At 67.5% G+C, this 41,204-nt stretch carries 38 protein-coding genes; 23 read left to right on the top strand and 15 right to left on the bottom strand.

What is annotated here, in order from left to right; all coding sequences use genetic code 11:
- Positions 1-97 precede the first annotated feature (97 nt).
- The gene (locus DDE13_RS13130) at positions 98-1,732 is read left to right on the top strand and encodes a glycerophosphodiester phosphodiesterase (RefSeq protein WP_162630994.1); all 1,635 of its coding nucleotides are present in this window, start codon (positions 98-100) and stop codon (positions 1,730-1,732) included.
- Positions 1,729-2,301 carry a hypothetical protein gene (locus tag DDE13_RS13125; protein WP_235868692.1) on the top strand — a complete coding sequence of 191 codons (573 nt, stop codon included), beginning with the start codon at positions 1,729-1,731 and terminating at the stop codon, positions 2,299-2,301. Before DDE13_RS13130 ends, DDE13_RS13125 begins: the two co-directional genes overlap by 4 nt.
- A 133-nt stretch (positions 2,302-2,434) precedes the next feature.
- Here DDE13_RS13125 and DDE13_RS13120 read toward each other — a convergent pair whose 3' ends face one another.
- Positions 2,435-3,496 (bottom strand): ABC transporter ATP-binding protein, encoded by a 1,062-nt coding sequence (locus DDE13_RS13120; protein ID WP_111404743.1) that lies wholly within the window; start codon positions 3,494-3,496, stop codon positions 2,435-2,437.
- Positions 3,497-3,515: 19 nt separating this feature from the next.
- Positions 3,516-4,307, bottom strand: coding sequence for an IclR family transcriptional regulator (locus DDE13_RS13115; RefSeq protein WP_111404742.1), 792 nt, complete (start codon positions 4,305-4,307; stop codon positions 3,516-3,518).
- A gap of 136 nt (positions 4,308-4,443) precedes the next feature.
- Here DDE13_RS13115 and DDE13_RS13110 point away from each other — a divergent pair, with 136 nt between their 5' ends.
- From DDE13_RS13110 to DDE13_RS13065, 10 genes are all read left to right on the top strand, one after another.
- The gene (locus DDE13_RS13110; RefSeq protein ID WP_111404749.1) at positions 4,444-5,700 is read left to right on the top strand and encodes an ABC transporter substrate-binding protein; all 1,257 of its coding nucleotides are present in this window, start codon (positions 4,444-4,446) and stop codon (positions 5,698-5,700) included.
- Positions 5,701-5,764: 64 nt separating this feature from the next.
- Positions 5,765-6,673, top strand: coding sequence for a carbohydrate ABC transporter permease (locus tag DDE13_RS13105; protein ID WP_111404741.1), 909 nt, complete (start codon positions 5,765-5,767; stop codon positions 6,671-6,673).
- A 44-nt stretch (positions 6,674-6,717) separates the two neighbouring features.
- Complete coding sequence (locus DDE13_RS13100) at positions 6,718-7,566, top strand: carbohydrate ABC transporter permease (RefSeq protein WP_111404740.1); 849 nt, start codon at positions 6,718-6,720, stop codon at positions 7,564-7,566.
- Positions 7,563-8,909: an alpha-glucosidase/alpha-galactosidase gene (gene melA, locus DDE13_RS13095; protein ID WP_111404739.1), complete on the top strand. Its 1,347-nt coding sequence runs from the start codon at positions 7,563-7,565 to the stop codon at positions 8,907-8,909. The genes DDE13_RS13100 and melA overlap by 4 nt, the downstream gene beginning before the upstream one ends.
- A gap of 20 nt (positions 8,910-8,929) precedes the next feature.
- Positions 8,930-10,636, top strand: a complete 1,707-nt coding sequence (locus tag DDE13_RS13090) for an IlvD/Edd family dehydratase (protein WP_111404738.1) — start codon at positions 8,930-8,932, stop codon at positions 10,634-10,636.
- Positions 10,636-11,400, top strand: a complete 765-nt coding sequence (locus DDE13_RS13085) for an SDR family NAD(P)-dependent oxidoreductase (RefSeq protein ID WP_111404737.1) — start codon at positions 10,636-10,638, stop codon at positions 11,398-11,400. Before DDE13_RS13090 ends, DDE13_RS13085 begins: the two co-directional genes overlap by 1 nt.
- Entirely contained in the window at positions 11,397-12,335 is a 939-nt protein-coding gene (locus DDE13_RS13080; RefSeq protein ID WP_111404736.1) for a 2-dehydro-3-deoxygalactonokinase, read from the top strand. The genes DDE13_RS13085 and DDE13_RS13080 overlap by 4 nt, the downstream gene beginning before the upstream one ends.
- Positions 12,336-12,450: 115 nt before the next feature.
- Positions 12,451-13,056 carry a 2-dehydro-3-deoxy-6-phosphogalactonate aldolase gene (locus DDE13_RS13075; protein WP_111404735.1) on the top strand — a complete coding sequence of 202 codons (606 nt, stop codon included), beginning with the start codon at positions 12,451-12,453 and terminating at the stop codon, positions 13,054-13,056.
- Positions 13,053-13,916: an SMP-30/gluconolactonase/LRE family protein gene (locus DDE13_RS13070; protein ID WP_111404734.1), complete on the top strand. Its 864-nt coding sequence runs from the start codon at positions 13,053-13,055 to the stop codon at positions 13,914-13,916. The genes DDE13_RS13075 and DDE13_RS13070 overlap by 4 nt, the downstream gene beginning before the upstream one ends.
- A gap of 5 nt (positions 13,917-13,921) precedes the next feature.
- A complete protein-coding gene (locus DDE13_RS13065) occupies positions 13,922-15,856 on the top strand; it encodes a beta-galactosidase (RefSeq protein WP_111404748.1) in 1,935 nt (644 codons plus the stop codon).
- Between the two features lie 186 nt (positions 15,857-16,042).
- Here DDE13_RS13065 and DDE13_RS13060 read toward each other — a convergent pair whose 3' ends face one another.
- The 3 genes from DDE13_RS13060 to uvrB form a co-directional block, all read right to left on the bottom strand.
- Positions 16,043-16,444 (bottom strand): aegerolysin family protein, encoded by a 402-nt coding sequence (locus DDE13_RS13060; protein ID WP_111404733.1) that lies wholly within the window; start codon positions 16,442-16,444, stop codon positions 16,043-16,045.
- A 63-nt stretch (positions 16,445-16,507) separates the two neighbouring features.
- Entirely contained in the window at positions 16,508-17,653 is a 1,146-nt protein-coding gene (locus DDE13_RS13055) for a hypothetical protein (protein ID WP_111404732.1), read from the bottom strand.
- Between the two features lie 192 nt (positions 17,654-17,845).
- Positions 17,846-20,023 (bottom strand): excinuclease ABC subunit UvrB, encoded by a 2,178-nt coding sequence (uvrB, locus tag DDE13_RS13050; protein WP_111404731.1) that lies wholly within the window; start codon positions 20,021-20,023, stop codon positions 17,846-17,848.
- A 131-nt stretch (positions 20,024-20,154) separates the two neighbouring features.
- On the opposite strand from uvrB, the gene DDE13_RS13045 reads away from it, so the two are divergent.
- From DDE13_RS13045 to pgi, 4 genes are all read left to right on the top strand, one after another.
- The gene (locus DDE13_RS13045) at positions 20,155-20,466 is read left to right on the top strand and encodes an ETC complex I subunit (protein ID WP_111404730.1); all 312 of its coding nucleotides are present in this window, start codon (positions 20,155-20,157) and stop codon (positions 20,464-20,466) included.
- 373 nt (positions 20,467-20,839) lie between these two features.
- Entirely contained in the window at positions 20,840-22,294 is a 1,455-nt protein-coding gene (zwf, locus tag DDE13_RS13040; RefSeq protein WP_111404729.1) for a glucose-6-phosphate dehydrogenase, read from the top strand.
- Positions 22,291-22,965, top strand: coding sequence for a 6-phosphogluconolactonase (pgl, locus tag DDE13_RS13035; RefSeq protein WP_111404728.1), 675 nt, complete (start codon positions 22,291-22,293; stop codon positions 22,963-22,965). Before zwf ends, pgl begins: the two co-directional genes overlap by 4 nt.
- A 20-nt stretch (positions 22,966-22,985) precedes the next feature.
- On the top strand, positions 22,986-24,587 hold the full coding sequence (gene pgi, locus DDE13_RS13030) for a glucose-6-phosphate isomerase (protein WP_111404727.1): 1,602 nt from the start codon (positions 22,986-22,988) through the stop codon (positions 24,585-24,587).
- A gap of 62 nt (positions 24,588-24,649) precedes the next feature.
- Here pgi and DDE13_RS13025 read toward each other — a convergent pair whose 3' ends face one another.
- Positions 24,650-25,075, bottom strand: a complete 426-nt coding sequence (locus DDE13_RS13025; protein WP_111404726.1) for a cupin domain-containing protein — start codon at positions 25,073-25,075, stop codon at positions 24,650-24,652.
- A gap of 120 nt (positions 25,076-25,195) precedes the next feature.
- Between DDE13_RS13025 and DDE13_RS13020 the strand changes: the two genes are divergently transcribed.
- The gene (locus tag DDE13_RS13020; RefSeq protein WP_111404725.1) at positions 25,196-26,161 is read left to right on the top strand and encodes an SGNH/GDSL hydrolase family protein; all 966 of its coding nucleotides are present in this window, start codon (positions 25,196-25,198) and stop codon (positions 26,159-26,161) included.
- Positions 26,162-26,302: 141 nt separating this feature from the next.
- Here DDE13_RS13020 and DDE13_RS23225 read toward each other — a convergent pair whose 3' ends face one another.
- Positions 26,303-26,443 carry a hypothetical protein gene (locus tag DDE13_RS23225; RefSeq protein ID WP_222626095.1) on the bottom strand — a complete coding sequence of 47 codons (141 nt, stop codon included), beginning with the start codon at positions 26,441-26,443 and terminating at the stop codon, positions 26,303-26,305.
- 279 nt (positions 26,444-26,722) lie between these two features.
- On the opposite strand from DDE13_RS23225, the gene ahr reads away from it, so the two are divergent.
- Positions 26,723-27,730, top strand: coding sequence for an NADPH-dependent aldehyde reductase Ahr (gene ahr / locus DDE13_RS13015; protein ID WP_111404724.1), 1,008 nt, complete (start codon positions 26,723-26,725; stop codon positions 27,728-27,730).
- 135 nt (positions 27,731-27,865) lie between these two features.
- Here ahr and eno read toward each other — a convergent pair whose 3' ends face one another.
- Both eno and DDE13_RS13005 read right to left on the bottom strand, forming a co-directional pair.
- Entirely contained in the window at positions 27,866-29,143 is a 1,278-nt protein-coding gene (gene eno, locus DDE13_RS13010; protein WP_111404723.1) for a phosphopyruvate hydratase, read from the bottom strand.
- A 69-nt stretch (positions 29,144-29,212) separates the two neighbouring features.
- A complete protein-coding gene (locus tag DDE13_RS13005; protein WP_111404722.1) occupies positions 29,213-30,091 on the bottom strand; it encodes a DMT family transporter in 879 nt (292 codons plus the stop codon).
- A 257-nt stretch (positions 30,092-30,348) separates the two neighbouring features.
- Here DDE13_RS13005 and DDE13_RS13000 point away from each other — a divergent pair, with 257 nt between their 5' ends.
- Positions 30,349-30,606, top strand: a complete 258-nt coding sequence (locus DDE13_RS13000; protein WP_111404747.1) for a YjhX family toxin — start codon at positions 30,349-30,351, stop codon at positions 30,604-30,606.
- Between the two features lie 61 nt (positions 30,607-30,667).
- Here DDE13_RS13000 and DDE13_RS12995 read toward each other — a convergent pair whose 3' ends face one another.
- The 3 genes from DDE13_RS12995 to DDE13_RS12985 all read right to left on the bottom strand — a co-directional run bounded on the left by DDE13_RS12995 (position 30,668) and on the right by DDE13_RS12985 (position 33,666).
- Positions 30,668-31,078 carry a Fur family transcriptional regulator gene (locus tag DDE13_RS12995; RefSeq protein WP_111404721.1) on the bottom strand — a complete coding sequence of 137 codons (411 nt, stop codon included), beginning with the start codon at positions 31,076-31,078 and terminating at the stop codon, positions 30,668-30,670.
- 101 nt (positions 31,079-31,179) lie between these two features.
- Complete coding sequence (locus DDE13_RS12990) at positions 31,180-32,616, bottom strand: protein adenylyltransferase SelO (RefSeq protein ID WP_111404720.1); 1,437 nt, start codon at positions 32,614-32,616, stop codon at positions 31,180-31,182.
- Between the two features lie 105 nt (positions 32,617-32,721).
- Positions 32,722-33,666, bottom strand: coding sequence for a nucleoside hydrolase (locus DDE13_RS12985; RefSeq protein ID WP_111404719.1), 945 nt, complete (start codon positions 33,664-33,666; stop codon positions 32,722-32,724).
- Between the two features lie 137 nt (positions 33,667-33,803).
- Between DDE13_RS12985 and DDE13_RS12980 the strand changes: the two genes are divergently transcribed.
- Positions 33,804-35,480, top strand: a complete 1,677-nt coding sequence (locus tag DDE13_RS12980; protein ID WP_111404718.1) for an ABC transporter permease — start codon at positions 33,804-33,806, stop codon at positions 35,478-35,480.
- Between the two features lie 126 nt (positions 35,481-35,606).
- Here DDE13_RS12980 and DDE13_RS12975 read toward each other — a convergent pair whose 3' ends face one another.
- Positions 35,607-36,206 carry a LysE family translocator gene (locus DDE13_RS12975; RefSeq protein ID WP_111404717.1) on the bottom strand — a complete coding sequence of 200 codons (600 nt, stop codon included), beginning with the start codon at positions 36,204-36,206 and terminating at the stop codon, positions 35,607-35,609.
- 384 nt (positions 36,207-36,590) lie between these two features.
- Here DDE13_RS12975 and DDE13_RS23425 point away from each other — a divergent pair, with 384 nt between their 5' ends.
- Entirely contained in the window at positions 36,591-37,169 is a 579-nt protein-coding gene (locus tag DDE13_RS23425; protein ID WP_235868691.1) for a VPLPA-CTERM sorting domain-containing protein, read from the top strand.
- A 227-nt stretch (positions 37,170-37,396) separates the two neighbouring features.
- On the opposite strand, the gene DDE13_RS12965 is transcribed toward DDE13_RS23425, so the two are convergent.
- Both DDE13_RS12965 and mazG read right to left on the bottom strand, forming a co-directional pair.
- Positions 37,397-38,413: a Fe(3+) ABC transporter substrate-binding protein gene (locus DDE13_RS12965; RefSeq protein WP_111404716.1), complete on the bottom strand. Its 1,017-nt coding sequence runs from the start codon at positions 38,411-38,413 to the stop codon at positions 37,397-37,399.
- Between the two features lie 126 nt (positions 38,414-38,539).
- A complete protein-coding gene (mazG, locus tag DDE13_RS12960) occupies positions 38,540-39,385 on the bottom strand; it encodes a nucleoside triphosphate pyrophosphohydrolase (protein ID WP_111404715.1) in 846 nt (281 codons plus the stop codon).
- A 120-nt stretch (positions 39,386-39,505) separates the two neighbouring features.
- Here mazG and DDE13_RS12955 point away from each other — a divergent pair, with 120 nt between their 5' ends.
- Entirely contained in the window at positions 39,506-39,997 is a 492-nt protein-coding gene (locus tag DDE13_RS12955; protein WP_235868690.1) for a DUF1499 domain-containing protein, read from the top strand.
- A 55-nt stretch (positions 39,998-40,052) separates the two neighbouring features.
- Entirely contained in the window at positions 40,053-41,102 is a 1,050-nt protein-coding gene (gene prfA / locus DDE13_RS12950) for a peptide chain release factor 1 (RefSeq protein WP_111404714.1), read from the top strand.
- The last annotated feature ends 102 nt before the right edge of the window (positions 41,103-41,204 follow it).

Here is a 41,204-nt window from a genome sequence, read left to right as displayed (position 1 = left end):
CGGGCAATCCCCGGCATAACACGACGGAGACGGGCCACCCCGAAACGAACATTGGGTCCTTCTGACGCCTGCCGGGGTGCTTGGCGGGCTGACGATCGTGTCTTTCGGCATCGTCGCGATGGTGCTCGACGTGACGGTGATGACGGCATTCCTGCATCAGGACCGGCACCGCGTGCTGTCGTCGCTGCGATCTGCCGCGGACTTCACGTTGGGCGCCCTGCCGCGGCTGCTGCATTTCGCCGTTACCTTGCTGGTGCGCGTGCTGATTCTGGTGGCGCCGTTCGTCGCCGTGGCGGCGCTGATCGCGTGGGGTCTGCTGCGCGATTTCGACATCAACTATTACCTTGCCGCGCGTCCGCCTGCCTTCGTGGCCGGGGCGGTCCTGATCGGGTGCGTCGCGCTAGTCATGGGCGCACGGCTTGTCGCGCGATTGAGCGGCTGGGCGCTCGCACTGCATTACACGGTTCTCGACGGGCTCCCGGTCCGCATGGCGTTCGACCGGAGCGACGCGGCGATGAAGGGCCACCGACGCGGGCTCGTCGGCGCGCTTGCGTGGTGGTTCCTGCTGCGGATGGCACTTGCGGCGGTCGTCGGGTCGGTCGCGGGGATGATCGCGGCGGAAATGCCGGGGCTGTTCGGCGAACGGTTGCATCCGCTGGCCGTCGGCGTCGTCCTGCTGGGCGGTGCGTGGGCGCTGGCGAACGCCGTCGTGAACGCCTTGGCCAATGGCACGCTGGCCGATCTGCTAAACCGCCAGTTCGACCGCGCGCTTGCGGGCCGACGCCCTGCGGCGCTGCCGCAGGGCGCTGCGCGTGGTGCGGGAAGGTATCGGATTGCCCCGGCGCATGTGGCGATCGCCATCGTGGCACTTCTGTCGGTCGCTTCCGTGGCATCGGGGGGTGTCCTGCTTCAGGCCATCGATGCCGAGACGGATGTCGCGGTGATCGCCCATCGCGGCGCCGCGGGCACACGGCCGGAAAACACCATGGCCGCGGTCGTCAAGGCAATCGATGACGGTGCCGACTGGATCGAGATCGACGTTCAGGAAACGGCGGACGGTGCCGTGATCGTGGCCCATGACAGCGATTTCATGAAATCTGCGGGTGTGCCCACCAAGGTCTGGGATGCCACGCTGGCCGATCTTGCCGGTATCGACATCGGAAGCTGGTTCGACCCTGCATATGCCGCGGAACGCACGCCCCTGTTGCGCGACGTGCTGGCGGCTGCCGACGGCCAGGCGAAGGTGCTGATCGAATTGAAGTACTACGGCCACGACGATGATCTCGAGAACCGTGTGATCGCGCTTGTGGAAGAGGCGGGCATGGTCGACCGGATCGCCACCATGTCGCTGAAATACCCCGCCGTGCAGAAGATGCGGACGCTGCGCCCGGACTGGCGGACCGGCGTGCTGGCTGCGACCGCGGTAGGGGATCTTGCGGGGCTGGAGGGCGATTTCCTGGCCGTGAGCACGCACCAGGTGTCCACGCGACTTGTGGCGCGGGCCGACGCCGCGGGCAAGGACGTGTACGTCTGGACGGTGAACGATCCGGCCATGATGTCGCGGATGATCGCGCTCGGGGTGGACGGGCTCATCACGGACCATCCTGCACGCGCCCGCGCCGTCATCGGCGAATACCGATCGCTGCCCACGGCGAGCCGCCTTCTGCTGGCACTCGGCAACCGGATCGGCACCACCTTCGATCTTGGGCCACAGCCGGAGCAACGCCCGTGAGGGCAGGCGCGTGGGCGGTTCTGGCGGTGCTGCACGCTGCGGGTGCCTCCGCCGCGGACACAGGGGACGGCGCGCTGACCGCGCTGCGCCGCACGCTGGAGATGCCGTTTCACGAAGCCCTTTTGGCGGTCATCGTCGACCCGGACACCACGCTTGCGCCCTTCACCACGGACGGGTGCAGCGGCGGGCTTTCGGCGGCATGGGACGTGGCCGCGAACCTGTTTCCCGAGTTCGCCGCGGCCCATGACGGCCGCCCCCCGTGGGAGGATTGCTGCATCGACCATGACCGGCGTTATCACGATGCCGGGGGCGCGACCGAAGCCGCCCAAAGTCACGATGCCCGCCTTGCGGCGGACGAGGACTTGCGCCGATGCGTCGTTGCCGCGGGCAACATGCGCGCCGGGGCGCTTGCCGATTACTACGGCGTCACCGAAGCGCAGGTGCGACTGGCCTATGGGGCGGTCAGCGACGCGATGTTCAACGCGGTCCGTTTCGGCGGTGCGCCCTGTTCCGGACTGCCCTGGCGCTGGGGCTATGGCTATCCGGGTTGCTTCGTCTTGTCGGAGTGACGGTCAGCGACCGCGCCCGATGCGGCGGCGCGCTGCCACGCGCCATCCGTCCGCTGTGGCGCCGTGTCATGGCGGTGCCAGAGGGGCGACGGCCAGCCATGTGACCCGGCACGAGCGGGATTCGGCGCCGGGTTCAGCGCAGCCGGCGTTCGGTCTGCCCGTCGAAGAACAGCGCGTCGCCGGGGTCGAAATCGACCACGACCGCCGAGTCTTCGGGCAAGTCCGTGTCCCCCCGTGTTTCGACGATCATCTTGCCGCCGTCGGGCAACACGAGATGGACATACGACACCCCGCCGAGCCGCTCGCGCAGGTCGAGCCGGATCGGCGACGACCCAGCCGACAGGCGCAGCACCTGCGGGCGCAGTCCCACCAGCACGTGCGCGCCATCTGCGGGCAGTGCCACCGGGGTCGGCACGACGCGGTCGCCCAGCATCGGCAGGCGAACGCCGCCGCCGGCCACGACACCCTGCACGAAATTCATCGACGGCGACCCGATGAACCCGGCGACGAAGCGGTTGTCCGGGTCGTTGTAAAGATCCATCGGCGCGCCGACCTGTTCGACCCGACCCGCGCGCAGCACGACGATCTTGTCGGCCAGCGTCATCGCCTCCACCTGGTCGTGGGTGACATAGATCATCGTCGCGCCGATTTCCTTGTGCAGGCGCGCGATCTCCACCCGCATGTCCACGCGCAGTTCCGCATCGAGATTCGATAGCGGTTCGTCGAACAGGAACACGTCCGGCCCGCGCACGATGGCGCGCCCGATGGCAACGCGCTGGCGCTGCCCGCCCGAAAGCGCCTTGGGCTTGCGCGTGAGGAGCGGTTCCAGCTTCAGGATGCGCGCGGCCTCCGCCACCTTGGCGGTGATTTCGGATTTCGGGTGGCCGGTCATCTTCAAGCCGAAGCCCATGTTCTCGGCCACGGTCATGTGCGGATAAAGCGCGTAGGTCTGGAACACCATCGCCACGCCGCGCGCGGCGGCCTCGATCCGGGTGACATCGCGACCGCCGATATGGATGCTGCCGGTCGTTGTCTCCTCCAGCCCGGCGATCATCCGCAACAGCGTGGACTTGCCGCAGCCGGACGGACCCACGAAAACGCAGAATTCCCCGTCTTCGACGGTCAGGTCGATGTCGTGCAGCACCTGCGCGTCGCCGTATTTCTTCACAGCCTTCGAAAGCGTCACGCCTGTCATTGGCCCGGTCCTTCCTGGTTCACTCGGGGAATTGCCATGTCTCGGCCGCCTCGGCGATGCGGTTGGCCGTGTCCTGCAGGGCGGGCCGCAGGGCGGCAAGATCGCCAAGACTGTTGCGCCGGGTGGTGGTCGTGATCGACAGCGCGCCCAGCACACGCCCCTGCGCGCCCAGGATCGGGGCCGCGATGCAGATGATGCCGGGTTCATGTTCCTCCCGGTCAAAGGCGATGCCGTCGGCGCGGATCGCATCCAGTTCCGCACGCAGCGCGGCAGCGTCCGTCAGGGTCGCGGGGGTGTGCCGGTAGAAGGATTGCATGGCGATGCATTCCGCACGCTCTGCATCGGGCAGGAAGGCCAGCATCGCCTTGCCGACGCCCGTGCAATAACCCGGACCGACCTTGCCCGCCTCGGAGAACATGGCGACGGGGTGGCGCGCGTTACGCTTGTCAACGTAAAGGACCTGTCCCTCGTCGAGTTGCGCGAGATGGACGGTTTCGCCCACCTCTGCCGACAGCCGGTCAAGAAACATGCGAGCGACCGGCGCGAGCGAGCTTTGCCGCCACGCCGCGTGCGCGAGACGCACCAGCCGCAGTCCCGGCGCATAGGTCTGCGCGCCCGCGTCATAGGCCAGCATGCGCTGGTTCACGAGCGTCTGGAGAAGCCGATAGAGCGTCGCCTTGGGCTGGTCCGACCGTGCCAGAAGTTCGGCAAACCGCACGGGTCGGTTGAAGCCCGCGACCATGTCCATCACGGCAAGCGCCTTGCCCACCGTGCCATCCGCCCTTCGATCCGGCCTGTCCTGTGCCGTCATGCGCCCATCCTCCCGCGCCGGTCATTACCTGCGCGCCCCTGTTGACAGGCATACGGGGAATCGCCCATAGTTTCAATAGTTGGAAACAGGTTTCATTATGTGGAACATGGAATCCACGATCAGGGAGGAGACCACGATGAAGACCTTCACCTCGGCGCTGGCCGTGGCGGTCGGCCTTGCCGCGCCCGCAGTTGCCCCCGCAGTTGCCCAAGACCTGTCGGGCACGCTGACCATTTTTTCGGACATGTCCAATCCGGCGCCGCGCGCCGTCATGGAAAAGCTGGCGTCGGATTTCGACGCCCTGCATCCCGATCTCGATGTCGAACTCACGGTCATCGACCGCGAGGCCTACAAGACGCAGATCCGCAATTTCCTGACCGCGAACCCGCCGGACGTGGCGAACTGGTACGCGGCAAACCGGATGCGCCCCTATGTCGATGCAGGGTTGTTCGAGGACGTGTCGGACCTGTGGGCGGAACCGGAGATCGCCGAGAATCTCGCCTCCACCAAGGGCGCCCTGACGCTCGACGGCAAGCAGTGGGGTGTTCCCTACACCTACTACCAGTGGGGCGTGTATTACCGCGAGGATGTCTACAACGAACTGGGCCTCTCGGAGCCGCAGGACTGGGAGGCGTTCAAGTCCAACTGCCAGGCGATCCTCGACTCGGGCCGAAAGTGCTTCACGATCGGCACCAAGTTCCTGTGGACCGCGGGCGGCTGGTTCGACTACCTGAACATGCGCACCCATGGTTACGACTTCCACATGGCCCTGACCAACGGTGAGGTTCCATGGACGGATGACCGCGTGCGCGCGACCTTCGCCAACTGGCGCGAACTGATCGACATGGGCGCGTTCATCGACAACCACCAGTCGTATTCGTGGCAGGAGGCGCTGCCCTTCATGATCAACGGCGACGCCGCGGCCTATCTGATGGGCAACTTCGCCGTGGCCCCGATGCGCGAGGCCGGGCTGGGCGACGACCAACTGGATTTCTACCAGTTCCCGGTGATCGACCCGGACGTCGAATTGGCCGAAGATGCGCCGACGGACACGTTTCACATTCCCAGCGGGGCGGACAACAAGGAAGCGGCGCGTGCCTTCCTGCGCTACGTCGTGTCCGCGGATGTTCAGACCGCCATCAATGCCGGTGATGCGCTGGGGCAGTTGCCGGTGAACGCGTCCTCGTCCGTCGATGACGACGAGATGCTGGAGCAGGGTTTCGCGATGCTGTCGTCGAACAGCCCCGGCGGGGTCGCGCAGTTCTTCGACCGGGACGCACCCGCCGAGATGGCGGCGATGGCGATGGAAGGGTTCCAGGAATTCATGGTGTTCCCCGACAATCTCGACGACATCCTCGCCCGCCTCGAACAGGCCCGCCAGCGCATCTACTGACCGCGCGGCGGGCGGGGGGCACCCCCCCGCCCGTCACGGCCAGCCGCACCATGGGAGCATCGCCATGACCGACACGGCCCCGCCATCCATCGCCGCGCGTCGCCTGAACGGGCAGGCGCTGGCGCCTTGGCTGTTCCTCGCCCCCGGTGTGCTGTTCTTCCTGTTCTACGTCGTCTTCCCGATCTTCCAGAGCTTCAACCTGTCGTTCTATCGCTGGGACGGGCTCGGCGCGGCGGAGTTCGTGGGCTTCGGGAACTACCGCGAACTGATGACCGACCGTGCATTCGAGGTGTCGATGTGGAACAACCTCAAATGGCTGGTCCTGTATCTGCTGGCGATCCCGGCGGGGCTGTTCATCGCCCTGTTCCTGAACCAGACCGTGGCTGGCATCCGCATCTACAAGTCTCTGTTCTTCTTTCCCTTCGTCATCAGCCAGGTGGTCGTGGGGCTGGTGTTCACGTGGTTCTACGATCCGACCTTCGGGCTGTTGAACACCATGCTGGGCTGGGTCGGCGCCGGGCCGATTAACGTGCTGGGCGACCCGACGCTTGCGACCTATGGGATCATCGCCGCGGGGCTGTGGCCGCAGATCGCCTATTGCATGATCCTGTACCTGACCGGGCTGAACGCCGTGGACCCCGAACAGGTGGAGGCGGCGCGGCTGGACGGCGCCAAGGGCTGGCGCATGCTGTGGTACGTGATCGTGCCGCAATTGCGCCCGGCGACCTTCATCGCCTTCGTGGTGACGATTATCGGCGCGCTGCGCAGCTTCGACCTGATCTCGATCATGACCAATGGCGGGCCGTTCGGATCGACCCGGGTGCTGAGCTTCTACATGTTCGAAAAGGCGCTGTCGGAATACGGGTTCCGTATGGGATACGGGGCCGCCATCGCGGTGGTGCTCTTCCTCATCATGCTGGTGTTCATCGGCTATTTCCTCTGGACCATGTGGCGGCAGGAGCGGGGACGGTGAGCGCCATGTTCCGCGACCTGCATCCGGCGCGAGAGGGCTGAGCGATGTTTCCCAGACCGATCCAGAGCCAGTCCGCCGCCGCCCAGGCCACCTATTGCGCGATGCTGCCGCTGGCGCTGATCCTGTGGCTGGCCCCCCTGATCGCGGTCGCGGTGTTTTCCATCAAGCCCGACGTGGATTTCTCTTCGGGCAACTACTGGGGAATGCCTTCGACCTTCGCGGGGGCCGAGAATTACGGCAAGGTCTTTTTCGAGTCGGACATGCCGCGTTACCTCATGAATTCGGTCCTGATCACGGTGCCCACGGTGATCGGCGCGGTGGCGCTGTCGTGCATGACGGGCTTCGCGCTGGGGGTCTACAAGTTCCGCGGCAACCTGTGGATCTTCTTCATGTTCGTGGCGGGCAATTTCGTGCCCTTCCAGATCCTCATGGTGCCGGTGCGTGACCTGACGCTGAACATGGGGCTTTACAACACCAAGCTGGGGCTGGTGCTGTTCCACGTCGCGTTCCAGACCGGATTCTGCACGCTCTTCATGCGCAACTTCATCCGCGCGCTCCCGTTCGAGCTGATCGAGGCCGCGCGCGTCGAAGGCGTGGCCGAGTGGCGGATTTTCTGGTTCGTCGTGCTGCCGCTGATGAAGCCCGCCATCGCAGCGCTGTCGGTGCTGATCTTCACCTTCATCTGGAACGACTATTTCTGGGCCGTCGTGCTGACGCAGGGCGCCGAAAGCCAGCCCGTGACGGCGGGCATCACCAGCTTCAATGCGCAGTATCGCGCGGCCTATCACCTGATGAGCGCGGGCAGCATCGTCGCCGCCCTGCCGCCGGTGGCGATGTTCTTCCTGATGCAGCGCCACTTCATCGCCGGATTGACACTGGGAGCCGTGAAATGACCCCACCCCGGATCGCCTTTATCGGTGCGGGCAGCACCATCTTCATGAAGAACATCGTGGGCGACTGCCTGCACGTGGACGCGCTGCGCGGGGCCACATTCGCGCTGATGGACATCGACACGGCGCGGCTGGAGCAGTCGGCCATGGTCGCGCGCAAGCTGATCGACAGCATGGGCGCCCCCGCGACCGTGGAGGCGACGCAGGACCGGCGCGCGGCGCTCGACGGGGCGGATTTCGTCGTGACCGCGTTTCAGGTCGGCGGCTACCGGCCGTCCACCGTGATCGACTTTGATGTGCCGAAAGCGCACGGCTTGCGCCAGACCATCGGCGACACGCTGGGCGTGGGCGGCATCATGCGCGGCCTGCGCACCGTGCCGCATCTGTGGGCCGTGGCGGCGGACATGGCGGAGCTGTGCCCCGACGCGCTGATGCTGCAATACGTCAACCCGATGGCGATCAACACATGGGCGCTGGCCGAACGCTTCCCGCGCCTGCGGCATGTGGGGCTGTGCCATTCGGTGCAGAACACCGTCGCGGAACTGGCCCATGACCTCGATCTGCCCACGGACGAGATCCGCTACCGCGTTGCGGGCGTGAACCACGTGGCGTTCTTTCTGGACCTGACACATGGGGGCACGGATCTTTATCCCCGCCTGCGCGACGGCTATGCCGCCGGGCGCCTGCCGAAGCCGCCGCTGCTGATGCCACGATGCCCGAACCATGTCCGGTACGAAGTGATGGACCACCTGGGGTATTTCTGCACCGAAAGTTCGGAACACCTGGCGGAATACGTGCCGTGGTTCATCAAGAAGGGCCGCCCCGACCTGATCGAGAAGTTCCGCATCCCGCTCGACGAATACCCGCAGCGCTGCGTCGAGCAGATCTCCGACTGGCAGGCGCAGGCCGAGGCGTTCCGGGCTGCCGACCGGATCGACCACCCGCGCAGCCACGAATTCGCCGCCGACCTGATGGCCGCAGTGGTCGCCGACCGGCCCTTCACCATCTATGGCAACCTGCCCAACCGCGGGCAGGCGCCGCAACTTCCCCTTGGCGCCGCGGTGGAAACGCCGTGCCTCATGGACGGCAACGGCATCCAGCCCACCGTGGTGGACGACATCCCGCCACAACTCGTGGCGCTGATGCGCACGCAGATCAACGTGCAGGAGTTGGTAGTCCGCGCGCTGGTGGACGAAGCGCCAGCGCACCTTTACCACGCTGCCATGCTCGACCCGCACACCGCCGCCGAACTGGACCTGCGCCAGATCCGGGCGCTGGTGGATGACCTGCTGGCCGCCCATGGCGACATGATCCCGGCCTGGGCGCGCACCGCTCGTGCCGCCTGACAGACAGACGAAGGACCGACATGACCAAACGACGCTCCGCCGCATGGTACGGCAAGCTGGACCGCGACGGCTTCATCCATCGCTCGTGGATGAAGAACCAGGGCTTTCCCGACCACGTCTTCGATGGTCGCCCCATCATCGGCATCTGCAACACGTGGTCGGAACTGACGCCCTGCAATTCCGGCCTGCGGGATCTGGCCGAAGGCGTGAAGCGCGGCGTGTGGGAGGCGGGGGGCTTTCCGGTGGAATTCCCCGTGACCTCGTTGGGCGAGACGCAGATGAAGCCGACCGCGATGCTGTTCCGCAACCTGCTGGCGATGGACGTGGAGGAATCCATCCGCGCCTACGGCATCGACGGGGTGGTGCTGCTGGGCGGCTGCGACAAGACCACGCCGGGGCAGGTGATGGGGGCATGTTCGGTGGACCTTCCGTCCATCGTGGTCAGTTCGGGGCCGATGCTGAACGGCAAGTGGCGCGGGCGCGACATCGGGTCGGGCACCGACGTGTGGAAGTTTTCCGAAGCGGTGCGCGCGGGTGATATGACGCTCGCGGATTTCATGGCGGCGGAATCGGGGATGAGCCGGTCCAAGGGCGTGTGCATGACCATGGGCACGGCGTCGACCATGTCCAGCCTGATGGAGGCGATGGGCCTCAGCCTGCCCACCAACGGCGCGCTTCCGGCGGTGGATGCGCGGCGCATGGCGCTTGCGCATCTGACCGGCAAGCGCATCGTGGAAATGGTGGAGGAGGATCTGAAGCCCTCCGACATCCTGACCAAGGCCGCCTTCGAGAACGCCATCGTCGCCAATGCGGCCGTGGGCGGGTCCACCAACGCCGTGGTGCATCTTCTGGCCATCGCGGGGCGCGTCGGCGTGGACCTGAGCCTTGACGACATAGCGGCGGGGGCGGACGTGCCGCTGCTGGTGAACTGCATGCCGTCGGGCAAGTACCTGATGGAGGATTTCGCCTATGCAGGTGGCGTTCCGGCCGTGCTGGCGCAGCTGCGCGACCGGCTGCGCCCTGCGCGCACGGTACTGGGGGGCGATATCGCCGCCTATGCCGAAGGGGCGGAGATCCTGAACGATGACGTGATCCGCCCGGTGTCGAACCCCGTGAAACCCGCTGCCGGGCTGCGCGTGCTGCGCGGCAACCTCGCTCCAGACGGGGCCATCGTGAAGCCCTCGGCCGCGACCGACCGGCTGCTGGAACACGAAGGTCCGGCCCATGTCTTCGAGAATATCGAGGACATGAAAGCCAATATCGACCGCGACGACCTGCCCGTCACCCCCGACACGGTGCTGGTGCTGAAAGGCTGCGGGCCCAAGGGTTATCCCGGCATGCCCGAGGTGGGCAACATGCCGATCCCCGCGAAGCTGGTGAAGGACGGCGTGCGCGACATGGTCCGCGTGTCGGACGCGCGCATGTCGGGCACGGCCTTCGGCACGGTGATCCTGCATGTCGCCCCTGAGGCGCAGGCGGGCGGGCCGCTGGCACTTGTGCAGACGGGCGACCGGGTGCGCGTCAGCGTGGCCGAGGGGCGGCTCGATCTGCTGGTGGACGACGCGGAACTCGCAGCCCGCCGCGCCAAGTGGCAGCCCGATCCGCCACGCTACGACCGGGGCTATGCGAAGCTCTACGTCGATACCGTGCTTCAGGCCGACCGCGGCGCGGATCTCGATTTCCTGGTGGGCAAGGATACCCGCCCCGTCACGCGGGAGAGCCACTGATGACCGCCACGTTCCACGACCTGAAGGACGCATCGGTCTTCATCACCGGCGGCGGTTCCGGCATTGGTGCGGCGCTGACCGAAGGGTTCCTTGAACAGGGCGCGCGGGTCGCCTTCATCGGGCGGTCCGACGCATCGGCCTATGTCGAGGACGTGGCCGCGCGCACCGGCAACCGGCCGCTGTTCGTGCAGGGTGACATCACCGACACGGTCGCTTTGCAGGCGGCACTGGCACAGGCGGCGGACGCCCACGGGCCTGTCACCGTGCTCGTGAACAACGCCGCAAACGACCAGCGGCACAGGACGGAAGAGGTCACGGAGGAGTTCTGGGACCGGTCGCAAGCAGTCAACCTCAAGGCGTATTTCTTCGCCTGCCAGGCGGTGATCGCCGGGATGCGCGCCGCGGGCGGCGGGGCGATCGTGAATTTCAGCTCGGTCAGCTACATGATGGGCAATGCGGGCTACCCTGCCTATGTCGCGGCCAATGCGGGGATCACCGGCCTGACGCGGGGCCTGGCGCGGGAATTCGGCCCGGACCGTATCAGGGTCAATGCGCTGGCACCCGGCTGGGTTCTAACCGACAAGCAGTTGGAAATGTGGGCGGACGCGGCGAGCCTTGCCGCGCATCTGGACCGGCAGTGCCTGAAGGATCACCTGAAGCCCGTGGACGTCGTGCAGGCCACGCTGTTCCTTGCGTCCGATGCCAGCCGCATGATGACCGGGCAGGCCATGGTCGTCGATGGCGGCGTTGTGGTGACAGGATGACCGGGGCCGCGAGCGGTGCCGACCGCAACCCCGTGGACTGGATCGCTGTGGACTGGGGCACATCCGCAGTCCGGGCTTGGGTCATGGCTGCCGACGGCACGGTGATCGCGGCGCGCCATGGCGACCGTGGCATGGGCGGGCTGTCGCGGGACGGGTTCGAACCAGCGCTGCTGGACCTCGTCGGCGATGCGCTGCCCGCGCATGGCACCGTGCCGGTGATCTGCTGCGGGATGCTCGGGTCGCGACAGGGCTGGGCCGAGGCACCCTATGCCGCCGTCCCCTGCGCGCCGCCCGGGATCGAGCGGGCCACGCGGGTGGCCACACTCGACCGTCGGCTCGACGTGCATATCCTGCCGGGCATCCGGCAGGATCGGCCAGCGGACGTGATGCGCGGGGAAGAGACGCAGATCGCGGGCTACCTTGCCGGGGACCCGGGCTTCGACGGGGTCCTGTGCCTGCCCGGCACCCACACGAAATGGGCCCATATCAGCGCGGGCGAGGTCGTCAGTTTTCGCACCTTCATGACCGGCGAGATCTTCGCGTTGCTGTCGCAATCCTCCGTGCTGCGTCACGGGCTTGACCTGGACGGCTGGGACGATGCCGCCTTCGAGACGGCGGTGGGCGATGCGATGTCCCGGCCTGCGGGCTTCGCGGCGGAGCTGTTCTCGCTTCGGGCGGCGGGGCTGCTGCACGACCTGCCGGGGCCCGCCGCGACCGCGCGCCTGTCGGGACTTCTCATCGGTCTGGAACTCGCCGGGGCGCGGCCGCATTGGCTGGGGCAGGATGTGCGCGTGATCGGTTCGGGCCGGATCGCGCAGGCCTATCGATCTGCGCTCGCGGCGCAGGGTGCGCCGGTGAAGCTGGTCGAAGGGGACGACATGGTGCTGAAGGGGCTGGCCGCCGCGCGCGCGGCTTTCGCGGGGGGCACCCCATGAGCGACGACCGGACCCCGCACCGACCTGAAAATGCCCCCGCCGGTGTGGCCGGATCGGGCCGACATCCAAGCCTTGCACGCCGCTCCACGCGCGCGACATGAACGGAGACCATGCCATGAGCCGACCCCTGATCGCCATCCTGCGCGGGATCACCCCGTCCGAGGCGGCGCCGGTGGCGCTGGCATTGGTCGCGGAAGGTATCGACCGGATCGAGGTGCCGCTGAACTCCCCCGACCCTTACGACAGTATCGCCGCCATGCTCGAAGCCGTGGGCGACCGCGCGACCGTCGGCGCGGGCACGGTGCTGGATACCAGGGCGGTCGCCCGGCTGGCGGGGATGGGTGCGCGCATGGTCGTGTCGCCGGATTGCCACCCGCCGGTGATCGAAGCCGCCAAGGCCGCCGGATTGCTGTCCTATCCCGGTGTGTTCACCGCGTCCGAGGCGTTCGCCGCGTGGCGCGCGGGGGCCGACGGGCTGAAGCTGTTCCCGGCATCGCTCATGGGGCTGGACGGATTCACGGCGCTGAAGGCCGTGCTGCCGCCGCACCTGCCGTGCTTCGCCGTGGGCGGTGTCGGTCCCGACGATTTCGCTGCATGGCGTGCCGCGGGCATCGCGGGATTCGGTCTGGGATCGGCGCTCTACAAGCCGGGGCTGGACGTGGACGCGGTCACGCGCCGTGCCCGCTCCATCGTCACCGCGTTTGACGAGGCCTTTCGATGACCATGACCGACAGCATCGCGACCGTGTTCGACGCCACGCCGTGCAGTCTTGGCGAGGGGGCATTGTGGCACCCCGAGCGCGGCCAGTTTTACTGGTTCGACATCAACGCGGGTGCCCTGATGACCCGCACGGACGGCGAAACTCGCCGCCACGCGTTCGGCGAAACCGTGTCCGCCGCGGGGTGGGTGGACCGCGATACGCTGCTGATGGCGTCTGCTTCCGGGCTCGACCGGCTGGACCTGCGCGACATGACGCGGGCGCGGGTGGTGGCACTGGAGGCCGACAATCCGGTGACACGATCCAATGACGGGCGCGCCGATCCGTGGGGCGGGTTCTGGATCGGGACCATGGGGCGCAAGGCGGAACCCGGCGCGGGTGCCATCTATCGCTTCCACGGCGGCAAGCTGGAAATGCTCGTGGGCGGCATCACCATTCCCAACGCGATCTGCTTCGCCCCCGACCGGTCCTGCGCCTACTGGTGCGATACGGCCGAAGGCATCATCTGGCGCCAGCCGCTCGACGCCGAGTCGGGCTGGCCTGAGGGCGGCCGCGCGCCCTTCGTGGATGCGCGCGGCGAAAGCTGGGGGCCGGACGGCGCGGTCGTCGATGCTGCGGGCTGCCTGTGGAACGCGCAGTGGGGCGGGGGGCGCGTGGCGCGCTACGACACCAGCGGCGCGCTGATCGCCACCTGGGACCTGCCCACGGCGCAGCCGACCTGCCCGGCCTTCGGGGGCGCGGAACTTGACCGGCTGTTCGTGACGACCGCCGCCGAGGGCATTGCCGACGATCCGGCGGCGGGCCTGACCTATGCCATCGATGCGGGCGTGACCGGTCTACCGGAACATCGGGTGATCCTGTGAGCGGCCTGAAACGCGGTCTCGGGGTCTGCTACTACCCCGAACACTGGCCCGAGGACCTTTGGCCCGAGGATGCCCGCCGCATGGTCGAGGCGGGCCTGACATGGGTGCGCATCGGCGAATTCGCATGGTCGCGGCTGGAGCCGGAACCGGGCCGGTTCGACTGGGGCTGGCTGGACCGCGCCATCGATGTTCTGGGAGGCGCTGGGTTGCGCATCGTGCTGGGCACACCTACCGCCACGCCGCCGCGCTGGATGCTGGACAAGCACCCGGAAATGCTGGCCTGCGACGCGAACGGGCACCCGCGCAAGTTCGGGTCGCGCCGCCATTACTGCTTTGCCCATGACGGGTATCTGGAGGAAGCCCGCCGGATTTCACGGATCGTGGCGGACCGCTATGGCCGCAACCCGCATATCGCCGCGTGGCAGACCGACAACGAATACGGCTGCCACGACACGGTGCTGTCGTGGTCGCCCGCGGCGCGGGATGCCTTCCGCCGCTGGTTGGCGGACCGCTATGGCACGATCAACACGCTCAACGCCGCGTGGGGCAACGTGTTCTGGTCGATGGAGTACGCCGCATTCGACCAGATCGACCTGCCGAACCTGACCGTGACCGAACCCAACCCGGCGCATTCCCTCGCCTTCCGGCGCTTCGCGTCGGAAATGGTGGTGCGGTTCAACCGCGCGCAGGTGGACGAGCTGCGCCCCCGCACCGACGCGCCGATCCTGCACAACTACATGGGCCGCGAAACCGCGTTCGACCATTACGATGTCGGCGCGGATCTCGATATCGCAACATGGGACAGCTATCCGCTCGGGTTCCTCGAGGATCGGGTGGGTGCCACGCCCGAACGGCAACGCGCCTATGCACGGCAGGGTGATCCGGATTTCCAGGCGTTTCACCACGACCTTTATCGCGCCGTCGCGGAATGTGCGCCCGGGGACGGACCGCCACGCTGGTGGGTGATCGAACAGCAGCCCGGTCCGGTAAACTGGGCGCCTGTTAACCCCGCGCCGCTGCCCGGCATGGTCCGGCTCTGGACGTGGGAGGCGTTCGCCCACGGGGCGGAGGCCGTGTGCTATTTCCGCTGGCGGCAGGCGCCTTTCGCGCAGGAACAGATGCATGCGGGGCTGTTGCGCCCCGACAGCGCGCCCGCGCCGGGATTGGCCGAGGCGCGGCAGGTGGCGGAGGAGTTGCGGGATGCCCCCGATGTCTCCATCGGGCGTGCCCAGGTCGCGCTGGTCTTCGACTACGACGCGGACCGGGCGTGGCAGGTGCAGCCGCACGGCGCGGGGCTGACCTATTTCCAGCTGGTGTTCGAACATTACCGCGCGTTGCGCCGCGCGGCGGTCGATATCGATATCGTGCCGCCGCGCGCCGCGGCCATGCGCGACCGTGCGCTGATCGTTGCGCCGGGGCTGATGCACATGCCTGATGCATTGAAGGACGCGCTGTCGAACGCTGCGGATGCAGGCACCGAGGTCTGGCTGGGCCCGCGCAGCGGCGCACGGGATGGCGATTTCACCATCCCCGTGCCCTTGCCGCCTGCCATGCCGGGCCTGAACGTGACCGTCGCGCGCGTCGAAACCATGCGTGCCGATCTGCCCGTACCGCTGGACGGTGGCGGCGCCGTGGTCGGCTACCGCGAGGAGATCGAGGGCGCTGCGGACACCGTGTTGCAGGCAATGGATGGCACACCCGTCGCGGTGCGCTCCGGGCGGCTGACCTACATGGCGGGCTGGGGCGACGATGCGGCACTCGACCGGCTGGTGGCCGATCTGTGCGCGCGTGCTGGGATCGGGACGGTCGAGCTACCCGAGGGTCTGCGCTGTCGCTCCGCCGGTGACACGCGGTTCTGGTTCAACCACACGGGCGCGGAAGTGGTTGGCCCGGCCGGAGCGGTTCCGGCGGCGGGCGTTCTGCGCGAGTCCCCCTCGTGAGCTTCGGTATGGTCCTTTCAAGACGTGCGACAGATGCACGACCCGCGATCATGGACCGTCGTTCCGGTCAACCGGGCCGATTCCTGTCGCGACGCCCGGTGGTGGAAGCTCAGCACGGTGCGCGATCGACTTGGTCGACCGTGCTGCGCCCGGGAAGGGCCGCCGCCACTTGTACCGGACCGACGGTCAGGAACTCGGAACGTTGTGATCCGTGATCCGGATTTCGACCACTTTGCGCGTCACTTCCTTTCCCGAAAGACTTCTGGGCTCGACATCGATGTCGCCGAAGCCTGTCACGGTGAAAGACGATTTCTTGCTCCCCCACGGAACGGCCCACTCGATCGTCATACCGGTGGAATGGTCTTCCGCGTCCACGAACCGGATTGAGCCGACAGCGCCGACGACAGCATTGTTTGAGCCGCGCGCGAAGAACACAGTTGTCGTCGTGCTCCGCTTTTCGATCGGATGAACTTGCTCTACTACGCCATGCTCGACGTTTCTTTCCTGTTCCACGAACCGTCTTGGCGTGTGGTTCTTCGCTGCGACGTAAAGATGCTGATACGCAGCCTGCGGCGAAACTTCCGTCATTTTCTTTCCTCACTCTGATCCTACCAGCCACCGGGCGTTTCACTGCCGGAACTGGGAAGCACCCTAGATGATATCATTGTATGCCGCGCGGAACTCGTCGCGCCATGCGGCGATCGTTTCGTTCGCGAAGGTTTCGGCGCGCGTGCCGAGGCCCACCTTGTTCCTGATTTCTTCGGATACATTGCTCAGGTCATGGGGGTTCAGTTGACCAAAGCTGTTCTTCGACCCGATGAGCATGTTGCGATATCTGGTATTTATCTCGTGGAGTTCCGTAACCTGTTCGGCGACCAATTTCGTCTCGCCGATTTCCGCGAGCGCGCGCTCGGTTTCACGGGCCTCTTCGCAGATGCTCTGGATCAGCGAGGAATCTATTGGCGAGGTCAGTGTCTGCCCGTTCTCGATCAGGATTTCGGAGACCTCCTTCAGCATCGAGAATGGATAGCAGACATACCGGATTATCGCGCCGCTGTTGCTGGCCTCCTGCGCGAATTGCGAGTACTCACCCCTCATCGTCTGATAATTGTCGATGTTCATCTTCTTTGGGAGGATGCCATTCGTGCTTAGTTCTCCGTCGACGCTCCGGATCATGGCCGACGTTTCGCTTGAAAAGCCGTAACTCGCTTCGCCCGATCCCCCAGGGGTGTCGCCCTTTCCACCGTCGTTGATCTCTCCGCTGATCTTCGCGGCCGCTTCTTTCTTGGCGCTTTTTTCATGCAGTTTGATTTCCAGCGTTCCGTAGAAATACGCGCCCAGCACGCGGCCACCGACAAAATGCGTTCCGAAGCGCTCGACGAATGCCTTGGGGTCCTTTCGCAGCAGATCCTTGGCTTCCTGCCTAAGCTTGACCGAGCTGCTGACGTAATTGTCGCTCCCTGTCGCCATGTGGGCGCATTGCACCAGCAAAAGGCTCGTGTCGGTCACTGCGTGTTCAAAAGTCGTGTTGAACCCGGCCCCGACTTTTACACCATCCTTCGACCCGTCACCTTTGGCGCCGAATTCCTGCACTTCCTTCCAGCTGTCCTTGGTCTCGCAAACCCGAATTTTAGAGTTCAGCTGGCCCGGCTGACGGTTCTTCTCGACGATTTCGATGTCACTCTCAAATGGCGTTTCAGGGACGAGCGCCTGCGTCAGCAAGAAGACGCCATGTCCGTCCCGAATAGATGGATCATACGGCATCTCGAATGTGCCGATACCGTCATTGCTGCCCAATTTCCAAGCCTCCCATCTTGATGGAGAAACTTAACAGTAGCAACCCTATGCGTCAGCTAAAGCTCGACAAAGCCGCCATTGCGCACGAGGCTATTTATCCATGCCTAAAATTACCAATGGTTGATTCGCAAGGATTGAATTGAGAAATCGCTCAGAATTATGCCGACTCGTGAAATGCAGGCAAGTGCAGCGCTAAGATCGCCCCCGCCGCTTGACCCCGCCACGCTGCCCCGGCCGGCCGGCGGTGGACCGACCCGACCGTTCCTGCGCGTCCTCCGCGGCCTTTTCCACGGCCTGCTGGCGCGCCAGCGGGTCGTCGGCCACGGCCAGTTCCACCGCTTCCAGCCGCTTGATCTCGTCCCGCAGGCGTGCGGCGTCCTCGAAATCGAGGTTCTCGGCGGCCTTGCGCATCTGCGTGCGCAGCCCGTCGAGATGCGCCTGCAGGTTCGCGCCGACCATGGGCTTGTCCACCTTGGCGGTGACGCGCGACATGTCGGTGTCGCCCTTGTAGACGCCTGCCATCACGTCGCCGATATTCTTGCGGATCGTTTCGGGCGTGATCCCGTGCGCCTCGTTATAGGCGATCTGCTTGGCGCGGCGGCGGTCGGTCTCGCCGATCGCGCGTTCCATCGACCCGGTCACGCGGTCGGCATACATGATGACGCGCCCGTCCGCGTTGCGCGCGGCTCGGCCGATGGTCTGGATGAGTGAGGTTTCCGAGCGCAGGAACCCTTCCTTGTCCGCATCGAGGATCGCCACCAGCCCGCATTCGGGAATGTCCAGCCCTTCGCGCAGCAGGTTGATGCCCACCAGCACGTCGAAGGCCCCGAGCCGCAGATCGCGCAGGATCTCGATCCGTTCGATCGTGTCGATGTCGCTGTGCATGTAGCGCACGCGCACGCCCTGTTCGTGCAGGTATTCGGTCAAATCCTCCGCCATGCGCTTGGTCAGCACGGTCGCCAGCACGCGATATCCGGCTTGGGCCGTCTTGCGGATCTCGTCGAGCAGGTCGTCCACCTGCATCTTGACGGGGCGGATTTCCACCTGCGGGTCCACGAGGCCCGTGGGTCGGATCACCTGTTCGGTGAACACGCCGCCCGCCTGTTCGATTTCCCACGCCGCGGGGGTCGCGGACACGAACACCGATTGCGGGCGCATGGCGTCCCATTCCTCGAACTTCAGGGGGCGGTTGTCCATGCAGGAGGGCAGGCGGAACCCGTGCTCGGCCAGCGTGAACTTGCGCCGGTAGTCGCCCTTGTACATGCCGCCGATTTGCGGGACCGACACGTGGCTTTCGTCGGCGAAGACGATGGCGTTGTCGGGGATGAATTCGAACAGGGTCGGCGGCGGTTCGCCCGGTGCGCGGCCCGTCAGGTAGCGGGAATAGTTCTCGATCCCGTTGCAGACGCCGGTGGCCTCCAGCATCTCGATGTCGAAATTGGTGCGCTGTTCCAGCCGCTGGGCTTCCAGCAGTTTGCCCTCGGCCACGAGCTGATCCAGCCGTTGGCGCAACTCGCGTTTGATCTGGACGACCGCCTGCTGCATGGTCGGGCGCGGTGTCACGTAGTGGCTGTTGGCGTAGATGCGGATCTTGTCGAAGCTGCCGGTTTTCTCGCCGGTCAGCGGATCGAATTCGGTGATCGATTCCAGCTCTTCCCCGAAGAAGGAAAACCGCCACGCGCGGTCTTCGAGGTGGGCGGGAAACACCTCCAGCACGTCGCCGCGGACCCGGAAACTGCCCCGCTGGAAGGCCGCGTCGTTGCGGCGGTATTGCTGCGCCACCAGATCGGCCATCAGCTTGCGCTGGTCATAGTCGTGCCCGACGCGCAGGTCCTGCGTCATGGCCGAATAGGTTTCCACCGACCCGATGCCGTAGATGCACGACACCGACGCCACGATGATCACGTCGTCCCGTTCCAGAAGCGCCCTTGTGGCCGAGTGGCGCATCCGGTCGATCTGCTCGTTGATCTGGGATTCCTTCTCGATATAGGTGTCCGACCGGGGCACATACGCTTCGGGCTGGTAGTAGTCGTAATAGCTGACGAAATACTCTACCGCGTTCTCGGGAAAGAAGGACTTGAACTCGCCATAAAGCTGTGCGGCCAGCGTCTTGTTCGGGGCGAGGATGATCGCCGGGCGCTGGGTTTCTTCGATAACCCGCGCCATGGTGAAGGTCTTGCCGGTGCCCGTGGCCCCCAGCAGCACCTGGTTGCGCTCACCGTCCAGCACGCCCTGCGCCAGTTCCGCGATGGCGGTGGGCTGATCGCCCGCCGCGCTGTATTCGGTCTGCATCACGAACCGCCGCCCGCCTTCGAGCTTTTCGCGCGGCGGGGCGGTCTGGTGGGCGTGGTCGAGTTCGGTAAGCGCCATGGGAAACGTCCTTTCGCTACCTAGATGCTTTTGCCGGGCACGGGATCAAGTGGCAAGCGCGCTGCGCGGTTTGTCGCTTTCCGCAGCCCGTGCCCCTGTGATACCCGGATGCACAGCAAGGAGATCACGCGATGCAGGCCAGAATTTATCGTCCCGCCCGGACCGCCATGCAGTCGGGTACCGCCAATACCCAACGCTGGGTGCTGGAATTCGCGCCCGAAAGCCCCCGCGACGTCGATCCGCTGATGGGTTGGACCAGTTCGTCCGACATGAACAGCCAGGTTCGGATGCGGTTCGACACCAAGGACGCCGCCTTGCGCTATGCCGAGGAACACGGGATCGACGCCATCGTGCAGGAACCCAAGGTCCGGCGCGCCAATATCCGTCCGCGCGGCTATGGCGAGAATTTCGCGACCACGCGCCGGGGCGCCTGGACCCACTGACACCCGCAAGGACCGCTGCCGCGTCAAGGTGCGGTTCTTGACGGACGCATGACTGGCAGGGCCGCCCGTGGATCATGTCCGCCGGTCCGGCGGCCGCGCGGCCATCGGTCATTGCCCTGTCACCGTTTTCGGGCGATGCTCCGCCACGAAGCGGAGCCGCCAGAATGACCGATCAGGACCGACAGCACACGCCGCGATGCGGCAGTATCGTCCCAGTCCGCGCCGTTCGAAGGGGTGCGCGCCGATGCAGGCTTGCCGCGTGGGAAAACTCTGGTAAGCACGGCCACGGTTGAACATGTTTGCGCTATCACGTCCGGAAGGGCCACCTGCCGTGGTGATCCGTGCGGCGCGCTCTTGAAACGAAGGTGATCCCATGGTGTCACGCATCATCCCCGTCGATACCTTTGATCTCGTGATCTTCGGTGGAACCGGCGACCTTGCACGGCGCAAGATCCTGCCGGGACTGTTCCGGCGCTATGCCGCGGGGCAGATGCCCGAGGCGGCCCGTGTGATCGGCGCGGCGCGGTCAGACATGGACGCCGATGCCTATCGGGCCGACGTTCGGGCGGCGTTGCTGGAATTCAGCGACAAGGCCCGCGAAGGCGACGCGGTGATCGACGGGTTCCTTGAACATATCGACTACGTGCCCGTGGACGCGCGCGGCGACGGCGGCTGGGACGACCTGCGCGCGCGGCTGCGTGACGGGGTCGTGCGGGCGTTCTATTTCTCGGTGGCACCGTCGCTTTTCGGGGATATCGCGGAACGGCTCAAGACCCGCGGGCTCGCCGATGACGACAGCCGGATCGTGGTGGAAAAGCCGTTCGGGCGCGATCTTGCCTCGGCCCGTGCGCTGAACGCCACGCTGTCGCAGTATTTTCATGAAGACCAGATCTACCGGATTGACCATTACCTGGGCAAGGAAACGGTCCAGAACCTGATGGCCGTGCGCTTCGGCAACATCCTGTTCGAACCGCTCTGGAACGCGCAGTTCATCGATCATGTGCAGATCACCGTGGCCGAAACCGTGGGCGTCGGCGGGCGTGGCGAATACTACGACAAGTCGGGCGCGATGCGGGACATGGTGCAGAACCACCTGATGCAGCTTCTGTGCCTGATCGCCATGGAACCGCCCGCAAGGTTCGAGCCGGACAGCGTGCGCGACGAGAAGCTGAAGGTCATCCGCGCGCTGGATCCCGTGCTGCCGGGCGACGTGGTGCGCGGCCAGTATGACGCGAACGGCGACGGGCAGGGGTATCTTGACGATGTGGGCGACCCGCGCAGCACCACGGAAAGCTTCGTGGCCATGAAGGTGCGGATCGCCAACTGGCGCTGGCAGGGCACCCCGTTCTACCTGCGCACCGGCAAGCGGCTGAGGGCGCGGATGTCGGAAATCGTCGTGCGGTTCCGCGAACCGCCCCATTCGATCTTCGGCGCGGATGCGGGCGGGGCGGCGAACGAACTGACGATCCGCCTTCAGCCGAACGAAGGCATGGACCTGCGCGTGACCATCAAGGAACCGGGGCCGGGGGGCATGCGCCTTGTGGACGTGCCGCTCGACCTGCGGTTCGCCGAGGCGCTGGGACCGGATGCCGAGGAAGTGCCGGACGCCTATGAACGGCTCATCATGGACGTGATCCGCGGCAACCAGACGCTGTTCATGCGCGGTGACGAGGTGGAGGCCGCCTGGGCTTGGACCGATCCGATCATCGCGGGCTGGGAAGATGCAAAAACGAAGCCCGCCCGCTACGATTCCGGCAGCGCGGGCCCCGAGGCGGCGCTGGAGCTGCTGCACCGGGATGGACGACGCTGGCGAGAGGTGCGCGCATGAACCTGATCGAACATCCCGACCGCGAGATCATGATGATGGATCTCGCCGACCGGCTGGCGAGCGACCTGCGCATGGCGTTGCAGGGCAACGACCGGGTGGGCTTCGCCGTGCCCGGCGGCACCACGCCCGGTCCGCTTTTCGACACGCTGTCCGCGGTGCGTCTGGATTGGGAACGGGTGACCGTGCTGCTGGGCGACGAGCGCTGGGTGCCCGAGACCTCGGAGCGGTCTAATGCGCGGCTGGTGCGCGACCGGTTGCTGACCGGTCATGCGGCGACGGCGGATTTTCTCGGGCTCTACACCGAGGGGATGGAGCCCGACGCCGCGCTCGATGCCGTGGGGGACAGGTTGCGACCGCTCCTGCCGCTGTCGGTGCTGGTGCTCGGCATGGGGGCCGACATGCATACGGCCTCGCTTTTCCCAGGGTCCGCGGAACTGAAGGCTGCGCTGGCATCGGATGCGCCGCCGTTGATGGCGGTCACGGCCCCCGGCCAGCCGGAACAGCGCGTGACCCTCACCGGCCCCGTGCTGCGCGGCGCCATGACCACCCATGTGGTCATTACCGGGGCAGAGAAACGCCGCGCGCTGGAAAAGGCGCGCGACCTAGACGACCCCGAACAGGCCCCGATCTCGCTGGTGCTGGGGCAGGCCACCGTCCATTGGGCCGAATGACAGCAGCAAGGACCAAGACCATGACCGCCATCTGGGACGATCTCGCCCGCCACCATGCCGCGACCGCCGACCGGCATATCCTGTCGCTGTTCGACGATCCCGACCGGGCGGCCCGGTTCAGCCTGTCACATGACGGGATGCTGTTCGACTATTCCAAGACGAATATCGACGACGCGGCGCTGGCGATGCTGGTGCGGCTGGCCGAGGGCACGGACGTGCCGGCCAAGCGCGACGCGATGTTCGCCGGTGCGCCGATCAACGACACCGAGGGGCGCGCGGTGCTGCACACGGCGCTGCGGAACCTCGACGGGTCGGTGATGGTGGATGGCGCGGATGTCATGCCCGAGGTGCGCGCGACGCTCGACCGGATGGCCGATTTCGCCGACGCGGTGCGGTCGGGCCGCTACACGGGGCAGGGCGGGGCGATCACGGACGTGGTCAATATCGGCATCGGTGGGTCGGACCTTGGCCCCGCGATGGCGGCGTTGGCGCTGGCACCCTATCACGATGGGCCGCGCACCCATTTCGTGTCGAACGTGGATGGCGCCCATGTGGCGGATGTGCTGGCGGGGCTGGACCCGGCGACGACGCTGGTGATCGTCGCGTCCAAGACCTTCACCACCATCGAGACCATGACCAACGCCGAAACCGCGCGGGACTGGATGGCGCAGACCGTGACGGACCCCGCCGCGCAGTTCGCCGCATTGTCCACGGCCGCTGAAAAGACAGCGGAATTCGGGATCGCGCCGGACCGTGTCTTCGGTTTCGCCGACTGGGTCGGGGGACGGTATTCGCTGTGGGGGCCGATCGGGTTGTCGCTGATGCTTGCCATCGGGCCGGACCGGTTCCGCGACTTCCTCGGCGGGGCGGCGGCGATGGATACGCATTTCCGCGCGGCGCCGCTGGCGGAGAACATGCCGGTGCTGCTGGCGCTTGTCGGCATCTGGCACCACCAGGTCTGCGGCTACCCGTCCCGCGCCGTATTGCCTTATGAACAAAGGCTTCTGCGGCTGCCTGCCTACCTTCAGCAGCTTGAGATGGAAAGCAACGGCAAGCGGGTGGCGATGGATGGCAGCGACTTGGCCAGCGTGTCCGGGCCGATCGTCTGGGGGGAACCGGGGACCAACGGGCAGCACGCGTTCTACCAGTTGATCCACCAGGGCACGGGCGTGGTGCCGTGTGAATTCATGGTTGGAAAACAAGGGCATGAGCGGCATCTGGCGCATCACCACCGGCTTCTGGTGGCCAATTGCCTGGCGCAGTCGGAGGCCCTGCTGCGGGGCCGGTCGCTGGACGGGGCGCGCGCGATCATGGCCGCCAAGGGGCTGGATGGAGATGAGTTGGAGCGGCAGGCGCGGCACCGGGTGTTCCCCGGCAACCGGCCGTCCACGACGCTGGCCTATCCGCAACTGACGCCGGAAATACTGGGCAAAATCATCGCGTTGTACGAGCATCGCGTGTTCGTGGAGGGCGTGATCCTCGGCATCAATTCCTTCGACCAGTGGGGGGTCGAGCTTGGCAAGGAACTGGCCAAGGCGCTGGAGCCTGTGCTGGCGGGCGACACCGGGACCGAGGGCAAGGACGGGTCCACTGCGCAGCTTGTGGGGTATCTGACGGCGTGAATCGCCGCATATGAAAATCATATGATTTTCATATGAATCCCATATGACTCCTGCCGCGCAGATCAGCCCGGTATGTCGAAGCCCGGTTCGGCCAGTGTGAACCCGTCGAACCGGAAGCCCGGCGACACCGTGCAGCCCACCAGCGTCCAGTCGCCCGTGCTCTCCGCCGCCTGCCAATGACCCGTCGGCACGATCACCTGCGGCGATTCACCGGCGGCCAGATTCGGGCCGAGCCGGTGGCGCGTCGCGGGGCCGTGGTCGGTGGCCGACAGGCGCAGGACCAGCGGCGCGCCCGCGTGGAAATGCCAGATCTCGGTCGCGTCCACCCGGTGCCAGTGCGACGCCTCCCCCCGTTTCAGCAGGAACAGGATTGCCGTGCCGGCGGGGCGTTCCCCCGGCGACGCATCGGCCACCCATGTCTGGCGGTAATGCCCGCCTTCGGGATGCGGGGCGAGGTTCAGGGCGGTGATGATGTCGTCTGCGGTCATGGCGCGACCTTGGGCCGGATGGCGAGATGGCGCAAGGCACACGGCGACCTGAAAATCGGCTCTTGATCCCTGTGACAATTCGCTGCACCGTCCGTATTCTTGGTTAACTGGGAGGAAACCATGGAGAGGACACGGATCGGCGCCGCAGCGCTTGCGCTTGCGCTCGGGCTCGCGGCATCGCCGGGAGTGGCGGCCACGAGCATCGGCAGCATCTACGCCTTCGGGGACAGTCTGAACGACTGCTGCCGCAATGGCGGGGCACCCTTCACCAACGGGCCGGAGACATGGCTGCCCGCCTTCGCCGCGGCGGTTGGCGGCACCTATGCCGAAACGCTGTCCTTCAATTACGCGGTCGGCGGCGCGCAGACGGGGCCGGTGAACGCGGTCCCGGCGACGGATACGGCGCTTGGCTATCCGACCGGGTTCACGTCGCAGGCCGCGCGGTTCCGGGACGACGCCCCGGCGACGGGCGACCACGATCTGGGCGTGGTCTGGGTCGCCACGAACGACATCTGGGCGTCGGCCAATGACAGCGACCTGCTGTTCGGGGCGGTGCCCTATAACCGCCCGGTCGGCAAACAGCCCGATGTCGAGGTGTTCGTGGACTACGCGGTATCCACCCTGCGCAGCGGGATCGACGATCTGGTGGCCGGCGGCATCGAGAAGCTGCTGATCCTGACGCCCTATGACATGGCCAGTTCGGCGCTGCTGGATTCGCCCGGTGCGGTGGCGCTTGGCACGGCGTATTCGCTGGCCCTGCGCGATGCGCTGTCGGGGCTTTATACGCCGGGCATCGATACCTGGGTGCTGGACATGGTGACGGTGCTGGAGGACGCGCAGGCCAGCTTTCCGTTCAAGACGGGGGCGGAGCCGTGCCCGGCGCCCACCGACCCCGCGGGGTGCGACGATTACGTCTTCGTGGATTTCGTGCACCTGACCACGGCGATGAACGCCATCGTGTCGGACGAGGCCGCATCGCTGGTCATGTCCACGCCGCCGGTCGCCCCGGTGCCGCTGCCGGGTGGCATGGTTCTGCTGCTGGGCGGTCTGGCCGGGTTCGGCGCGCTGCGCCTGCGCGCGGCGTGAGTGCGGGCCGGGGCGCTGGTGGCGCCCCGGCCATTCGAGACATTGCCGGGGCCGTGTCGTGCCGTGCCGTGACGACCGCGCGTTCAGACGGCGGCAGACCTATCGCGGGGCGGACGGCCTTCGGGCGGCAAGGGCGGGCTGTCAGTTCCCGTCGATCTCCACGCCGCTGTCATCGATCTGGATTTCGACGCCGCTCTGCTCTTCCTCGTAGTAGAGATAGCCGAGGACAGCGATACCGACGACCAGCGCGCCGAGGACGAGGTAGAGAATATTGCGGTTCATGAAGTGTCTTTCCTGTGTTTGACGCGTGCGGCACCATCTATGCTGGCGGGGCGGTTTCTACCATCGGTAATCCCGTGATGTCGCGCATCGGCGGCTTGTTGCCCGCGATGTCAGGCAGGCGCATGGCCGTTTCACGATCCCGCCGGGTGTGGCCGGCCTCCCTTCGGTCCGCGCGCTGACGCATGACTGCGGGGCAAGGTGCGGGACATCCGGTTGACCTTGCCGTGCGATTGGCCACCCTGTCGCACACAGCTTCATCGAGACGACCTGGAGGGTCACATGCCCCAAGTTCACGCCTATGCCGCGACGGCCGCGGGTGCGCCGCTTGAACCCTATACCTATGACCTGCCGCCCATCGCGGGGCGGGATATCGACATCGAGGTTCTCCATGTCGGGGTCTGTCATTCGGACCTGAGCATGCTCGACAACGAATGGGGCATCTCGGCCTATCCGTTCGTCGGCGGGCACGAGGTCATCGGGCGCGTGGTCGAGGCCGGGCCCGCCGTCACCTCGGTCGCGGTCGGCGACATGGTCGGGCTGGGCTGGCACGCGGCCTATTGCCTGACCTGCGACCAGTGCATGTCGGGGCATCACAACACCTGCCCGACCGGCGAGATGACCATCGTCGGGCGCCATGGCGGTTTCGCGGATCGCGTGCGGGCCAGCGAGGGGGCGGTGATCGCGCTGCCCGCAGGTCTGGACCCGAAGGACGCCGGGCCGCTGTTGTGCGGCGGGATCACCGTGTTCAACCCGATCGCGACCCATGTGCGCCCGACCGACCGGGTCGGCGTCGTGGGGATCGGGGGCCTCGGCCATCTGGCGGTGAAGTTCCTCAAGGCGTGGGGCTGCGAAGTGACGGCCTTCACGTCGTCCGAGGGCAAGCGCAACGAGGCGCTGGCCCTTGGGGCGACGGACACTATCGACAGCCGCGACCCGGAGGCGATCGCCGCGGCCGCCGGGCGGTTCGACCTGATCCTGTCCACGGTGGCGGTGCCGCTCGACTGGAATGCCTATGTGGGCGCGCTGGCCCCGCGCGGGCGGCTGCACTCGGTCGGGGCCGTGCCCGCGCCGTTCGACTTCGAGGCGTTCCCGTTCATCATGGGCGAGAAGAGCTTCGGCGCGAACCCGGTGGGCGCGCCGTCGATGATCCGCGAGATGCTGGCCTTCGCGGCGCGGCACGGGATCGCGCCGCAGACCGAGCATTTCCCGATGTCCGACATCAACGCGGCGCTGGATCACCTGCGCGACGGCAAGGCGCGCTACCGGATCGTGCTGGATCGGGTCTGAGGGCGCGCAGGCCGTAACGAGACGGGGGCGCGCAGGCGCGCGGCCAACCGACCCCTGGCGGGAGCCGCAACGCGGTGACGGGCGCGTGGCCGGGTCGATGGACCCGGCCACGCGCCCGCGCCCATCCTTTTCGGCTCAGCCCTTCAGGATCGACCGCCCGGCATATTCGGCGGTTTCGCCCAGCATTTCCTCGATCCGGATCAGTTGGTTGTACTTCGCCAGCCGGTCGGAGCGGGCGAGCGAGCCGGTCTTGATCTGGCCGCAGTTGGTGGCGACGGCGAGGTCGGCGATGGTGGCGTCCTCGGTTTCGCCCGAGCGGTGGCTCATGACGTTCGTGTAGCGCGCGCGGTGGGCCATATCGACGGCCTTCAGCGTTTCCGACAGGGTGCCGATCTGGTTGACCTTCACCAGCATGGAGTTGGCGCAGCCCTTGGCGATGCCGTCGGCAAGGCGCGTCGGGTTGGTCACGAAGAGGTCGTCGCCGACGAGCTGCACCTTGTCACCCAGCGCGTCGGTCAGGGCCTTCCAGCCGTCCCAGTCGTCTTCGGACATGCCGTCCTCGATGGAGATGATCGGGTAGTCGGCGCAGAGCTTCGACAGGTAGGCGACGTTCTCGTCCGAGGTGAGCGAGACGCCTTCGCCCTTCATCTCGTACTTGCCGCCCTTGTAGTATTCGGTCGCGGCGCAATCCATGGCGAGGTAGATGTCTTCGCCGGGCTTGTAGCCCGCCTTTTCCAGGGCCTTGAGGATGAAATCGAGCGCCGCGCGGGTGGATTGCAGTTCGGGGGCGAAGCCGCCTTCGTCGCCGAGGCCGGTGGACATGCCCGCCGAGGACAATTCCTTTTTCAGCGTGTGGAAGACCTCGGAGCCCATGCGGACAGCCTCGGCGATGCTTGTCGCGGCGACGGGCATGATCATGAATTCCTGGATGTCGATGGGGTTGTCCGCGTGTTCGCCGCCGTTGATGATGTTCATCATCGGCACGGGCAGGACGCGGGCCGACGTGCCGCCGACATAGCGGTAGAGCGGCTGGGAGGTCGCGTCGGCGGCGGCATGGGCGCAGGCGAGCGACACGCCGAGGATGGCGTTGGCGCCGAGGCGCGACTTGTTGGGGGTGCCGTCGATCTCGATCATCAGCGCGTCGATGCCGGCCTGTTCGGTGACGTCCATGCCCACCAGCGCCTCGGCCAGTTCGCCGTTGACCGATGCCACGGCGCCGAGCACGCCCTTGCCCTTGTAGCGCGCGGCGTCGCCGTCGCGGCGTTCCACGGCTTCATGCGCGCCGGTGGAGGCGCCCGAGGGCACGGCGGCGCGGCCCATGGTGCCGTCTTCGAGGATCACGTCCACCTCCACGGTGGGGTTGCCCCGGCTGTCGAGGATCTCGCGGCCGACGATGTCGATGATGGTGCTCATGGGGTCCGTCCTTGTTGGCGCTAACTGGGCGTGGTTCCGCCGCTGTTTACCGTGGCGGCAGGGGTCTGGCTAGGGGGTTGGCACGCCCGCGCGGCGCAGGCGCTGTTCGCGCAGGAGCGTGTAGAGCCCCGAGGCGATGATGATGGCCGCACCCGCCAGCGTCAGCGCGTCGGGGCGTTCGCCGAAGACCGCCATGCCGAGGATCAGCGCGAAGATCAGGCGGGCGTAGCGGAACGGGGTGACGACCGCGACCTCGCCCACGCGCATGGCGGCGGTGATGGCGTAATAGGCCAGCACGCCGACGACCAGTGCCGCGGCCAGCGACAGGGCGGCGGCGGTGTCGGGCAGGGCGGGGCCCGCCCCGAAGGGCAGCAGCACCACGCCCGCGAGCGTCGCCATGGCGAAGCCGTAGGCGCTCAGCGTCAGGCTGGAAACCGCGGGCGGGGCGACGCGGGTGCACAGATCCCGCATGGCCAACCCGAAGACGGCGGCCACGGCCAGAAGTGCCGCGGGGTCGAACCCGGCAAGGCCGGGGCGCACCACCAGCAGCACGCCCGCGAACCCCACGAGGATCGCGGACCAGCGCCGCCAGCCGACGGGTGCGCCCAGGAACACCGCGGCGCCCAGCGTCACGGCGAGCGGCGTGGCCTGCAGGATGGCCGAGGCGGTCGCCAGCGGCACCAGCGTGATCGCCGACACGAAGCAGACCGTGCCCGACACCTCGCCGAGATTGCGCAGCCACATGGGACGGGTGAACAGCGCCGGGGCGAGCAGGTCCGCGCCGCGCGCCCGCGCCCAGATCGCGAAGATCAGGGTGCCGCCCGCGCCGAGCATGATGAGGATCTGGCTGGTTGGCAGGCTCGCAGACACGAGCTTGATGAACATGTCCTCCAGCGCGAAGCCGCCCATCGCGGCCACCATCAGCACGATGCCCCGTAAATTGTCCATGTCCTGCGCCCTGTCCGGAATTGCAGCCCGGACTAGCCCGGATCGCGGGCAGGTGCCAGAGGGGGCCCGGCCGGGGTTGCATCGGAGCCGCACCGGGCCTAGCTCAGGACGTGCCGGGAAGGTCCGGCCGATGGAGACTTGATGTCGGAGATTGCGGTCATCCGCTAGTTCCGGTCCGCCGGAACACCAGCCTGACACCGCCCGCGCGCGACGCCGGGCGACCCGTCATGACGACCCGTTTTCCGGACGACGACTCCATGAATATCTCGAAGAAGGAACAGCGCGTGCTGCACGTTCTGGCACAGGGCGGTGCGATTCATTTCGACCGCGCGCCGGGCGGCAAGATACGCGACATCATCTGCTTCACCCGTGACGGCCATGTGCTGGCCGATTGCACGCTCGACGTGTTCGAGCGGCTGCGCAAGCGGCGCTTCATCCGGTCCCGCGGCGGCAGGCCCTACGCGATCACCAAGTCCGGGATCGTGTCGGTGCGCGCGCAGCTCGACAACCGCTGACGGGCACGCGGTCCGGCGGATGCGCCGGGCCGCTTGCCCCCCCGGTGCGGGCGTGCGGCGGTCACTTCTTGATGGGGCGGCCGTAAAGTTCCATCCGGTGGCCGGTCAGCCGGTAGCCCAGCCGCGCGGCGATGCGTTCCTGCAGCGCCTCGATCTCGGGGTCCACGAATTCGATCACGTCGCCCGTGTCCATGTCGATCAGGTGGTCGTGATGGGCGCGTTCGGCGGATTCGTAGCGCGCGCGCCCGTCGCCGAAATCCACCCGTTCGAGAATGCCCGACTCCTCGAACAGCTTGACGGTGCGATAGACCGTGGCGAGCGAGATGCGCGGATCGGCGGCGGCGGCGCGGGCGTGCAGTTCCTCCACGTCCGGGTGGTCGGTGGCGCGGTCCAGCACGCCCGCGATGGTGCGGCGCTGGCCGGTCATGCGCAGGCCCTTCTGTTCGCAGCGTTTGGTGATGGTGCGGGGCATCGGGCAGGTCCGTTCCGGTGGTCCCGGTGTTCTAGCGCATGCCGACGGCGGGTGGGAACCGGTTTTCGCGCCGCAGCCGGGGCGAATACCGATGGATCGGGTCAGGTGCCGCAGAATGTGGCCGCAACCTCTTCGGCCGGTTCCGGGGGCTGGCGCAGGTCGGCCGGTGCATCCGGGTCGAAGGGCCGGGCGAGTGCTGCGTCGAGCCGCCGGAAGGGCGCGAAATCGCCATCCAGCGCGGCGGCGATCATCGCTTCCACCCGGTGGTTGCGGGGGATGATGACCGGGTTGGCGCGGGCCATCGCCGCGCTGTCCGGCCCGCCCTGTTCGGCATGGCGTGCGGCAAGGTGCGGGGCGATGGCGTCGTATGCCTCCGGGTCGGCGAAGGCCGCGCGGGCCGTGCCGTCGATCAGCCCCCGATGGCCGTTGGTGAAATCCGCGCCGCCGGTTTCCATGGCCGCGAGCCAGTCGTGGATCAGGTCCGCGTCGTCGGCATCGTCCCCGGTGTCGCGCAGGCCCAGCTTGGCGCGGAACATCGAAAGCCACGCGGCGCGGAAGAGATCCGGGAAGGTGTGGACCACCTCGGTCGCCGTGGCGATGGCGGTTTCGCGGTCGTCATCGATCAGGGGCAGCAGGCATGTGGCGAACTGCGCGAGGTTCCACACCGCGATGTCGGGCTGCTTGTCGAAGGCATAGCGCCCGAACTGGTCGATGGAGGAATAGACCTGGCCCGCCCGGTAGCGATCCATGAAGGCGCAGGGGCCATAATCGATCGTCTCGCCCGAGATCGCGCAATTGTCGGTGTTCATCACCCCGTGGATGAAGCCAACGCCCATCCAGCGCGCGATCAGGTCGGCCTGCGCCGCGATGACCGCATGCAGCAGGCCGAGCGCGCCCTGCGCCTCCGGGTAGTGCCGCGCGATGGCATGATCGGTCAGGGCGCGGATGGCGTCGAGATCGCCGCGCGCCGCGAAGAACTGGAAGGTGCCGACACGGAGATGGCTGGACGCGACGCGGGTCAGCACCGCGCCGGGCATCGGGCCGGTCTCGCGCAGCACGGGTTCGCCCGTGGCGACGGCAGCAAGCGCGCGGGTTGTCGGGATGCCCATGGCGTGCATCGCCTCGGACACGACGTATTCGCGCAGCACGGGGCCGAGCCAGGCCCGCCCGTCGCCCATGCGCGAAAAGGGCGTGCGCCCCGATCCCTTGAGCTGGATGTCGCGGCGGCGGCCGTGGCGGTCGATCACTTCGCCCAGCAGCAGCGCGCGGCCGTCGCCCAGTTGCGGGTTCCAGCCGCCGAACTGGTGGCCCGCATAGACCTGCGCCAGCGGGTCGGCCCCGTCGGGCACGGCGTTGCCGGCAAGCATGGCGGTGCCCGCCTCGGATGCAAGCGCCTGCGCGTCGAGCCCCAGTTCCGCCGCGAGCGCCGCGTTGACGACGATGGGGGCAGGGGCCCGCACCGGTGCTGCTGGCTGTCGGTGGTAGAGCCGGTCCGGCAGGCGGGCGTAGCTGTTGTCGAAGGGAATGGTCAGGGTCATCTGTCACCTCTGACCCCGACATAGGCAGCCTGCCGCGCAGGGCCAAGGGCGGACCGGGGTGCTGCCCCGGACCCCGGGATATTTCGGGTCAGAAGATCGCGGCTGTCAGAGCCGCGCGATCCTTGTTGTCAGAAGGTCGAAGAATCCGTCCGCGTCCAGGTCGCCGATGAAGGTGGCGTTGGGCGTGCGGTCCGTGACGCCCCACCAGTCCGCCACGGTCATGCCGCGCGTAAGGTCGCTGTCGCATTCGATCTCGACATTGACGAAGCGGCCCGAGAACAGGTCGGGCCGGATCAGCCACGCGATCACGCAGGGGTCGTGCAGGGGGGCGCCGGGGGTCGCGTATTTCTCCTTGTCGAAGCGTTCGAAGAAATCGGTCCATTCCGCGACCGCGCGGCCCACGGGCGTGCCCATGTCGCGGAACGCGGTCACGCGCGGTTCGGTGGTCAACGCCTTATGTGTCACATCGAGCGGCATGACGGTGATCGGCGCGCCGCAGGCGAAGACGGCGCGGGCGGCCTCCGGGTCCACGTAGATGTTGAACTCGGCGGCGGGCGTGATGTTGCCGACCTCGAAATAGGCGCCGCCCATCAGCACGACATGGTCGATGCGCGGGGCGATGTCGGGGGCCTGTTCCAGCGCGAGTGCGAGGTTCGTGAGCGGCCCGAGCGCACACAGCGTTACCGTGCCCACGGGCTCGTGGCGCAGAGTGTCCACGATGAAATCGACGGCGTGCCGATCCTGAAGCGGCATCGTGGGGCTGGGCAGGGCCGGGCCGTTCAGCCCGGTATCGCCATGGACATGCTCAGCGGTGCGCAGGGCGCGCACGAGCGGGCGGTCGGCCCCGGCGAAGACCTTCACATCCGTCCGCCCGGCCAGTTCGCACACGATCCGCGCGTTCGTCGCGGTCAGGTTCAGGGGAACGTTGCCCGCGACGGCGGTGATGCCGAGCACCTCGATCTCGTCCGGGCTGGCCAGTGCCAGCAGGATCGCCACGGCGTCGTCCTGCCCCGGATCGGTGTCGATGATGATCTTGCGCGCTGCGGCCATGGCGATTTCCCCCGTGTCGTGCCGCGCCAGATAGCCACGGGGCCGCGGCGGAGGGAAGGGGGCGAAAGCGGTTGCGGCGCGTCGGGGCGAGGTCTATTCCCGAGCGAAACCGTAAGCCACCCCGACGGAGCGCGCCGATGTCCCGTGCCGAACGACTGATGCTGTGGCTGGCATGGCCGGTGCTGGCGGTCTGCGTGCTGCCGATCCTTGCGGCGGCGCTGGCGGCGTTCGGCAGCGACCTGGAAACCTGGCGCAATGTCCTGTCCACCGTGCTGCCCGGCTATGTCCGCACGACGCTGACGCTTGTGCTGCTGGTCGCGCTGGGCACGGCGGTGATCGGGTCCGGCGCGGCGTGGCTGGTGACGGTCTACCGCTTTCCCGGCGCGCGGTGGCTCGAGATCGCGCTGGCCCTGCCGCTGGCGTTCCCGGCCTATGTGCTGGCCTATGCCTATACGGCGATGCTGGACCATCCCGGCCCGGTGCAGACGGCGCTGCGCAACGTGACCGGCTGGGGGCCGCGGGATTACTGGTTTCCCGAGGTGCGCAGCCTTGAAGGGGCTGCCGTGATGCTGATCGCTGTGCTCTATCCTTACGTCTACCTGCTGGCGCGGGCGTCGTTCCGGCAGCAATCGGCCAATGCCTATCTTGTCGCGCGCACGCTGGGTCAGTCGCCCATGGGCGCGTTCCGGCGTGTCGCGCTGCCCATGGCGCGCCCGGCCATCGCGGGCGGCACGCTGCTGGCGGTGATGGAGACGATCGCGGATTACGGGACGGTCGCGCATTTCAACGTGCAGACGTTTTCCACGGGCATCTACCAGGCGTGGTTTTCCGTGGGCGACCGGGGGGCGGCGGCGCAGCTGGCGCTGGCGCTTCTGATGTTCGCGCTGCTGCTGGCGGGGCTGGAGCGTTACAGCCGCGGGCGGGCACGCACGGCGCAGCACGGGCCGCGGTTCGACGCGATGGCGAAGGTGCGGCTGCGCGGGGCCGCGGGCTGGGCGGCGGCGGCGTTCTGCGGGCTGCCGGTGCTTGTCGGGTTCCTCGGGCCGCTCGTGATGCTGGGGACGATGGCTATGGACAGCGGGCAGAGCCTGCTGGCGCCGCGCTACCGGGATCTGCTGGTGAACTCGCTGTCTTTGGGCGCGATCGCATCGGTGCTGACCGTGGCGGGGGCGGTGCTGATCGCCTTTCGCGCGCGGGTCCGGCCCGGGCGGCTGTCGCGCGGGTTGGTGATCGGGGCGGGGCTGGGCTATGCCGTGCCGGGCGGGGTGATCGCGGTGGGTCTGATGGTGCCCTTCGCCACCTTCGACAACACGCTCGACGCCTTCATGCGCGCGAATTTCGGGGTGCGGACGGGGCTGCTGGTCACCGGGTCGATCTGGCTGATGGTGCTGGCCTACATGGCGCGGTTCATGGCCGCGGCGCTCAATGCCTATGACAGCGGGATGGCAACGGTGCCGCTGCACCACGACGCGGTGGCGCGGTCGCTGGGCAGGTCGGGGCCGCGGCTGCTGGGCCGGGTGCATCTGCCGGCCGCGCGGGCGAGCGTGCTGACCGCCGGGCTGATCGTGTTCGTCGACGTGATGAAGGAACTGCCCGCGACGCTGATCCTGCACCCGTTCAACTTCCAGACGCTGGCGGTGCAGGCGCACCGGCTGGCGTCGGACGAACGGCTGCGCGAGGCGGCGGTGCCGTCGCTGGTGCTGGTGGCGGTGGGGCTGGTGCCCGTGGCGCTGCTGTGCCGCACGCTCGACCGCGACACGCGCAGCGCGGCAGCCGAGGCCGCCGCCGAAGGCACCGCGATCAGAACGGGGTGAGCAGGCTCCCCAGAAACGGTCCAGTGGACCGTTTCGCCTGCGAACGCGCGAAGCGCCGGGGCCGCAGGCTCCCCGGAAACGGTCCGGCGGACCGTTTCGCCTGCGAGCGCGCGGCGCGCCGGGACGTCAGGTTGCGAGCATCCAGACCGCGACCCCGGCAAGGGACGCCGCCAGACCCGTGTTCAGCCATCGCGCGCCGTGCGCGTCGCCGCAGATCGCGGCCAGCCGGTTGCCGAGAGCGGTCCAGAAGGTGAAGGCCACGAGATTGTTCAGCGTGAACACCGTGGCGATCCAGAACACGGCAACGGGGCCGTGCGCCGCGTCGGCGAACTGCGCGAACATCAGCGCGATGATGACATAGGCCTTGGGATTGAGCAGAAGCAGCGCCGCGCCGGTCGCCACCCCGGCCCGACCGGATGCCCTGTCCGCCTTGTCCGTCCTGACAGGCCCGGCCCGCCACAGGCCATGGGCGAGATAGAGCACGTACAGGCCGCCGACGATCTGGAGCCCGCGCAGCGCGGCGGGCGCCGCCTGCGCGACCCCGGCAGTGCCGAACCCCATGGCGGCGGTCACCCCCCATGTGACGACGTGGTAGCCCAGCATCGCCGGGGCCGCCGCTGCAAGGCCCCCGCGCGCCCCGAGGGCGGCGAAGAACAGGTTGCCCGGGCCCGGGCTGAACGCGAGCGGGAACAGGAAGACGACAAGGGCAAGGGTGGTGTCGGTCATGGCGGGCGCTCCGGCAAGTGGTCCGCATGCGTCGCAGGCCCGCGTGCCCCGCGCGACCCGGTTCCTGCGCATTCGATCCGGACGCCGATGCACGGGCGGGGTCCGGAACCCGTGCCCGTGGTCTGCGACGGAAGACAAGATCCGGGTGACCCCTGCGCGCCTCAGTCGGTGATTCGGACGCCGCGCCCCGTTTCCGACTCGGCGGGCACCCGCCGACAATGTCGGGTGCCGAAGGGTGTGATGCAGGATTATCTTTCCATGAAAGCAAGATATTCGAGGACGTGCCGCGTCGCGGGCCATGCCGAAAAATTTCTGCCCCGTCGGGTTGATCGAGGTTGTGCAGGAATTCAGGGTTGAACGTGCCGAAAAGCGAATGAGGCAACCATGATCAGAAACAGCTCACCAATCATCTCGACCGCCAGCCTTGCTGTGGCGCTGTCCACGCAGGCCGGGGCCGTGACCATCGACGACGCGCAAGTGCTCGAAGGCACCGGCACGGCGGTGGCGGCCACCGGGCTTGGCTTCGACTGGGGTGCTACCCCGTTCACCGGGTACTACGATTTCACGACAGATCGCGCCTTCGGCCTGACGCTCGCGCGCTACGGCGAGGACGACGTGGTCTCGACCGACGGAATGAGCGGCTACACGCTCGACAGGCTCATGGACGGCAGCGCGATGCGGCTCACGTCCGACAGCGACTATTGCGAGGATGCGGCGGGGGTTGTCGCAGGCTCCTGCGATATCGTGACATCAAGCGGCGCCATGGGCAACGTTCCGGGGGACACCCTGTTTTCCGGTCTCGAAGCGGGGTCCTACCGGCTCGGGTTCCACGAGTCCGCGACACCGGGCGGGGGATTCGTCGAATTCAACGTGTCCGAGGTGCCCGTTCCCGCGGCCGGCCTGCTGCTTGCGGGCGGGCTTGGCGGCCTTGGGCTCGCGCGTCGGCTGAGGTCAAAAGCCTGACCCGGCGTGGCGCTGACGGCCTGCCGCCGGTGGCGCGGTCGTCAAGGAGCGTGGCGATGCCGCGCTCCTTTTTCGTTCCGGCGGTGGCTTGGGCTTGGCTGGCGCCGATCGGGGTCCGTGCCGCGCGCCGCGTTGTCCACCTCAACGGCCCGGGCATGAAAAAAGAGGCGGGGATGTAACACCCCCGCCTCCGCTCTTGGCCGCGTGTTCCGAGCCGTCCCGGTGGCTTACGGCCAGCCGACCGCGTTGAAGATCTCGGTCGCCTTGCCCGCGTTCGCGCCATAGACCGCCGTGCCGGTGGTGTTGTCGGGGATGAAGAAGCCCATGCTGGCCACGCCCTCGCCCAGCGGCACGCCCGGCACTGCCGGGTATTCGTTGTTCTGGTCGGCGAAATGGGTCTGCGCGAATTCCGTGGTCATGAACTCCATGAACGCCACCGCGTCGTCGGGGTTCGGCGCGTTCGCCGTCAGCGCCATCGCGGCCACGTTGGTATGCGTGCCGCGGCCGTTCTGGTTGGGCCAGACCCAGCCGATCTGGTCGATGCTGTCGGTCAGCCCGTCCACGTCGCCCGTCAGGCCGCGCAGGAAGTAATAGGTGTTGGCCACCGCGATGTCGCACTCGCCCGACACGATGCCGCGCAGTTGGTCTGTGTCGCCGCCCTGCGGGTCGCGCGCCATGTTCGCGCGGACGCCTTCGGCCCATGCCCGTGCGGCCTCTTCGCCATTCGCCGCGATGATCGAGGACATGAGCGACTGGTTGTAGACGTTCGTGGACGACCGGATGCAGATCTGCCCGGCATATTGCGGGTCGGCCAGGTCCTCATAGGTCTGGGGCGGGTTTTCCACGCGGTCCTTCGCGTACCAGATGATCCGCGCGCGCTGGGACATGCCGAACCAGTGCCCGTCGGGATGGCGCAGGAATTCGGGGATGCGCGTGTTCAGCACGTCGCTGTCCACCGGGGCCAGCAGACCGGCCTGGTCGGCGCGCCACATCCAGCCCGCATCGACGGTCAGGAAGATGTCGGCGGGGCTGTTCGCGCCCTCGGCCTGCATCCGCGCGATCAACTCGTCGCTGTCGCCCTCGATGCGGTTGACCTCGATCCCCGTCGCCTCGGTGAAGGCGGCGTAGATCTCGTCGTCGCTGTCGTAATGGCGGGCGGAATAGATGTTCACGTCGGCCAGCGCGGGCAGGGCCGTGCTCAGGGCCAGAACCGTCGTCAGGCCATAGTGAAGATGTTTCAGCATCGGTCGCTCCATGTTCTCGGTGCGGGCACCGGGTCTGTCCGGCGCTTGGGCAGCGTTAAACACGACTGAAATACTCGGGTCAATCACTTCCCGACAAAAACACTCAACTGACCGGGCACCGCCGTGTCAATCCGCGCCGCCAGCCTTCTCGGCCCGTTTCGCGGCGGTCCAGATCGCGTCCATTTCGTCCAGCGTGGCATCGCGCGGGCTGCGGCCCTGTTCGGCCAGCGCGGCCTCGATCGCGCGGAAGCGGCGGGTGAACTTGGCGTTGGTGCCGCGCAAGGCCGCCTCCGGGTCCACGCCCAGGTGGCGGCCAAGGTTGACCACCACGAACAGCAGGTCCCCGAATTCGTCCGCGATGGCCGCTTGGTCCGCGGAGTCGCGCGCCGCGACCAGTTCCGCGCTTTCCTCGGCCAGCTTGTCGAGCACATGGGACACGTCCGGCCAGTCGAATCCCACCCGTGCCGCGCGTTTCTGCAACTTCTCCGCCCGCATCAGCGCTGGCAGCGCCAGCGCCACGTCGTCGAGAACGCCACCCTGCGCACGGCCCGCGCGTTCCGCGGCCTTGATCGCCTCCCAGTCCGCGACCTGCTGGTCGGCGCTCTTGTCGCGGCTGGCGTCGCCGAACACATGGGGATGCCGCGCGACCATCTTGTCGGCCACCCCGCGCACCACGTCGTCGAAGCTGAAATGCCCCGCCTCATCGGCCATCTGCGCGTGGTACACCGCCTGCAACAGCAGGTCGCCCAGCTCGCCGCGCAGCCCGTCCCAGTCGCGGCGTTCGATGGCGTCCGCGACCTCATAGGCTTCCTCGATCGTGTAGGGGGCGATGCTGTCGAAATCCTGCTCGATGTCCCAGGGGCAGCCCGTGTCGGGATCGCGCAACCGGCGCATGATCTCCAGCAGGCGCGGCAGGCCGCCGTCGGGGTCGTGGACGGGATCGGCGGCAGGATCGGGGGTCTGGTCGGTCATGGCGGCTCCGCTGCACGTGTCTGGCGGTGATGGCGCGGCGTCAGGGTGCTGTCCACCCCCGCGCCCCTTGCATTCCCGCCCGGATCGCTATCCTTTGCCGGGCAACAGGGGAACGGGACGATGCGCAACATGATGACCGGCTTCGCGGGTCTTGTCGGGATTCTGATCGTACTGGCCGTGGCCTTCGCCGTGTTCGTGCGCGTGGCACCCAGCGACCCGGTGCGCTGGCACGTGGACCCCGTGACCGTGGAACCGCCGGGATTTCCCGGCGCCGTGCTGATGCGCCCCGGCGGAGACGGCATGGACAGCCCGCGCTTCGACATGTCCCCGGATGCGCTGATGGCCGCGTTCGACCGCGTGGCCCGCGCGTCGCCGCGTGTGACCGTGCTTGCAGGGTCGGTGGACGATCGGCACGTGACCTATATCGCGCGCTCGGCGCTGTTCGGCTTTCCCGATTATATCACCGTGCGCGCCCTGCCGGATGGCGATGGCGCGCGGCTCGCCGTGGTCTCGCGCCTGCGATTCGGCTATGACGACATGGGCGTGAACCGCGCGCGGCTGGAAGGCTGGCTCGCACGGATCGACGATGCGGTCCCGATGCCCGGCGCCTAGGCGTCCCGTGCAGGGGACTTGACCGGACCCGCGCCGCGGCGCACAGGTCGCGGCCATGATACCCGACGACAGACTGGACCAGATCCTCGCCCGCTTCGAATATCTCGAAGCCGCCATGTCCGGCGGTGACGGCGATCTTGCGGCGCTGGGGCGCGAATATGCCGACCTGCGCCCGGTGGCGGAACAGGTGCGCCGCTATCGCAAGCTGCGCGCCGACATGGCCGAGGCCGAGGCGATGCTGGCCGACCCCGACATGCGCGCGCTGGCCGAAGACGAACTGGCCGATCTGCGCGACACCCTGCCGGGGATCGAGGCCGACCTGCAACGCGCGCTGTTGCCGCGCGATGCCGCCGACGACCGCAACGCGATGCTTGAAATCCGTCCCGGCACGGGGGGCGAGGAAGCGGCGCTGTTCGCCGCAGACCTGCTGCGCATGTACCAGCGCTATGCCGATCTGCGCGGCTGGCGGTTCGAACTGATCGACCACCAGCCCACCGAGCTTGGCGGCCTGCGCGAGGCCGTGGCCCGGATCGGCGGTGCCGGGGTCTTCGCCCGGCTGAAATTCGAATCGGGCGTTCACCGGGTGCAACGCGTGCCCGAAACCGAAAGTGGCGGGCGCATCCACACCTCCGCCGCCACCGTCGCCGTCCTGCCCGAGGCGGAGGAGGTCGATATCCGTATCGACCCGAACGATCTGCGCATCGACACGATGCGCGCGTCGGGCGCGGGCGGGCAGCACGTCAACACCACCGACTCAGCTGTGCGGATCACCCACATCCCCAGCGGCATCGTCGTCACCAGCGCCGAGAAATCCCAGCACCAGAACCGCGCCATCGCGATGCAGGTCCTGCGCACCAAGCTCTATGACCTCGAACGCAGCCGCGCCGCCGACGAACGCGCCGCCACCCGCAAGGGGCAGGTCGGCTCCGGCGACCGGTCGGAACGCATCCGCACCTACAACTTCCCTCAGGGCCGGGTCAGCGACCACCGCATCAACCTGACGCTTTACAAGCTCGACGCGGTGCTGGCGGGGGAGCTGGACGAGTTCATCGACGCGCTGATTTCCGAGGACGAGGCCGCGCGGCTGGCCGAGATGTCCCCGTGACAGAAGCCCCGACCGACGCCGCTGCGCTGCTGGCCGCCGGGGTGGCGCGCCTCGCCGCGGCCGGGATCGACGATGCGCCCCGCGACGCCCGGCGCCTGCTGG

The sequence above is a fragment of the Meridianimarinicoccus zhengii genome (assembly GCF_003254465.1).
Lineage (GTDB): Bacteria > Pseudomonadota > Alphaproteobacteria > Rhodobacterales > Rhodobacteraceae > Meridianimarinicoccus > Meridianimarinicoccus zhengii.
Note: the sequence above shows the minus strand (reverse complement) of the source record. Positions and strands in the feature narration are given on the sequence as shown.

Excerpts from the sequence above, each read along its gene's own strand:
- DDE13_RS13120 (WP_111404743.1), bottom strand. The coding sequence starts at position 3,496 with ATGACAGGCGTGACGCTTTCGAAGGCTGTGAAGAAATACGGCGACGCG.
- DDE13_RS13115 (WP_111404742.1), bottom strand. The coding sequence starts at position 4,307 with ATGACGGCACAGGACAGGCCGGATCGAAGGGCGGATGGCACGGTGGGC.
- DDE13_RS13110 (WP_111404749.1), top strand. The coding sequence starts at position 4,444 with ATGAAGACCTTCACCTCGGCGCTGGCCGTGGCGGTCGGCCTTGCCGCG.
- DDE13_RS13105 (WP_111404741.1), top strand. The coding sequence starts at position 5,765 with ATGACCGACACGGCCCCGCCATCCATCGCCGCGCGTCGCCTGAACGGG.
- DDE13_RS13100 (WP_111404740.1), top strand. The coding sequence starts at position 6,718 with ATGTTTCCCAGACCGATCCAGAGCCAGTCCGCCGCCGCCCAGGCCACC.
- melA (WP_111404739.1), top strand. The coding sequence starts at position 7,563 with ATGACCCCACCCCGGATCGCCTTTATCGGTGCGGGCAGCACCATCTTC.
- DDE13_RS13090 (WP_111404738.1), top strand. The coding sequence starts at position 8,930 with ATGACCAAACGACGCTCCGCCGCATGGTACGGCAAGCTGGACCGCGAC.
- DDE13_RS13085 (WP_111404737.1), top strand. The coding sequence starts at position 10,636 with ATGACCGCCACGTTCCACGACCTGAAGGACGCATCGGTCTTCATCACC.
- DDE13_RS13080 (WP_111404736.1), top strand. The coding sequence starts at position 11,397 with ATGACCGGGGCCGCGAGCGGTGCCGACCGCAACCCCGTGGACTGGATC.
- DDE13_RS13075 (WP_111404735.1), top strand. The coding sequence starts at position 12,451 with ATGAGCCGACCCCTGATCGCCATCCTGCGCGGGATCACCCCGTCCGAG.
- DDE13_RS13070 (WP_111404734.1), top strand. The coding sequence starts at position 13,053 with ATGACCATGACCGACAGCATCGCGACCGTGTTCGACGCCACGCCGTGC.
- DDE13_RS13060 (WP_111404733.1), bottom strand. The coding sequence starts at position 16,444 with ATGACGGAAGTTTCGCCGCAGGCTGCGTATCAGCATCTTTACGTCGCA.
- uvrB (WP_111404731.1), bottom strand. The coding sequence starts at position 20,023 with ATGGCGCTTACCGAACTCGACCACGCCCACCAGACCGCCCCGCCGCGC.
- DDE13_RS13045 (WP_111404730.1), top strand. The coding sequence starts at position 20,155 with ATGCAGGCCAGAATTTATCGTCCCGCCCGGACCGCCATGCAGTCGGGT.
- zwf (WP_111404729.1), top strand. The coding sequence starts at position 20,840 with ATGGTGTCACGCATCATCCCCGTCGATACCTTTGATCTCGTGATCTTC.
- pgl (WP_111404728.1), top strand. The coding sequence starts at position 22,291 with ATGAACCTGATCGAACATCCCGACCGCGAGATCATGATGATGGATCTC.
- pgi (WP_111404727.1), top strand. The coding sequence starts at position 22,986 with ATGACCGCCATCTGGGACGATCTCGCCCGCCACCATGCCGCGACCGCC.
- DDE13_RS13025 (WP_111404726.1), bottom strand. The coding sequence starts at position 25,075 with ATGACCGCAGACGACATCATCACCGCCCTGAACCTCGCCCCGCATCCC.
- DDE13_RS13020 (WP_111404725.1), top strand. The coding sequence starts at position 25,196 with ATGGAGAGGACACGGATCGGCGCCGCAGCGCTTGCGCTTGCGCTCGGG.
- DDE13_RS23225 (WP_222626095.1), bottom strand. The coding sequence starts at position 26,443 with ATGAACCGCAATATTCTCTACCTCGTCCTCGGCGCGCTGGTCGTCGGT.
- ahr (WP_111404724.1), top strand. The coding sequence starts at position 26,723 with ATGCCCCAAGTTCACGCCTATGCCGCGACGGCCGCGGGTGCGCCGCTT.
- eno (WP_111404723.1), bottom strand. The coding sequence starts at position 29,143 with ATGAGCACCATCATCGACATCGTCGGCCGCGAGATCCTCGACAGCCGG.
- DDE13_RS13005 (WP_111404722.1), bottom strand. The coding sequence starts at position 30,091 with ATGGACAATTTACGGGGCATCGTGCTGATGGTGGCCGCGATGGGCGGC.
- DDE13_RS13000 (WP_111404747.1), top strand. The coding sequence starts at position 30,349 with ATGAATATCTCGAAGAAGGAACAGCGCGTGCTGCACGTTCTGGCACAG.
- DDE13_RS12995 (WP_111404721.1), bottom strand. The coding sequence starts at position 31,078 with ATGCCCCGCACCATCACCAAACGCTGCGAACAGAAGGGCCTGCGCATG.
- DDE13_RS12990 (WP_111404720.1), bottom strand. The coding sequence starts at position 32,616 with ATGACCCTGACCATTCCCTTCGACAACAGCTACGCCCGCCTGCCGGAC.
- DDE13_RS12985 (WP_111404719.1), bottom strand. The coding sequence starts at position 33,666 with ATGGCCGCAGCGCGCAAGATCATCATCGACACCGATCCGGGGCAGGAC.
- DDE13_RS12980 (WP_111404718.1), top strand. The coding sequence starts at position 33,804 with ATGTCCCGTGCCGAACGACTGATGCTGTGGCTGGCATGGCCGGTGCTG.
- DDE13_RS12975 (WP_111404717.1), bottom strand. The coding sequence starts at position 36,206 with ATGACCGACACCACCCTTGCCCTTGTCGTCTTCCTGTTCCCGCTCGCG.
- DDE13_RS23425 (WP_235868691.1), top strand. The coding sequence starts at position 36,591 with ATGATCAGAAACAGCTCACCAATCATCTCGACCGCCAGCCTTGCTGTG.
- DDE13_RS12965 (WP_111404716.1), bottom strand. The coding sequence starts at position 38,413 with ATGCTGAAACATCTTCACTATGGCCTGACGACGGTTCTGGCCCTGAGC.
- mazG (WP_111404715.1), bottom strand. The coding sequence starts at position 39,385 with ATGACCGACCAGACCCCCGATCCTGCCGCCGATCCCGTCCACGACCCC.
- DDE13_RS12955 (WP_235868690.1), top strand. The coding sequence starts at position 39,506 with ATGCGCAACATGATGACCGGCTTCGCGGGTCTTGTCGGGATTCTGATC.
- prfA (WP_111404714.1), top strand. The coding sequence starts at position 40,053 with ATGATACCCGACGACAGACTGGACCAGATCCTCGCCCGCTTCGAATAT.